Below are 51,821 nucleotides of genomic sequence, written 5' to 3' on the forward strand. Positions count from 1 at the left end.
CGATCCGTCTTCAGCGCGGGAAGGTCGCTGGTGACCAGCGGGAGATCGACGACTCCCACCGACACGCCGTCACCCGGGCCGCCGTCCGGGATCGGCGCCCATTGGTGCCGGTACGGCTGCCCGCCTGGCGCGAGGTCCGGCTGGGTGCCGACCGGGATCGGGTCGACCGGGTCGCCGGCCAGCTCGATCGGGTCGAAGCCGATGCCGCCCTTGCTCTGGGGTTTGCTTTGGGGCTTGCTTTGTGGACTACCGCTGATGCCGCCGCCCTTGCTCTGGGGGTTGATCGTGACGACGTCCCGGTTCTTTCCCATGGCGGGGACGTAGCCCAGCTTGTGGCCGAGATCCACCCGCAGGTCGAACATCAGCAGCTCCAGCTCGGTGAAGCGGCGCAGGCTGCGGCGTTCGAGCAGCTGGAGCTCGTTGGCGTACGCCCGCGGCCGGGCTGCCAGCGTTTGCGGGCTCGCGGCCGCCGTGCCGATGGCGGGGTGCGCCGCGGTGCGGCGTAGCCGGGCCGCATACTGGCGCAGCTCCCTGGCGGGCAGCCGGAACAGCACGAGTCCCAGGGTCTGGGCGAGCGTGGTGTCGACGTCGCCGGCCGGGATACCGCGCGCGGCCAGCTCCCGCTGGACGTCCTCCTGGCAGGCCGCGTGCACGGCCAGCTCGGCCGGCGGTTCGTCGGGACCCGGCGCCGTTCCGGGCGCCGGGTCCAACGCCGGGTCGAGTGAGACAGGAATGGTCATAGGTCGTCCTTCCCCGTAGGAGCGTCCTTGCCGCGAGGGGCGTCTACGCCATACGGATACGCGATCTGGGCCCGTGATACCGCGTCATGCTCCCGACAGTCCGAAAAGTTCTCGCCCTCATGGCCGTGAGCGCGGCATCCTTGCCCGGAAGGTGGTTCGACGAGCAGGGAGCGGGGCCGGGTGGCGGCGGCTCGGGAATCGGTGGCGGAACAGGCCCACGAGGCAATGCGGCGCGCGGACTGGGATCCCGGACGCGCGGTGCGGTTCGCCGCGGCGGTGCTGGCGCGGGCGCTGCGGGCGGACGCCCCGGCCGCGGCGTCGCTCGCGGCGCGGGCGGCCGGCCGGGCGGCCCGGCAGACCGGGCAGGTCGACACCGCCGTCCGCTACCTGCGCCAGGCCGTCGAGCTGGCCGGTCAGGTGGAGCCGAGGCCGCTCGCCGTCGAGCTCGCCGGCGAGGCTCGGATCCCGCTGTCGGCCGCGCTGCTGCACCTCGGCCGGCCGGAGCGGGCACTCGACGAGATCGACGAGGCGGTGCGCCAGCTCGGCTCGCTGGCCGCGCTGTTCGGCGGCGTCGAAGGCCAGGCTGGCGACGATCGAGCTGGTGAGGATCGGGCTGGTGAGCGCGACGGGTCCGGCCGGCGGGCCGGGCTCGCGCGGGCGCGTGGTCAGCGGGCCGACCTGCTGCGCCAGATCGGCCGTCCGGGCGAGGCGCTCGCCGAGTTCCAGGTCGCGATCCCGCTGCTGCGGGCGTCCGGCGCCGAGGTCGACCTGCAACGGTCGCTGGTCAACCGCGGCATCGCGTACACGGAACTGCACGCCTTCGCCGACGCGGAGGCCGACCTGCTGGAGGCGGACCGGCTGGCCCGGGCGCTGGGCCGGCAGCTCGCGGTCGGGATCATCGCCGAGAACCTCGGCTACCTGGAGATCATGCGTGGCGACGTGCCGGCCGCACTCGCCCACCTCGAACGCGCCGAGCAGATCATCGGCGAGCACCGCGGCCAGCTCGGCCCGGTGTTCGCGGACCGCAGCGAGCTGCTGCTGTCGGCCGGGGTGTGCGCCGAGGCGCGTGAGGCGGCACTCGCCGCGATCACCGAGTTCGAACGGCACCGCCGCCGGCTGCTGGTGCCCGGCGCCCGTCTCTTCCTCGCCCAGGCCGCGCTGCTCGACAACGACCCGCCGGCGGCGCTGGTACAGGCGCGGCTCGCCCGCCGCGCGTTCGCCCGCCAGGGCCGTGCCGAGTGGGCGGCCTGCGCCTCGCTCGTCGTCGTCCGCGCCGAGCTCGCCACCCGCGACGACCGTGCCACCCTCGACGGCCGGGATGACGCGGGCGTCCGGCTGAGCATGACCGTCCGCGAGCTGGAGCGGATGGTCGACACCCTCGCTCGCGCCGGCTGGCCGGCCGCCGCGCTCGAGGCGCGCCTCGTCGCCGCCCGGGTCGCCGGGCTGCGTGGGCGGGCGGCGGACCGCCGCCGTCACCTGGAGCTCGCGCGCACAGCGGCGCGGCGCGGTGCCACGGCCCCGGCGGCGCTGCGCGCCCGCGGCTGGTACGCCGAGGCGCTGCTGCGCCGCGACGGCGGTGACCGCCGCGGGGCCGCCGGTGCCGCCCGCGCCGGTCTGCGGGTTCTGGACGAGCACGCGGCCTCGCTGGGCGCGACCGACCTGCGCGTCCACTCGGCCGTGCACCGCGCCGAGCTGAGCGAGCTGGGCCTGCGGATGGCGTTCGACGGCGGCGGTCCGGCGGCGGTGTTCGAATGGGCGGAACGGGGCCGGGCAAGCCGGCTGCTGCGCCGCGCCGTGCTGCCGGCCGAGGACCCGGAACTTGCCGGCCTGCTCGCCGAGCTGCGCGCCACCATCGCCGAGATCGACCGCGGCCGGCCCGATCCGGTCGCCCAGGTCCGCACCGCCACTCCGACCGCGGACCGGGGGCGTCCTCGGCTGACCCAGCGGCAGGTGGCGCTGGAACGGCGCATCCGCGATCACATCCGGCTGCACCCGGTGCGCGGGAGCTCCGCGCCGGCGGCACCGGTCTCGCTGGCCCAGCTCACCGACACGCTCGGCGGCCGGGCGCTGGTCGAGTTCGTCCAGCTGGACGGCGAGCTGCACGCCCTGGTGCTGGTCGACGGCCGCCTGCGGCGCAGGCCGCTCGGCCCGGCGTCCGTCCCGGCCGGCCTGGTCCAGCGCCTCTCCCACGCCCTGCGCCGGCTGGCCCGCGCCGACGGCGGCCCCTGGGGCGTCGGGGCCCCGGCCACCGGAACGGCCCCGGGCGTAGACGAGGCCGCCGGCCGCTCCCGGCCCGGGGCACGGCCGGCGGCCTCGCGCGACGCCGCCGTGGCGCTGCTCACCGACGCCGCGCGCCGGCTCGACGAGGTCCTGCTCGGACAGGTCCCGGAGATCGAGAGCCGCCCGCTCGTCGTGGTCCCGACCGGCCCGTTGCACAGCGTTCCGTGGTCGGTGCTCCCGTCCCGGGCGGGCCGTCCGGTCACCGTCGCTCCGTCCGCGACGCTCTGGCACACCGCCAGCACCGCGGCCCACGTCCCGGGAACCGCGATGGTGGCCGCCGGGCCGGGCCTGCCCGGCGCCCGCGAGGAGGCCACCGCCATCGCGGCGATCCACGGCGTCGAGCCGCTGCTCGACGACGCGGCGACCGCGGACGCGGTGCTGGCCGGGCTGGCGAAGGCCGACGTCGCGCACCTCGCGGCGCACGGGACGCTCACGACGGACAACCCGCTGTTCTCCACGCTGCGGCTGCACGGTGGCCCGCTCGTCGTCTACGACGTCGAGCGCCTCGCCACCGTCCCGCGCACCGTCGTGCTGGCCTCCTGCGACAGCGGTCGGTCGATGGTCCACACCGGCGACGAGCTGCTCGGCCTCGCCGCCACCTTCATCGCCCGCGGCGCCGCCGAGCTGGTCGCGTCGGTCGTACCCGTCCCGGACGGCGCGACCGCCCCACTGATGATCGCGCTGCACCGCGGCCTCGCCGCCGGAGTCCCCGCTCCGGTCGCCCTCGCCGAGGCCCAGCGGGAGCTGCGCGACCGCTCGCCGGCCGGCCTGGCCGCCGCGGCCGGCTTCGTCACCCTGGGCGGAGAGTCGCACGCCGCGCGCTGACGCCGCGCCCGTATCATCGCCGTCCTGCGGCGATCCGTGGAACGAGTGGCGATCCAGCCACCCACGGTCGGGCTCGCCGACTCGCCGCGGGACGCACCCGCGGCAGCGGCCTGAACCGCCGTGTCCCTCGACCGCGAGGACGCCCCATGGACACCTACGTCGCCAGAGCCGACGCCGACCGGGCCAGGGAGCTGGCCGACACCGAGTCACCCTTCACCATCGAGATCCGGTTCCTCGACGGGCTCACCGAGACCGAGCAGGCGGCCTTCGCCGCCGCGGCGGACCGCTGGGCCCGGGTCATCGTCGGCGACCTGCCGGACGTCCGGATCGGCGACGACGTCATCGACGATGTCCTGATCATCGCCCAGGGCAAGAAGATCGACGGCCCCGGCCACGTCCTGGGCAGCGCCCGCCCTACCCACCTGCGGGTCGCGCCGGACGGGTCCCTGCTCCAGCCGTGCCGCGGGGAGATGAGCTTCGACGTGGCCGACCTCGCGGAGATGGCGGCCGACGGCACGCTCGGCGACGTCATCACCCACGAGATGGGGCATGTGCTCGGGATCGGCGGAAGCCTCTGGGACCGCAGGCGCCTGGTCGTACCCGGCCCGGACAACCCGGCGGCCCTGGAGGACCCGGTGTTCGTCGGCTCGGCGGCGATGGCCGAGTACGGCCGGCTGACCGGCGGCGACGGCGCCCCGCCGCGGCCCGTCCCGGTGGAGAACCGAGGCGGGTCGGGTACCGCCCGTTCCCACTGGCGGGAAAGCGTCTTCGACGCCGAACTGATGACGGGCTTCGTCGACCCCGCGGGCAACCCGATGAGCCGGGTGACCGTGGGCTGCCTCGAGGACCTCGGCTATCAGGTCGACTACGCCGCCGCCGACCCGTACACCCTGCCGAGCCCGGCCCTCCTAGCCGCCCGTCGCCACCGACGGCCGCGCGTCGTGCATCCCCACCCGGCCCCCGGCGCCCACCCCGTCGCGGCGGAGGCCGACCCGGTTCTCGTCGTCGTCAAGTAGCGACCCCGCCCCGGCATTGCCATCCGGGAATGGGAAAAGGAGGGTGCGGTGCCCAGCATGGCGTTGCGAACGTCAGCGACCGATCGATTGGCGACGTTGAGTGCCCGTGAGCTTGAGGTTCTCGCCCTGATGACCGACGGACGGTCCAACCGAGCGATCGGTGATCAGCTCTTCCTCACACAGCGCACGGTGGAGTCCCACATCCGCAACATCTACGGCCGGCTCGGCCTGCTACCCGGGTGCGGCGACCACCGTCGGGTACTGGCCGTCCTCCTCTATCTGCGCGCCGGCTCCTGCGCGCAACATCCACCATCGACCGGTGGCGAACTGAGGTTCGGCCAGACTCGGGCTCTGCCTCGGATCAAGCCTGCCCACGCGTCGGCCGTAATGGCGCCAGTCACCTAGACCGCCGCGACCGTCGCACGGGACAGGACACGGTCTTTCCGGGCGACGGTCGCGCCGTGGCCTCGGCCGGCTCAGTCGAACAGTGAACTGACCGACTCGCCGTTGTGGATGCGTCGCATGGCCTCGGCCAGCGCGGGCGCGATGGACAGGATCTTCAGCTTGGAGACCTGTTCCTCCGCCGGGACGGGAACGGTGTTGGTGCAGACGATCTCGAGGACGTCGGGCTGGTCGCCGATTCGCTTGAGCGCGCCGCCGGCGAACAACCCGTGGGTACAGGCCACGCGGATGGAGCGGACACCGATGTCGTGGAGCTTGTTCAGCAGCTCCAGGACGGTACTGCCCTTCGCGATCTCGTCGTCGAGGATGATGATGTCGCGGTCGGCGACGTCGCCGATGACCGCGCTGATGGCGACCCGGTCGTCGGCGAACCGTTGCTTGGCGCCGGCCGCGACCGGGACACCCAGCCGCCGGGCGAAGCTCGCCGCCTCCTTGGCGTTGCCGAGGTCGGGCGAGACCACGGTGGTGTTCGACAGGTCGTACTGGCGAAAGTGCTCCGCCAGTTCCCGCAGCGCGTGCAGGTGGTCGACGGGGACGCTGAAGAAGCCGTGTACCTGGGGTGAGTGCAGAGTCATCGCGAGGATCCGGCTGGCTCCGGCGGTGGCCAGCAGATCGGCGACGAGCCGCCCGCCGATGGAGATCCGAGGCGCGTCCTTCTTGTCTGACCGGGCGTACGAATAGTGCGGCATGACAACCGTGGTACGCGCCGCGGACGCGCCCTTCGCCGCATCGATCATGAGTAGCAGCTCGACCAGGTTCTCCTGGACCGGCTTCACGAGCGGCTGGATGATATAGATGTCCCGTTCGCGGCAGTTCGCCTGCAGCTGCACCTCCAGGCAGTCGTTGGCGAATCGATCGATGCGAACCGGCGACAACGGCGTCTTTAGGTGTCGGCACACCTCCTCCGCCAGCTGCCGATGTGCACTTCCGCTGAACACGACAATCTCTCGCACAAACCGCCCCTGACATTAGTGCGACGCTGCGGGCAGGCCCATCATACAGGTGGGATCTTGCTGACCTGGTCGATCCTCGGTCCGAGGAGGATCCGAAGCGGTATCCGAGCCTCGTCGTCGCGGTGGGGATCATCGGCCGGAATGTCGCCACCAGATTCCGACAAACAAACGATGTGGACGTGGCGAGAACCGGCCCTGATTTCCGTGGTGAAATGCCGCCGGCCGGCGGGCGCCACGGCGCGGTGTCGCGGTGCGGTCCACCTGGAAGATTTCGGCCGCGAGGCCTGACGGATGAACGCCCCAGGCGCTCGACCGGGGCATGGCTGGTTCTCGGCGAGTACTCGTGGGCGAAGCCGGGCCGGCGCGGTGCGGCGCGGTGAGTGCCTCGGCCGCTGGACGGCCGGCTGGGCGGGGCGCTGCCCGGCGATGGGACGATCCTGGGCGTGCGGCCGAGCAGACGAACGGTACTGCTGGCGGCGCCGACCTTCGCGGCCGGTGCCGTCGGCGGCGCCCTGTGGGCAAGACGCTCCGGCGACGCCGCGGCCGGTACGCCGGGCGCCGCCTCGGGCGGCGAGCTGGCCGGCCCGACGGCCGGCCCGACGGGCGGGGTGGCGGCGTCGACAGGCGGCGGCGCGGCGGTCATACCACGCGGGCCGGCGGTGGTGACGCGGACGGCGTTCCGGAGTGCGGCTCGGGGTCGGGACGTCTCGATGGTGGTCGTCTCGCCGGTCACAGGCGCCGTCGACGGACTGCCGGTGTGTCTCGTCCTGCATGGCCGTGGCGATGACGCGCCGCGCGGAGTGGCGCTTCTGGGCCTGGATACCGCGCTCGCGGACGCGGCGCGCGCCGGAGTGGCGCCGTTCGTCGCCGTCGCGGTCGACGGTGGCGAGACCTACTGGCACCCGCGCGCGGCTGGCGACGACCCGGAACGGATGATCCTGGCCGAGGTCCTGCCCCGGCTCGCGGATCAGGGGCTGCATACCACCCGGCTGGCGGCAATCGGCTGGTCGATGGGCGGCTACGGCGCCCTGCTGCTCGCCCAGCGCCACCCGGACCTTGCCGTCGCCGTGGCGGCGAGCAGCCCGGCGATGTGGCACGCCTACGGCGCCAGCGCGCCGGGCGCGTTCGACTCCGCCGCCGACTTCGCCGCCCACCAGGTCCTGGGAGAGCCACCGCCGGCGGACGTGGCCTACCGGATCGACTGCGGGCAGAGCGACCCGTTCTACGCGGTCTCCCGCCAGGCGGCCGGCGAGCTGGCGGCCACCGAACACGGCTTCGGGCCGGGCGGGCACGACCCCGCGTTCTGGCGCTCGGCCCTCCCGGCCCAGCTCGCCTTCGTCGGCCGTGCGCTGGTACGTGCCGCGTCCCCTGGACCCCGACCCACCGCTGGATGACGCGTCTGGCCAGGCCGTCGTGCCCGGGCGACCGGCCGCCGGGCCGTGACGCCGGCGCGGCAAGGTAAGTGCGGCGAAGATAATTCGAGGATGGCGACAGTCCACAACACCACCTTGGCTCCGTCGAAGCTGGAGCTGCTGACGGCCTGGCTCCCCGGTCAGCCCTGGTACCTCGACGCCGGCCTGACGCCCCAGCTCACCAGGGCCGGCGGGTTCCGGCTCGATGACCCGGCGGGCGAGGTCGGCATCGAGTTCATGATCGTCACAGACGCGGCCGGCGGCGGCCCCGTGAGCTATCACGTGCCCATGACCTACCGCGCCCAGGCACAACCGGGCTCGGAAGCCGGCCTCATCGGGACGACCGAGCATGGCGTTCTCGGTACCAGGTACGTGTACGACGCGACGCACGACTGGGTGTTCGTCACCCAGCTCGTCGCGCTGATGCAGGGCCAGACCGAACCGCAGGCGCAGAGCCTCAGCGACACCCCAGACCCGACCGTGCGCAGCCAGCCGGTCCTGCCGGGCTCCAGCCTCGTCGTCACCGCCTGCGCCCTCGCCAGCAACGGGCCCGACGGGACGAGACTGCGGATCTCGACCGCGGACACGGCCTCGACCGCGGACGGGGACGGGGACGGCGAACCGACGGACCTCCTGCTGCGGGTCATCCGCGCCCTCCCCGTCCGCCCTGGCGCCGCGGACCAGCGCGGTGGCTACGTCCAGGTTCCCTGGCGTCAGGCGGACGGGACCGAGCCGAGCGGAGTCATCGTCACCGCGGCACCGGCGGTCGAATAGCCGAACAGGGGAGGCGAAACCGCCGCGGGGCACGACACTTGGTCAGGTGGAGCTGGCTGGTCAGGTGAAGCCGACCGCCGCCGCTCGCCTGCGTGCCGGCGCCTACCTGGGCGCGGGGGAGGACCGCCGCCAGCTGCGGCTGGCGGCCCGCTGTGCCGGAGCCGACCACCTCGCCGACCGTCTCGCTCACGACGGCGCCCTGCCGTGGACCGCGGAGTGGATCCTGCCGGTAGAGGAGACGCATGACCGCAGGCTCGGGGCTCTGCGCGGGCCGGCGCCGGTGGTGGTGTCTTCGCGGAGGCGCCTGACGCCAGTCGTGGCGGGCGCGACATGCGGGCCGTGTCCGTGGTCACCGATCCCGCTGCTGGGCGCGGCGTCGGGAGCCGCCCGTCGTCCCAGCCCGGCACGTCGCCAGCGGCCGGTGATTCTCGTGGACCCGCCGGCCCTGGGAATGCGGCCGTGTCCAAATACGCGAAATTCGCTGGCTGTTTGCGCCGGCACTGGCGGTTCGCGTGCGCCAAGGGACCCGCGGATTCACCGATGGGACCCCGCGGGTCGCGGGAACTGTCATACCTGCCCGCTACCGTCCTTCGCAGGACACGCAGGGGTGTCCGTCAAATGTGCGGGAGGTGGTCGTAATGGCCGAGTTCACGTCCTACGAGCCCGGAACTCCTTGCTGGGTAGACCTTGGCAGCCCGGATGTGGAGGCCTCCAGGGCCTTCTACGGCAGCCTGTTCGGCTGGGAGGCGAACGTCTCGCCGGATCCGGCGGCGGGCGGCTACACGTTGTTCACCTTGCGCGGCAAGCAGGTCGCGGGCCTGGGTCCGCTGTTCGGCGAGGGACAGCCGGCCGCCTGGAGCACCTATGTCCGGGTCGACGACGCGGACAAGACGGCCGAGGCCGTGGTCAGCGCCGGTGGCCAGGTCGTCGTCGCGCCGATGGACGTCCTGGACGCGGGCCGGATGGCGGTGTTCCTCGACTCCGGCGGTGCCGCCATCTCTGTGTGGCAGCCGGGGGCGCACAAGGGAGCCGAGCTGGCGAACGAGCCCGGTGCCTTCTGCTGGAACGAGCTGGACACCCGCGACGTGGCCGCGGCGAAGGCCTTCTATCCGGCCGTGTTCGGCTGGGCCACGGACGACTCGGGGGCCCAGGGCGGCCCGATGGAGTACTACGAGTGGAAGCTCGGCGGCGCCGTCATCGGTGGGATGATGCCCATGCCTGAGATGGTGCCCGCCGAGGTGCCGTCATTTTGGATGACCTATTTCGCCGTCGCCGACGCCGACGCGGTCGCCGCGAAGACCGTGGAGCTCGGCGGGTCGGTCATCCTCGGACCGGCCGACATCCCGATTGGCCGGTTCGCGATTCTCACCGGTCCCCACCAGGAGACCTTCGCCATCATCAAGGTCTGACCCGGCGGACGGGCCGGCGGTAGGCGGTAGGGAGCGTCCGGCGGGCGGCGAGCGGCGAGCGCGACGTTGCCGCCGCCCGCCGCCCGCCGCCCGCCGCCCGCCGCCCGCCGCCGCTGGCGAGCGGCACGGGGCGGTGGCGCTACTCCGACTCCCGGGTTGGCCGTAGGCTGGGCGGCGTGACCGTCGTGAAGATCAATGCGATCGAGGTTCCCGAGGGCGCCGGCCCCGAGCTGGAGAAGCGGTTCGCGAACCGGCTGCACGCGGTGGACGGGCAGCCAGGCTTCGTGTCGTTCGAGCTGCTGCGGCCGGTGAAGGGCGACAACCGGTACTTCGTCGTGACGCACTGGGACAGCGAGGAGTCGTTCCAGGCGTGGCTCACCGGGCCGGCCATGGAGGCGCACTCGGGAGAGCGTGCCCGCCCGGTGGCGTCCGGCTCGTCCCTGCTGGAGTTCGAGGTCGTCCAGCGCTCGGTGGCGGGCGGTTCCTGACAGGCCTCGGCAGCGCTTTGCCGGGTCCCGCGTCAGGCGGCACCGCCAGTACCGGGCGGTCAACCGCCCGAGCCCGTGACCTGCGCGGCCGGGGAACGGAGAGCGCGAACCAGCTTTGATCGCCGCCGACGTGTTGTCAGCGTCGCGATTTTGCCGTACCCGCGACGGCGACAACATGCTCATGGCGATCTCTCACGGCGAACGATGCGTGGGGCGGCACCGGCCCGGCGCGCCGGGCGAACCACCGTTACGGCCACCCGGACGCGGTCGCCGCGCGCCTCGACAGCGGGCGGCCGCGGGCGGCGTCCACCGCCCATGGGCCGGGCGTCCGCGTCCTGGACCACGGTCCTGGAACAGCACCTGTCGTGTGGTATCCCGATCGTCCTGACAGCTGCACGCAGCCACATGCCGAGGCGGGGACGTATGCCGCCGAACTGGGAAAATTGATCTGTGATACCTATGGTTCGCGCCTGCTTGTCCTTGCCGCCTTCGGGAAGGGCTGACTCCAAGCCGGAGTGTCACCGCCACCCGCACCGCCTAAGGGACGAGACAGCCGAACGAGCCGGCGCAGCGGTCGGACGCGAGCAAATCTGAGGAGACGGTCGGGTCGTGGTCGGCACACAGCTGGTTATGGGAGCGAGCGGCTTCCTGGGTTCGCACGTCACGCGGCAGTTGGTGGAGCGCGGCGACGACGTTCGGGTGTGGATCCGTCGAACCAGCTCGACGCGGGCTTTCGACGACCTGGCCGTGCGGCGCCACTACGGCGACCTGACCGACGACGACGCGATGCACGAGGCGATGAGCGGTGTCGACACCGTGCACTACTGCGTCGTCGACACCCGGGCCTGGCTGCGCGACCCGGCGCCGCTGTTCGCCACGAACGTCGACGGCCTGCGGCACGCGCTGGACGCCGCGGTCGAGGCGAAGGTGCGGCGTTTCGTCTTCTGCAGCACGGTGGGCACCATCGGGCTGTCGGCAGACGGCGGCCCGGCCAACGAGGACCTTCCGCACACCTGGCAGCACCTGGGTGGGCCGTACATCCAGGCACGTGTGGCCGCCGAGGACCTGGTGCTGAGCTACCAGCGTGAGCGGGGGCTCCCCGCGATCGTCATGTGCGTGTCGACGACCTACGGAGCGCCCGACTTCGGCTCGCCGCACGGCCGCATGGTGTCCGACGCCGCGCACGGCAAGATGCCGGTCCATTTCGGCGACGCGGCGATGGAGGTCGTCGGCATCAAGGACGCCGCCCGCGCGTTCCTGCTCGCGGCGGAGAAGGGACGCGTCGGCGAGCGGTACATCATCAGCGAGCGCTACATGTCCTGGAAGGAACTGTTGACGACCGCGGCCGCCGCGGTCGACGCGAAGCCCCCGCGTTTCGGCATCCCGCTGCCCGCGATGAAGGTGGTCGGTCGCGTCGGCGATGTGGTCGGGCGCGTGCTGCGCCGCGACATCCCGATGACCAGCGTCAGCGTCCGGCTCATGCATTTCATGCCGCCGCTCGACCACGGCAAGGCCACCCGGGAGCTCGACTGGTACCCCTCCCCGACGCCGGACGCCGTCCGCGAAGCCGCGAAGTTCTACGTCGAGCAGAAGCACGAGAGCGCCCCCTGACCGGGCTTTTGGGGTGTGGCGCAGTTGGGCGCAGAGGGCCTGGGCGACGCTGGCGAGGGCGACGCGGCGGTGCCTGCGCGAGCGCAAAGAGCCAAGACTCGACGGGGTTACCCGCAAGACGCTGATCCGGCTCGCCAAGCGGTGGAGAGCTTTGGCGCGGAGATTGCCAAGTTCGACGTGCAGCATCTACCGCGCTATGAAGCAGCGAGCCTGTCCAGACGACCTCGGCGAGCGACGAAGCAGACGGCTCAGCAGTCAAACACCGACCAGCAGATTTCGTTCCGCAACCGCTGATCGTCAAGCACAAGCTCGCGAATCGTCTCCGGAAGCTGGTCACGCTGCCACCGGCACTCACGTCGACTCGCGGCCTCGCGGTCGCCTTCCGGGCACGGCGGCACGGGCGGCTTTGATCGCATAGGCGGCAGCACCAAGCTCGTGCGCGGCGACGTGCGCGACGGCCCCGGCCTGACCCGCGGCGTATGCGGCATGCCGGGCGGCCCCTCGCAGGTCTCTGGCCGCGCCCATGGCATGACCGCCCGCCGCGCGAGCCTGCATCATCGTCACCTCGCCGCGCACCCAAGCGCGGGCATGCTCGATCGCCTGACGCGGTCGTAGGTCCTCTGGCCGAGCCGACTCGAACAGGTCGAGCACATGCTCCGCGCAGGATGCCGCCCACAGGGCGAGGAGATGGTGATCTGAATCGGTGAGGGTCCCACCGCGGCGGATCGTCACGAAGCGAGGGTCCCGGACCCTTGGGAGGATCATGGTGAAACCCCTCCGCCGACTCACTGACAGCCAACGCCGACCCGTGACTGGCATCTCGGACTCGAGTTGAGACCGCTTGGGCGAGCTTATCGACCGGCACGAGATCAACACCCTCGACGACCTCGTCCGCGAAGCGAACGCCTACCGGAAGATCCTCAACCAGATCCGGCCGCGCGAAGCCCTCGGCTTCCCTCGGCCGATCGAGTTCCACAACAATCCCGCCCTCAAATCCCCATCAAGATCCAGAACGGCCAAGGGCTTGCAGAAAAACCCGTAGCATCCTTGGCCGTCCGTCTTGGTGTGGTATGGCCTGTACAGAAGCTTTTGGCGACGGCGAAGGAACACCGGCCGTGAGGCGTCGTCCTTGCCGCGGAGGAAGCCTGCGCTCAGGCACGGGTCGGCGGAAACACCTCGGAGACACCGGCAGCGAATGTCCGCTCGGCACGCCAGGAGTGCACCGACAAGATCCTCCTCTACGGCGAACACCACACCACCACCGTGTTCGACGAGTTCGCCCGCCACTTCAACGACCACCGTCCCCACCAGGGGCGAGACCAGCGCCCACCGCCATGCCGTCGAAGGCAAGGAAGACGAGTTCAACGAGTGGTACGACAACGTCCACGTGCGTGAGGTGATGGCGACGCCGGGGATGGTCTCGGCGCAGCGCTACACCCTGCGTGACACGGAGATGAGCCGGATGGTCGGTACCCAGCCGACGCACCGGTACCTCCTCGTCTACGAGATGGACGACGACCCGGACGTCGTCATGGGCAAGGTCCGGGAGGCGGTCGAGGCCGGAGCGATCCAGATGCACGAGTCGCTGGACCTCGGGTCCGTGCTGATGTCCTTCTGGTCACCGCACGGCCCGAAGCTGCACGGCCCGACGCTCGACGCGTGACGGTCTACGCGGCGTCGTCCGGCGCGGCGCACGCCGTTTGCTAGTTGGTCAGGTCACCGGGGACGGGTCGGGGGCGGTGCGGCTGGTGCCGACGGGCGTCGTTGTGTACCCCGGGGGGTATGCTGCCAGTGGAGGTGGGTGACGTGGAGATGGACGCCAAGGTTTTGTCGGACGCGGTGACGCGGTTGAAGCGTGCACATGGTCAGCTGGGCGCCGTGATCGGCATGATCGAGGACGGCGACGACTGTGAGCGGGTGCTGACGCAGCTCGCAGCGGTGTCGCGGGCGCTGGACAAGGCCGGCTTCAAGATCATCTCCACGGGTATGCGTCAGTGTCAGGCCGCTCGGGAGCGTGGGGAGCAGCCGCCGCTGACCGAGGAGCAGTTGGAGAAGCTGTTCATGGCCCTGTCCTGACCTGGCTCGATCGGCACCCCCTCTGGTCCTGTCGTGGTCGTCCCGCGCCGATCTGTGTCCGCAATATACCCCCCCGGGTATAAGTGTCGAGGATTTGGATGATGACGGTTGGTGAGATCGGTGTGGTGGAGCCGCGCCGCGGCATCGGCAGAGTGCTGCTGGCCGTGCGCGGTGCTCAGGAGTCCGCCGAGGGGCAGGCGCCCGACGCGGTGAACGTCCCGCTGTGGGGATTGAACGTGTGCGCCGGCCGGTGGGCGGCCAGGGACGTGGTGACGGGGCGCCGCTCCGGAGCGGGTGGCGCGATGGCCGCGGAGGTAGTCGAGACCACTGGCGCGCGGTCGTGGGCGTTGTCCGGCGGTATGCGGGTCTGGGCGAAGGCGGGCTACCCGGTTGAGCGGAACGCCGGTTGACGCGCGCGATCAGAAGGAGAAGGGAGCAGAAGGTGAGTGGTGTTGAGGTCCAGGTCGTGGAGACCTCGTCGTTGGGTGACCGCAGCTACCTGGCTCATGACGGGCTGGTCGCGCTCGTGGTCGATCCGCAGCGTGACATCGACCGGGTCCTTGCCTTGGCAGGCCGGCTCGGGGTGCGGGTCACGCATGTGGCTGAAACGCATCTGCATAACGACTATGTGTCGGGCGGGCTCGCCTTGGCGCGGGTGACCGGCGCCCGGTATCTGGTCGCCGCTGCCGACGAGGTGGGCTTCGACCGGCTGCCGGTCGCCGACGGCGACGAGGTGGTGGTGTCGGACCCGATGCGGCTGCGCGTGGTGGCTGCCCCCGGGCACACGTTCCACCACCTGTCCTACGTCCTCGGCGGTCCCGACGGGCCGGTGGGGGTGTTCACCGGCGGGTCGCTGCTGTTCGGGACTACCGGCCGTACCGACCTGCTCGGCCAGCGGCACGCCCACACCCTGGCCGGGTACCAGCACGACTCGGTGCGCCGGCTGGCCGACCTACTGCCCGACGGCGCGCAGGTGTGGCCGACCCACGGGTTCGGCAGCTTCTGCTCAGCTACCCAGTCCGACGCCACCGCCTCCACGGTCGGCCGGGAGCGGCGGGTCAATCCGGCGCTGCGGCTGGAGACCGACACGTTCGTCAGCGAAACCCTGGCCGGGCTCGACGCCTACCCCGCCTACTACGCGCACATGGGCGCCCGCAACGCCGACGGCGCCGCCCCGATCGACCTCACGCCGGCGCACCGGGCCGACGCGGCCGAGCTACGCGAGCGGATCGCCGCCGGCGAGTGGGTGATCGACCTGCGCTCACGCAAAGCATTCGCGCAACGGCACCTGGCGGGCACGCTGAGCTTCGGCCTGGACGGGCCGATGTCCACCTGGCTGGGCTGGATGGCCCCGTGGGGCGCGCCGATCACCCTGCTCGGGGAGAGCGAGCAGCAGGTCGCCGATGCCCAGCGCGAACTCGCCCGCATCGGCATCGACCGGCCCGCCGCCGCGGCAACCGGCCACCCCGACGCCTGGGCCGGCCGGGACGAGCACCGCCTCGCCGAGCTCACCACCGCCACATTCGTCGACCTCGCCGCCGCCCGCGTCGGCACCGTCCCGCACGGCCTGCCCGTGCCGGACGTCGTGCTCGATGTGCGGATGGGCAACGAGTGGCGCACCGGCCACCTCGACGGCGCCGTGCACATCCCCCTGCCCGAACTGCCCACCCGGCTCGACGACGTGCCCGCCGGCACCGTCTGGGTGCACTGCGGCTCCGGCTACCGCGCCGCCGCCGCGAGCAGCCTGCTGCAACGCGCCGGCCGCCGGGTGGTGCACCTCGACGACGCCTACGCCAAGGCCGTCGACGCGGGCCTGACCATCGTCAACGGCAAGGAGACCTTGTGACCAGCCGAACCCCGGCCGCCCTCGCGGCCACCGCACTGCAACACCTCATCGCCACGGCCAACGCACCACGACTGATCGACGTGCGTACCCCGGGCGAGTTCGAGGCCGCGCACATCCCCGGCTCCTACAACGTGCCACTCGATGTGCTGCGCGAGCACCGCGACGAACTGCGGGCACATCTCGACGAGGAGGTCGTGCTTGTCTGCCGCTCCGGGCAACGCGCCACCGCGGCCGAACAGGCCCTCGCGGCGGCGGGCCTGTCGAACCTGCGGATCCTGGACGGGGGCATCAGCGCCTGGCAGGCCGCCGGCGCCCCCGTGCACGGAGGCAAGCGTCGCTGGGACCTGGAACGGCAGGTCCGCCTTGTCGCCGGATCCATCGTGCTGACCGCGGTCCTGGCCAGCGTGGCAGTCCCGCCAGCGAAATGGGCCGCGGCGGTCATCGGTGCCGGGCTGACGTTCGCAGCCCTGTCCAACACCTGCGTGATGGGGATGCTGCTGGCCAAACTGCCCTACAACCGCGGCCCCCGCCTCGACGTTGACGGCGTGATCGCCGCCCTGGCTGCCCCCCGGGCGTGATCGCCGCCCTTGGCCTCGGCGCGCTGATCGGGATCCTGCTCGGCCTGCTCGGCGGCGGCGGCTCCATCCTGGCCGTCCCCGCCCTGGTCTACGGCGCCGGGATCCCACTGAAAGCCGCGGTGCCGACATCGCTGCTGGTCGTGGGGATCTCCTCGGCCGCCGCTCTGCTGCCCCGGCTACGCGCCCGGCAGATCCGCTGGCGCATCGCCGCGATCGTCGGCGCCGCCGGGGCGGTGGCCGCATTCGGTGGCGCAGCCGTCAACCGGCTGCTCGACCCCCGCATCGTGCTGATCGGCTTCGCCGGCCTCATGGTTCTCGCCGCGGTCCGGATGCTGCGCGGTGACAGCGAAGCCGGTGGCGACTGCGCCCTACCCGACGGCGGCGTCAACTGGCGCGGCTGCCTGCCCAAATCCATCGGCACCGGAATCGTGGTCGGGTTCCTCACCGGCCTGTTCGGCGTCGGCGGCGGCTTCCTCATCATCCCCGCCCTCGTCCTGCTCCTCGGCCTGCCCGCACCCGCCGCGATCGGCACCTCACTGGTCATCATCGTGATCAACTCGGGTGCCGGGTTTGCTGCCCACGCCGGCGACGCCGCCCTCGACTACCGCATCGCCGGCGCGTTCACCGCCGCCGCGGTCATCGGCTCGCTGACCGCGGGACGGTTCGCGACCCGCCTGCCCGCCCAGCGACTCAGCCGCGCCTTCGCCTACCTCGTCCTCGCCATCGCGACGTTCGTCGTCCTCCAAGCCATCATCAGCCCACCTACCAGCTGATCCCGTCCGCGCCCACGGCGACACCGCCGTGCTCGTCGGCAAGACCCGCTTCGTCGTCAACGGCGGCAGCGTGTTCAAACGGGAGTGTCAACACCGAGGTGTACACGAAGAAGGACGGCCGCTGGAAGCTCGTCAACCTCCACGCCTGCTCGGGGAGCTTCTGACCGGTGGTCGCATCGGGAACGGGCGCGGCGTTGTTGGCCGGTCGGCGGGGGTCGGCGAGGACGGGCGCGTAGAGGGCGAGGCCAGGCGGTTGGCGGCAAGCATGTCGTGGCGGGCATTGCGGACCTGCGCTCGGGCGCCCATGAACTCGGCGGTAGGTATGGCCCGCGGCGTGAGGCAGGTACTGGCGTTACCTGGAAGACCAGGCACTCCCCGCGGCAGGCGGTGGCGCCTTGACTGGACGGCGTGGACCGAGCGAGTAGCACAGCACCCAGCCCGTCGACATCGGGGGAGCCGACTGACAGTCGGCGCACGACGGCGATCCTCGCGATCATCCTGGTCAGCTACTTCATGATCCTCCTGGATAGCTCGATCATCTTCACCGCGCTGCCCACGATCCGCGCCGCGATGCACTACTCATCGACGGGGTTGGCATGGGTGCAGGACGCCTACACCCTGGTGTTCGGTGGTCTGCTGCTGCTCGGCGCCCGGGCTGGTGACCTGCTGGGCCGCCGGCGGGTGTTCGTGGCCGGTCTGGGAGTGTTCGCCCTCTCGTCCCTGCTCGCGGCGGCTGCCGTGCGCGACTGATCCGCGCGGCCCACAGCGACGGAGACGTCCTCACCGAGAAGGGACAGGCCAGTGATCAGCACATGGAACGACGACGAACTGGGGCGCATCGGTGACGCGACCGAGCTGCAGGTCGCCTCGCGCCGCACGGACGGGTCGTTGCGGCCCTACGTGACCATCTGGGTGGTCCGCCGCGACGCGGATCTCTACGTCCGCTCGGCCTACGGCAGCGACAACCCGTGGTTCCGCCGCGCCAGGGCCAGCGGCCAGGGCCGCGTCCGCGCAGGCGGGATCGAACGCGACGTCATGTTCTCCGTCCCGCCCAAGGATGTGCACCGCGGCATCGACGCGGCCTACCACGCCAAGTACGACCAGTACGGGCCGCAGATCGTCGGCAGCGTCGTCGGCGCCCACGCCGCCCCCGTCACCCTGCGACTCGACCCACAGAACTGACCTCGACGAAGGGACGCAGTTGTGCCTGACAGCATCAGCACGCTCACCCTCACGGCCGGGTAATCCCGGAGGCGTGACACGACCGATCCCTCATGCCGATCACCGAGAAGCACCACCGTGTGTGCCACCCACGTGCGGCGCCGACGTCGACCCGTCCAGCGCCAGCGCGTGAACGCCAGACCGCTGTGCGGCGGGTTTCAAGCATTGCCGCTACTCCTGGGGCAACGGGGGGGCTTGGCCATGTTGGGGATGCCTGGCCGCGGCCGGTCGGACCAGAACTGGGACGCGCGCGGGATCGGGTGTCGGGATCGGGTGTGGGGGAGCGGGATCTGCCGTTACCGTCAGACCCCTGTCGTTAGCGCGTCCTCGTCCGACGGGCGGCGCTGGCCTAGGAAGGGAGTGCCTGGATGGGCGGGCCGCTGGACGGGGTGAAGGTGGTTGAGCTGGGGGTCGTGGTGGCCGGCCCGGCATGCGCCGGGATCCTGCTCGACTGGGGTGCCGCGGATCATCGCCCTGAAGGACGCAGGCGCCATTCCGTAGCGTCCTGGGTCGTCAATGCTTTCGCGGTGGTAGGCGAGGGTCCCGGGTCTCGTCCGCTCTCTTGGTTCGGATGAATGCCGGGGCCGGCGGCCGGCATCCACGGGGCTTCCGGCCCGGTTATGACGCGGGCTTGGCGGGGTGTTTGATGCCGAGGGCGTTGAGCCAGATACGGGTGAGCTCGTCGACGGCCTTGTCGGCGTCGAAGTCGACGGGGTCGTGGGAGTTGAAAAGGAGCTCAGCGAAGTAGGCGACCATGCCGCCGAGTGCCTGGGCGGCGTAGGCGGGTTCGACGTCGGGGTCGGCGAGGCCGTCGGCCTGGAGTTGGCGGATGCGGCGTTCGATGCTGTGGGCGAAGGCGTCCTGGCGTTGGAAGCGGATGCGCCAGACGTCGACGTCGATGGTGGCGACCTGGTGGATGACGCGCATGATGCCGGCGTTGGCCGCGTAGGTGCGCAGGTAGTGCTCGTTGGCCGCGCGAATGCGCTCGATGGCGTCGGCGCCGGTGGTGCCAGCCGCACCCGCACCAGCCGCACCGGCACCAGTTGCCCCCGCGCCGCCACCGCCGACGCCGACGGCGAGCAGGTCGAGCTCGACGGAGTCGACGACCTTGCGGAAGATTTCCTCTTTGGAGATGAAATAGGTATAGAAGGAGCCGTGTGAGGTGCCGGCCTCGTCGCAGATGTCTGCTACCCGTGCGTGGAGGAAGCCGTCGCGCTCGAACACCACCCGCGCCGCGTCGAGGAGCTGGTCGCGGGTTTGCCGGCCGCGGCTGGTGCGGCCGGTGCCACGTCGTTTGGCTCTGGCCTCTCCCTGCCAGCCGCGGCTGGCGTTGGGAATGGAGGCTATTTGCTCGACGGGTCTCGTTCCTTCAGACATTGCAGTCCTCTCCGACGACATAAACCGTGGCACGGCTGAGTACGGCTACCTGTCGTCCAGGGACAGGATCGTGTGCATAGTAGTGATGCTGGCGCTCGATGCGCTGCCTTTTGGGCGGGTGCCACGGTTCTCCGGGGAGATGGCCGACGGTCGGTGACCAAGCGCTGCCGGGCAGCGTCGAGCGTAGCAGCGGCAACATGCTCTGACAGCCTGGCGGAACCGTGCTTCCCCCGCACCTCGCCGAAGGTGCCAGTCGCGGGGCTGGGCGGACGAGCTGGCGCTGTGCCTCGCTCGCGGCCTCTCACGGCGTGACTCTCCATCTCGCCCGTCGCACACCTCCGGTTCGCTCGACGCTGACGTGGCCCGAGGGCCCGTGGGCTCAACGGTCCGAGAGCCCGAGCCAGGTCGCCTGGGCCGCGGGAGCCGCCGGTCCGCCCTTCCTCGTCGTCTCGACGACGGGAACCGGCCCACCTCTCGCGCCGACTCCCGCTGGGAGGTACCCGGACAAAACCACCAACAGCAGGGGTTGTACGCTCCCATGGTGCGGGAACTTTGAGGTCGACGTCAACATCGGAGTCCAGGCGAGATGCCCATGCGAGATGTTGCGTCCAGATCCGCGCCTACAGACGGGAGCCGCGAGTTGACCCCCTCGGAGCACCTCCCCGCGTTGCTGCGGGTAGAGGATGTCTCGATCAGCTTCGGAGGTATCAAGGCCGTCGATCAGGTGTCGTTCACCCTGGACCGCGGCTGCTGCGGGATCATCGGGCCCAACGGCGCGGGCAAGACGACGCTGCTGGACGCCCTGGCCGGTGTCCTCGTCCCCCGAGCGGGACGGATCCTGCTCGATGGCCAGAACCTGACCAGGAGATCGTCGGCCTGGCGCGCACAGCATGGCATCCGCCGGACCTTCCAGCGTCACCAGGCCTTCGGCTGGCTGACCGTCGAGGAGAACCTCCTGGTGGCGTGCGAGTGGCGGGGCCGAGGTCGGAGGATCCTGGCCGATCTGCTGGCGGCCCGCTCGTCGCGTCGCCGCAGGGAGGCGCACCTGGAGCGTATCGAGCATGTCCTGGAGCTGTGCGGGCTCCTGTCGGTTCGTGACCAGCGGGCGGCGACTCTGCCGATCGGGCAGGTGCGGCTGATGGAGTTCGCCCGGGCGATCGTGGACGAGCCGCGGCTGTTGCTGCTGGACGAGCCGACGTCGGGCCTGGGGCCGGCGGACACCGAGCGGCTCGGTTCCGTGGTCTCGGAGCTGACGTCGAAGGGTGAGTGCGCGGCGATTCTCGTCGAGCACGATCTCGACTTCGTCGTCGGGCTGTGCGACCGGCTGATGGTGCTCACGTCCGGCCAGATCCTCACCAGTGGTGACCCGGCCGAGGTCTGCCGGGACCCCCGGGTTGTCTCCGCCTACATCGGGACGGCGTAGATGGACAAGTTCTTCAGCCTGGTTCTGAGCGGCGGTGTGTCGGGCGCGGTCTACTCGCTGCTCGCGATCGGTCTGGTGCTGAACTACCAGACGGCCCGGATATTCAACTTCGGCCACGGCGCGACGGCGTTCTCGGCCGCGTTCCTCTTCTACCAGTTGAACACCGGGCTGGGCTGGTCGAAGTGGGCCGCCCTCGTCGTGACGGTGTTCCTGTTCGCGCCGCTGGCCGGGCTGCTGTGGGACCGGCTGGTCTTCCGCCGGCTGGCCGGCGCGGGCGAGGCGGCGGCGACGGTCGCGAGCGTCGGGATTCTGATCACGATGCCGGCGCTCGTGCAGTGGTTCTGTGACGTGCTGCGCGGGACGTTCGGCGTCGGGTTCGTGGACACCTCGACGGCGTATGTGGTTCCGGGGATAGGGCCGAACCCGCCGCGGAACTTCCGGGTGACGTCCGGGCTGGTGATCAGCTCGAACCAGCTCATCGCGCTGGTGGTCGCGCTGGTCGCCTTCCTGGGTCTGTGGCTGCTGCTGCGCTTCACGGCGCTGGGGCTGCGGATGCGGGCGGCGGTCGACAAACCGGAGCTGGTGCGGCTGCGCGGGACGAACACGAACACGACCTCAGGCGTGGCCTGGGTGCTGAGCTTCTTTCTCGCCGGGCTGGCCGGTGTGCTCGCGGCGCCGCTGCCCGGCACGTTCGGCCTGACGGGGGACAACTACACGCTGGCGTTGTTCGTGGCCGCGACCGCGGCGGTGATCGCGGGTCTGCGGTCGTTCCCGGTCGCGTTTCTGGCGGGGCTGCTCATCGGCGCCGCCCGCAACCTCGCCGAGGGGTATGTCAGCGGCCAGTACCTGGGCCCGGTGGGTTCGTGGATCGAGGGTGTCTACGGGCTGAGGTCGTCGCTGCCGTACTGGGTGCTGATCGTCGCCCTGGTCGTGGTCGGCATGGAGCGGCGCCGTCGGGTGGCGGGGACCAGCAGCGAGGCGACCCCGCCGCCGGACTACCTCGCGGACCTGCCGCGGTGGCGCCGGCATCTGCCGTGGGTCGTCGCCGGCGCCCTGCTGCTGATCTACGGGCTCTTCCTGGCGGACAGCACGTGGCGGACGATCGTGCTGAGCGGGCTGGCGCTGGCGATCGTGTTCATGTCGTTCACCGTGGTGACCGGCCTCGGGGGAATGGTCAGCCTGGCGCAGTCGACGTTCGTCACGGTCGCCGCCCTCAGCGCCGGCTGGGCGGTGGGGCACGGCTGGCCGTTCCTGCTGGCGCTGCTGCTCGGCGTCGTCGCGGCGACGGCGATCGGGGTGGTGGTGGCGCTTCCGGCGCTGCGCCTCGGGGGAGTCGCCCTCACCCTCGCCACCCTCGCCTTGGCGCTGCTGGGATTCTCGGTGCTGTTCAACATCGCCGGCTTCACCAATGGCACGGAGGGGTGGCGGCTCGCGTTCCCCGCGGTCGGCTCGCTGGACTTCGCGGATGACCGGGTGATGGTCGTCGTGCTGTTCGTGCTGGTGCTGGCGGTCGCGGGCATCGTCGGGAACCTGGAACGCTCGGCGGCCGGGCGGGCGATGGCGGCGGTGCGGTCCAGCGCGCCGGGAGCGGCCGCCAGCGGTGTGCCGCTCGGGCTCACCAAGCTCACGATCTTCGGCGTGTCCGCGGCGTTGGCGGGGTTCGGCGGGGTGCTGCTCGCCTGCGTCCAGGGCACCGCGCGGGGGTTCTCCTGGCCGCCGATCATGGGATTTCTCTGGCTCGCCACGGTGGTGATCTTCGGGGTTCGCCGCCCGCAGGGCGCCATCGTGGCCGGCCTGGTGTCGGTGGCACTGCCGCGGGTCATCAGCCACGGCCTTCACCTGGGGTCGGTGGGCTGGAGCGGGACGAGCTCGCCTGTGGTCGCGCAGATTCTGTTCGGGCTCGGCGCGATCGGCCTGGCCCAGCAGCCCGAGGGCACGCTGGCGTCGGTGTCCGCGCTGCGGCACCGCCGGCGGCTGGCCGCCCGCCCTGCCGGGGTGACGGACACGGCCACGGCGGTGATGCCGGGCACCCTCCCGCTCGGCGTGACCTCGCCAGCGCTCGCCGCCCCCGCGGGCGGGCCGGCGTCGGCACCGGCAGGCTCGTCGGCATCGCCGGCGGGCTCGCCGCTGCTCGAGCTGCGGGGGGTGCGGGCCGGGTACGGGGAGGTCGAGGTTCTGCACGGCCTGGACCTGGCGGTGGCGCCGGGCGGTGTGCTGACGTTGCTGGGGGCCAACGGCGCGGGCAAGAGCACGCTGTGCCGGACGGTCGCCGGGCTGACCTCGTGCGTCGCCGGGCGGGTGCTGTTCCGGGGCGAGGATGTGACGGCCGCGCCGGCGCATGAGCGTTCCCGGATGGGCATCGTGCTGGTTCCGGAGTCCCGGGGCATCTTCCCCAGCCTGACGGTCGAGGAGAACCTTCAGCTGTGGCTGCGTGACCAGGCCCTGCGGGACGGCGTCTACGACCGGTTCCCGAACCTGGCCGCCCGGCGCGGGGTCGAGGCGGGCAACCTTTCCGGCGGTGAGCAGCAGATGCTCAGCCTGGCGCCCTTCATCGCGCGGCCGCCCGCGTTGCTGCTCGCCGACGAGCCGACGCTGGGGCTGTCGGTGAAGGTCGCCGGCGAGGTGCTGGCCGCGCTGCGGGTCCTGCGGGACGAGGGGACGACCCTGATCCTGGTCGAGGAGAAGGCGCAGGAGGTGCTGACCCTCGCCGACCAGGTCGGTGCCCTTTCGCTCGGCCGGCTGCAGTGGCTGCGCGCCGCCGCGGACCTTGATCCCGACGAGCTCACTTCCGCATATCTCGGCGGCGCGGCCACCGTCTGAGGCGGCGCCCGTCGGGTCCTGAAATCTCTGACTGGGAGAGACCTGTGATCTTCTTGCGTTCGCGCCGGGCGCGGGCCGGGCTGGCCGGCGTCGCGGCGCTGGTGGCCGCGGCCACGTTCGCCTCGTGCAGTTCCACCACCGACAACGGCACCTCCTCGGCACCCGTGGACCTGGGTAAGCCGATGGACGCCGCCGCCGCCAGCAAGCTGGCGATCGAGAAGGCGGGGCCGATCCAGTTCGCGACCGGCAGCACGGTCCGCGGCGTGAACGGCAAGGTCATCACGATCGGCGGTGTCGCCGACGTCAAGGACTCGACCGGTATCGAGAACTTCCCGGGCGTGTGCGACGGCGCGAAGGCGCGGTTCGAACGCGCCAACCGCGAGGGCGGGGTGAACGGCTACACGTTCTCCTACGCGGGCTGCACCGACAGCGGCGGCGACCCGACCAAGTCCAAGGACGCCGTGACCGAGATGGTCGAGGACAAGAAGGTCTTCGGCCTGGTGCCCTTCAGCGCGTCGGTCTCCACCGTCGGCGACTACCTCAACGACGAGCACGTGCCCTACTTCGGCTGGGGCATCTCGACCGACTACTGCGGCTGGAACAACCGGCAGTTCGGCTTCTCCATCACCCAATCGGTCGCCTGCACGGCCGTGCTGCCCGGTCAGACGTTCTACTCGTCCGCCGGCCTGGAAAGCTACCTGGCGGGCACCGGCAAGAAGCCAGCCGACGTGAGCGCCGCGTTCGTCGGGCTGGGCGCTGCCGCGTCGGAGAACTCCGTGAAGAGTTTCGCGAAGATGGCCGTCGGGCTGGGCATGAAGGCCCCCTATGCCAAGTCCCCGATCCCGGGCCCCGGGGCGCCGCCGCTGTCCGACTACACCCCGATCGCCCGGGACATCATCGCCAGTGGCGCGAACCTGGTCGCGTCGACGACGACTCCGGCCACGATCTTCCCGCTGGTGGCCGCGCTGCGCTCCTCGGGCTACACCGGCGACATTCTGATCTACTTCGCCGACCCGCGCCTCGCTCCGCTGGCCGACCAGCTCGACAAGGTGTACGCGATGACGCCGAACTTCGGCTCGGACGTCTTCCCGAGCGCCACGTTCAAGCAGATCGACGCCGACCTGAAGGCCGTCGGTTCGCAGGCGGACGCCGGCGCCTCCGGAACGCTGACCTCGTATGGTGCCGCGGACCTGTTCCTCAAGGCGTTCGCGAAGATCAGTGGTCCGGTGACCACCGAGGCGCTCGTCAAGGTGCTCAACTCCGGGTTCGACTACCCGGCGCTGGGCAACGCCATGTGCGGCTCGACCTGGCCGGCCGGAAGGGTCCTGGGCAACGACTGCGCCGCACTCGTCAAGTTCGACGGAGCGAAGAAGGCCATCGTCCCCATCAAGGACCTCCAGACCTTCGGCCACGAATACCTGTTCGCGGCCGCGTAACCACTCCTGGCACCCGCCGAAGGCTGTGCGACCGGAATCTGGTCGCACAGCCTTCGGCGTGATGGGCAGTGGTGAGGCACCGTCCACGTCCGGTCCGTGGGTGACCGACGGGCGCCCGCCTGCCTATATCGACGTCAATATTGACAACCAGGTGTGAAGGCGGTCTCATGGGTGGCGTGGGGCAGGACGCATGGATCTTTGACTTCGACGGTCACTACTACGGTCAGCCTGGATCAGCGGAGAGTGATCATGAACATCGATGAGGCGGCCGGCGTCTTCACGGATCCGGGGGCGTATGCCGACGACAAGCGTTTCCACACGGCCACGGCGCTGCTGCGCCGCGAGTCACCGGTGCACCGCGTCGACCACCCGAAGTTCCTGCCGTTCTGGGCCATCACGAAACACGACGACGTCATGGCGATCGCCCGGGACTCCCAGCTGTGGATCAACGCCCCGCGCCCCGCGCTCGGCCCCCGGTCGCAGCGGGACGGCGCGCCCGAGGACATTCCCATCCGGGCGCTGGTGCAGATGGACGCGCCCGACCACCCGGTCTACCGGCACGTCTCCGCGGACTGGTTCAAGCCGGCCGGCATCCGCCAGCTGTCCGACCGGATCGCGGAGCTCGCGAAACGCCACGTGGACCATATGGCCGAGCTCGGCGGCGAGTGCGACTTCTTCACCGATGTGGCCGCGAACTATCCGCTCTATGTGATCCTGTCGCTGCTCGGGCTGCCCGAGGACGACTTCCCGCGGATCTTCAAGCTTACCCAGGAGCTGTTCGGGGCCAACGACGCCGACCTGGCCCGCGACACCGACGACGCGTTCATGGCGACGATGCTGGACTTCTTCAACTACTTCCAGGCGCTGACCGCCGACCGCAGGGCCAATCCCACCGACGACCTCGCGTCGGTGATCGCGAACGCGACCATCCGCGACGAGCCGATCGGTGACCTGGAGGCGATCGGCTACTACGTCCTGATCGCGACCGCCGGCCACGACACGACCAGCTCGGCGCTGTCCGGTGGGCTGCACGCGCTGCTGGAGCACCCCGACCAGTGGCGGCGGCTGTCCGACGACCCGAGCCTGGTGCCGACCGCCGTGGAGGAGATGATCCGCTGGGTCTCGCCGGTCAAGCAGTTCATGCGCACCGCGACCGCGGATACCGAGGTGCGCGGCGTGCCGGTCGCGAAGGGCGAGTCGGTCCTGCTGTCCTACCCGTCGGCGAACCGCGACGAGGACGTCTTCGACCATCCGGAGCGGTTCGACGTCGGCCGCGCCCCCAACCGGCACGTCGCCTTCGGCTTCGGCGCGCACTACTGCCTCGGTACCCACCTGGCCCGGTTGGAGGGCCGGGCGCTGTACGCCGAGCTCATGCCCCGGATCCGCTCGATCGAGCTCGCCGGCCCCGCCGAGTACACGGAGACCCTGTTCGTCGGCGGCCCCAAGCGCCTGCCTATCCGCTACACGATGAGTTGACCCGCTGGGGCGGGGGAGCGGCGCTCCCTCGCCTGCCGGGAGCGCTGTGGGCCTGACGGCCCGACGGCTGGACCGGCCGCGGGGCGTTGCGTTGCCTCCCGCGGCCGGCCCAGGCTTCTGTGGCTACTGGTCCAGCCGGCGGCCACACCAGCGGTTGCGGCTGGCGGGGTCGGGGTTCTTGTCGTCGGGGACGACCTCGTAGCCGGTGCCGGCGTCGTTGACCCGCATGAAGGTGTAGCAGGTGGCGGTCTGGCCCCAGTCCTTCGTCATGTCGACTGGGGCGGGCAGGAGCCCGCCGGCGTCGTACTTGCTGGCACGCAGGGTGTCGATGAACTGGGCGCGGGTCGGGCAGGGCCCGGCCTTGTCCAGGCCATAGAGGAACAGGTCGGTGAGGATGTAGGTGACGAGGGCGAGCTCCTGGTCGGGCGGCTGGAGCTCGGGGGCGTAATTGCTCATCGCCTGCAGGTACTTCTGATGGGCGGGCCCGCCGATCTCGAACGGGACGTAGTTGACCGCGGCGGTCAGGCCGCTGAGCGTCTGGCCGTACTGGTTGACCAGCGACTTGTCGTAGCCGCTGGGCGCGAGCACGACCTTGACCGGCGCGCCGGCCTCCCGGATGCCGCGGACGACCTCGGCCAGGTCGGTGCCGGCGAAGGCGGCGCTCACCACGTCGACCCCGGCCTGCTTCAGCTGCTGGCCGAGCTGGACGGGGTTGGTGATGTTCCCGTTGAAGATGAAATGGCCGGGCGCCATCGGGATGCCGGCCGACACGAAGCTGGCACTGATCTTCGACCCGATGTCGTTGCCGGACGAGGTGACGTCGTTCTGGATGACGGCCGCCCTGGTGCCGCCCTGGGCCTTCGCGAAGTCGCCGAACGTCGAGACCGACGGGCCGTCGTTGAACACGTACGCGTAGGCGAACATGTTGCGGTACCTGTGGTCCGTCCAGAACGGTTCCGCCGGGACGCCCGTCGCCGGGACGCCGTGCTCACGCAGGTAGTCGGCGCCCTGGCTAGCGGCGATGGACGCCTCGACGAGCCCGAAGACCTTCTGGTTCTCCACCAGTTCGCGCACGGACTCGAGGTTCTGGGTGGGCACGCTGCCGTCGTCGCGCCAGGTGTACTCCAGCTTGCGGCCGTGGATTCCGCCGGCCGCGTTCGCCTCGTCGATCCGCGCGGTGAACCCGCCCTTGGCGGCGGTCAGCGAGGAAGCGCCCGCGCCGGTGTCGGGGTAGACGAAGCCCAGCTGGATCGAGTCGTTGGTGTACCCGGGGGTGCCGCAGCTGGCGACCGCGTTGCCGCCCGCGTCACCGCCGCCCGCCGCGCAGCCCGCGGCCAGCACCGCGACCAGGGCGGTGGCCAGCGCCGTGGGCCGGCTCGCGCCGCGCCGGGACCTGGGCCAGGCCTTCGAGCCGGGCGGGGTGTCCCACGAGCGGGAGAACGACCGGTCACGGTGCGGCCGTCGCCGGAGGCGCCGTACCGGCGCGTCGCTCTTCTGGGAGTCGTTGGGCGTGCTGAGCACTCCCGGTCACCCCCAGCCCAGGGTCAGGGACTCGCGCGGGCCGCACAAGGCGCGCGAGGAACGGACTCTCAGGCACTGAGAAGCCAAGATGGTCTCCACGTAGTTTTCTTCCGGTCCGTCAGGATTCCAGGGCCTGCTGCGGGACGACGTCGAGCTCGGGCAGGCCGGCACCGGTCACCGCCGCCGGGTCGAGGTCGTCGGCCAGTGGCAGGAACGCTGGGCGCCTCTTCTGCGTGAAGCTGTCCAGGCCCTCCCGGAAGTCGGGGCTGGTGACGGCCACCGCCATCGCCCGGTAGGAGCGCCGCAGTGCCGTGTCCAGGTCGCTCTGCTGGTCGGCGTGCAACTGGTGGCGGATGAGCGCCAGGGAGGCCGGCGAGCAGTTCTCGGCGATGTCGGCGGCGTAGGCGCGGGCCGCCGCCACGAGATCCGCCGGCTCGACGACCCGGCTCACCAGCCCGAGCGCGAGGGCCTCGTCCGCGTCGAAGACCCGCGCGGACAGCAACAGGTCCGCCGCCCGCTCCGCCCCCACCAGCCTGGGCAGCAGCCAGGTGGCGCCGAACTCCCCGGCCAGGCCGCGCCGGGCGAAGGCGGTGGTGAACCGGGCGCCGCGAGCGGCGAACCGCACGTCGCACAGCAGCGCCTGGACGAGGCCCATGCCGGCGCACGCGCCGTTGACGGCCGCGATCAGAGGCTTGCGCAACGCCCAGGCCCGTACCGGCGAGCGGCGTCCGGACAGGTCCAGGCCGCCGGTGGCGATCCCGTCGAGACGGCCGCTGTCGACTCCCGGGCAGAAGGTCTTGCCCGCGCCGGTCACGACCGCGACCCGGATCCGCGGGTCACGGTCGACATGCTCGAGCGCCTCGAAGTAGCGCAGTTCCATGTCCGGGTTCCAGCCGTTGCGCCGTTCCGGGCGGTTCAGCGTGACGAGGCCGACCCCGTCCGTGCCGACGTGCAGCAGCACCGGCCCGTCCGCGATGACCGCGACGTCGTCGCCGCCCGGTGTGCCGTCGCTGCCTGGGGCGCGGCCGACCGCGCCTTCCGATGACCGCTCGTGCGCCGTCCCCACCTCGTTCCCTGTCATCGTCCCCTCGGTTCGGTGTGCCCGGCTCGGCGCGCGCGATCAGCCAGCACTGCGCGGCCGGCGCGTCGGGCAGGGCGGTAGTGGGGGCGCCACTACGGGCAGGCGGCCGGTCGCCGGCTGATCTTGAATGCGGCGATGTCCGCTGCCGGTCGCGCGTTTGCGCGCCGCGCCGGCTCGCTGATCCACAGTCAAGATTGACGTCGACCTTGAGGTGCGCGGCCCATAGTAAGGGGACTGTCTGGGCGACAAACGGGCGGGACCTCGACCGGCCGTACCGGCTTTCGGTCCGGGTGTGCCCACGAGATCCCTTACCCGGTCGGTCGACGCCGCGCCGGTCTCCCGTCGAGCGGCTGTCGCCCTGGCACCGGCGGCCGTTGGGACGGTGGCCCTGCCGTGTGGCCGCATCCAAGAATTACAGACCGGCGGATAGCGGCGTGAACGCCGCGGGTCACAGAGAGAAACATCTCGTCCGGGCTGGCGGTGCGGTCACAACCGCGGTGCGGTCAAACCCGCGGTGCGGTCAAACCCGGGGCCCGACGGGCAGGTCGCCGCCGCGAGGCAGGCGCATGGCCCGCAGGCAGAGCCGGCTCAGCTGGTCGACGGCGGTCGCCAGATCGCGGTCGAGGGCTCCGTACGGGAACGACCGGTCGGCGAATCCCTCCACCATTCCGATGAGCCCGAGCAGCATGCGCTCCGGGCTGACCTGGGACTCCGCCAGCCCGGCGCGCTGCAGCTGGCGGACCGGCTCGACGTGCCGGGCCACGGCTCGCATCCGAGAATCGGCCCGGATGGCCCGGACCTCCGCGTCGTGGCAGCTGATCTGGGTGATGAGCCCCAGAAACCGGGCCTCCAGCCGATAGGCCTCCAGGTATCGGCGGACGCTCGCCCGCATGAGTTCGTCCAGCCCGTCCAGGCGACCGGGCTCGAAGCGCAGGCCGTCAAGAGGCGTGCCCAGCCGGGCCGAGGCCTCGCGCGCGAGCTCCTGGAAGGCGGCCTCCTTTGATTCGAAGTAGCGGTAGAACCCCCCGTGGGCCAGCCCGCCGAGATGGACGATGTCCGTGACGCGGGCGGCGTGGAACCCATCTCGCTCGAAGACAGTCCTGGCCGCCGCGAGCATCCGCGCCCGGGACTCCCGGAGCGCGGGCGAAAGCGGCGGTCCCGGCTGTTCGCGGTCCGCGGGCGGGTCGAACGGCAACGGTGATCTCCTCTCAGCCGCGTTCACGTGCCCCGATCCGTGAGCTGCCTAGTCGGTCTGGTCCGTCAGCAGCGCGGCCTGCATGCCGGCGTCGACGGGGATGTTGACGCCGTTGAGGTAGGCGGCCGCGTCAGAGCCGAGGAACGCGAGCACCTGGGCGACCTCGCGCGCCGTCGCCGGGCGCCCCTGATGGCCCTGGCGGACCGCCCAGTCGAGCAGCTCGTCCGTCATCGTCGCCCGGAAGTCCGCGAGCAGCGGCGTGCTGATCGGGTTGGGGCAGGCGCCGGTGATGCGGATGCCCGACCGGCCGAGCGTCCGGGAGGCATACAGGGTGTAGAGCTGGCCGCATTCCTTGGACAGGCCGTAGGGATCGGCGGTCAGCTCCGGGTGGCAATCGAACCAGGCCAGCGACTCGTCCCAGTCGTCGATCGCCATGAGCTTCAGCAGGTCGTCGCGGTGGCTGGGCCAGCCGGTGCCCGCCATCGACGAGGTCAGCACGATGGCGGCGCCCGCGGTCATCCGCGCGGCGAGCCGCTGGGACAGCCGGCGGGTGGCGAGGAAGTTGACGCTCAGCACGGTCCGCGTCGGCTGGGTCGCGGCGACACCGGCATTGGCGAACAGCACGTGGACGGGGCCGTCGACCGCCGCGGCGGCGGCCTCCACCCCGGCCTCGGTGGACAGGTCCGCCTCGATGAACCGGTGCGTCGGCCCGGCCGGGGTGTCACGGTCGATCGCCGTGACGTGCGCCGCGCCGAGCTCGTCGAGCAGCTCGACGAGCGCCGCTCCCACGCCGGAGGCGGCGCCGGTCACGACGACGCGCTTGCCCTGGTAGCTGAATGGGTCCCCCACGGGGCTCCTTCCTTGATGCCGACGTTCCTTGATGCCGACGGCGGGGCCGGACGTGCGGGCAGGCACCGGCCACGTGCCCGACGTGCGGGCGCCCACCCGGCGGCTCGGGCAGGCGGACCTGCCCGAGCGCCTGGCCGCGTCAGCCGGTGACCGCGGGGAGCGTCTCCCAGCCGCGGACGGTGGACGTGCGGGCCTGGCGGGCGTTCGACCAGTCGATCTCCCATTCCGGGAAGCGGCTGAGGACCTCGTCGAGGGCGACGCGGCCTTCGAGGCGGGCCAGCGCGGCGCCGAGGCAGTGGTGGATGCCGTAGCCGAAGGTGACGTGCCGGCCGATGTCGCGGTGGATGTCGAAGCGGTCGGGCTCGGGGAACCGGTGCTCGTCGCGGTTGGCCGAGCCGTTCAGCAGCAGCATGATGCTGCCCTCGGGGACCGTCTGGCCGTGGTGCTCGACGTCGCGCGCGACGTAGCGGGCCTGGACGGGCGACGGGGCCTCGTAGCGGAGCAGCTCCTCGATCGCGCCCGGGATGAGCGAGCGGTCGGCGACCAGCTCGCGGCGCGCCTCGGGGTTCTCGGCGAGAACCTTGCCGGTCCAGCCGATCAGCCTGGTCGTCGTCTCGTTGCCCGCGCCGGCCAGCAGCATGACGTAGGTGACGATCTCCTCGCGGGTCAGTGTGCGGGTCGTGCCGTTCTCGTCCTCGAACTCGGTGGTCAGCATCTCGGTCATCAGGTCGTCCGACGGGTGCTTGGCCCGCCAGTCGATGTAGTCGCCATACAGCTCCATGCTGGCTGTGAAGTCGTCGTTCGGCGTGAGTTCGGTGCCGTCACCGGTGAGCCGCAGGCCCTCGTCGATCCGGTCACGGATCGACTCCTGGTCGTCCTCGGGAATGCCGAGCAGGTAGCCGATGGTGCGCATCGGCATCTGCGCGCCCAGGTCCCTGATGAAGTCGAACCGGCCCGCGCCGACGAGCGGGTCGAGGCTGCGCGCGCAGAACTCCCGGACCTTCGGCTCGAGCGCGAGCATCTTCTTCGGGGTGAAGACCCGGGCCAGGATGCCCCGGTGGACCGTGTGGACCGGCGGGTCCTCGAACAGGATGTTGCCCGGCGGGAGCTCGATGTTGGCCTTGATGAGCTCCAGGACCGAGCCGCGGCCCGAGCGGTAGGTGTGCCAGTCCGCGAGCGCCGGCTCGACGTCGGCGAACCGGCTCAGCGCGAAGAAGTCGAACTTGTCGTTGCGGTATAACGGCGCCTCGTCGCGCAGCCGCCGCCACGTCGGGTACGGGTCGGCGTCTATCTGGGCGTCGTAGGGGTCGTAGTACACGTCGCCCGGGCTCGTCACCGTCATGCTCGGCTCCTTCTCGCGGCCGTGATCGTGAGGAGAATCATCCGTCGTCTCACCTCCGGCTGCCGCCAGTTCCGCCGCCGGCGGTTCCACGGGGCGGGCTGGGACGCCCCCGCGGAACCGCCGGCCAGTGGGGCCGCCTGGTCAGCCGCTGGGGTGGACGAGCGTCTGCGTCTCCAGGTAGGCCTCTAGCCCTTCCACGCCCATCTCGCGGCCGATGCCGGACTGCTTGAAGCCGCCAAACGGGTTCCTGAGCTCGACGACGGTGCCCGAGTTGATCGCGAGGACGCCGGTGCGGACGCGCCTGCCGAGGGCGGCTCCGTGGGCGGGGTCACCGGTCCAGACCGAGCCGGACAGGCCGTAGTGGGAGTCGTTGGCGATGCGGACGGCCTCGTCCTCGCTGTCGTACGGGATCACCGCCAGCACCGGGCCGAAGATCTCCTCCTGGGCGATCCGCATCCGGTTGTCGACGTCGGCGAACAGCGTCGGCTCGACGTACCAGCCCCGGTCCAGCTCGGCGGGCCGGCCGCCGCCGGAGACGAGACGGGCGCCCTCGCCCTTGCCGGCGCCGATGAGGCCCTCGACGCGGGTGCGCTGCCGTTCGGCCACGAGTGGGCCGACGAGGGTCTGCGGGTCGGCCGGGTCGCCGACCTTGGCCGTGGCGACGAGGTCGGCGAGGCCGTCGACGATCTCGCGGTAGCGGGTCCGGGGCGCGAGCACGCGGGTCTGGGCGGCGCACACCTGGCCGGTGTTCATGAACGCCGCGGGCAGCAGCGCGGGCAGGGCGGCGGTCAGGTCGGCGTCGTCGAGGATGATCGCGGCGGACTTGCCGCCGAGCTCGAGGGTGCAGCGCTTGAGCTGCTCGCCGCAGATCGCGCCGATCCTGCGGCCGACCGCGGTGCTGCCCGTGAACGAGACCTTGTCCAGCCCCGGGTGGCGCACCAGGAGCTCGCTCATCTCCCGGTCCGCGGTGATGATGTTGATGACGCCCGGAGGCAGGTCGACGGACTCGAGGACCTCGGCGAGCAGGTAGCCGGTCAGCGGCGTCTCCGGCGCCGACTTGATGATCATCGTCGACCCGGAGGCCAGGCTCGCGCCGATCTTCATCGCGATCAGGAACAGGGGCACGTTCCACGGCACGATGCCCGCGCACACGCCGACCGGGGCCTTGACCACGGTCGCCGGGGCGAGGAGGCCGGGGCGCTCCTGTTCGAACGGGAAGGTACCGAGCAGGTCGGCGTAGCCGTCGAGGACCATGGCGGCGGCCAGCGTGTTGCCCAGCAGCGCGAAGGTGGAAGGCGCCCCCATCTCCGCGGTCACGGTGTCGGAGAACTCCTGCGCGCGTGCCTGGATCGCGGCGCTGATCGCCCGGATCGTCGTCGCCCGCTGGGCGGGGGAGGTGCGCGGCCAGGGGCCGTCCTCGAATGCCGACCGTGCCGCGGCGACCGCGCGGTCGATGTCGGTCCCGTCCGCTTCGGGGACGGTCGCGATGACCTCCTCCGTGTGCGGCGAGGTCACGTCGATAGTGCGGCCGCTCGCTGGCGCCACCCAGGTGCCGCCGATGAACAACCGATCCTTGACGACCGGCGAGGTGACCGGCGACGTGCTTTCCGCGGGCAGTAAGGACATAAGGCGGCTCCGGCGGGTAGGTACGTCGACACGACTTCGCCAGCGGGCGCCGCCCCGGCGGCATGAATCCAAGCCCGACTGGCGCTGGGCCGGCTCGCGGTCGCGGTGGCGGTGCCGGGAGTCCGGCGCCGGGTGAGCAACCACCTGACGCCGCTCGTTTCCGCCTTGGCTACGAGTCGAATTCGCAGCGTTTCATGGCGCACTGCGCGAAGCAACAGTCGCATTATGCGAACGGCGGTCCCGGTGCCGGACGCTCCGCGCCCGCACCCGGGCGCCGCCTGTCGGGCGCTGAGCGCCCTCCCTGCGTGGATTCCGGGCTGACGCATATGACGGTGGTCCGGCTGATCCCGCTCGACGAGGTGGCTGGGTTGGTACTGCGCTGGTGCGCCGTCACTTGTTGTGGCTGGGTTTCGTGTTTTGCCACAGGGGTGGGTCGGTGTCGCTGCTGGTGCGGCGTTACTTGTTGTGGCTGGGTTTCGCGTCCTGCCACAGGGCGGGCGGGCGTCCCTGGGTGAGAGCCGTCAGGGTCTCGGCGGCCGCGCGCACGCGCTCGCCGAGGTCGATGACCTCGGCGCCGGTCCGAACGGGCGCGTAGTGCTGGTCGGAGGCGCAGATCGCCGCCAGCACGACGACGACGTCACCGCGGGCGTCGAACACGGGGGCGCTGACCGTGGTCGCGCGGTAGGTGCCGCCCGGCTCGATCGTCGCGGGCAGCGCGTCGGCGAGGCCGAACATCCGGTGGACCTCGCTCAGGATCCGGCGCAGCGCCGCGGCGTGCTCGGCGCCTCGCTGGTCCTCGCCGAGCTCCGCGGCCAGCAGGTCGAGGCGCTCGCGCAGGTGCCTGTCCACCTCGACGCCCCAGCCGCGCGCCCGCAGCCCGGCGAGGCTCGGGGTGATCTGTGCCAGCGCGTCGCGCGGCCGGTCCGGGCCCAGCCGGTCAAGCCATTGCTCGACGGCGGTGGGGTCGTCCGACCAGGCGACGCAGACCGCTCCGATCGGCGGCTGCCGCGGAAACCGGTCGCCCAGGCGCAGGTAGCGGTAGGCCGCGCCCGTGCCGACCGCCGCGCCGCCGGCGCCGTTCAGCGCCGGCTGGGGCGGCTGCCCGATCTCGCCGATGAGCAGCTCGTCCCGCTCACCGGGAATCGCGCCCGTGACCAGCGCGAGACAGGTCAGCTCGGTCACCGCGGCGAGGTCGTGGACCACCGGGCGGGCGGCGTCGATGACGGCGTGGCTGCGGCCCGCGGCCCGCCCGGCCGCGACCAGCGCCGGGCCGAGCCGGTACGTGTGCCGCTCCGGGTGGCGCAGCAGCCAGCCACGCCGGGCCAGCGTCACGACCATCGGGTGGATCGTCGTCTTGCTGAGGCCGAGCGCTCGCGCGATCTCGGCCAGGGTGGCGCCGTCGACGGGGCGGGCCGCGAGGAGGTCCACCAGGTCGAGTAGCCGATCTGTCTGCGGTGATGGTCTGCTGCTCATGATGCGGCGACCGTAGCTCAGCCGGCTGCCGGTTCGCATGGTGCGCCCATGGCTTCGCACAGTGCGTACCCGGACCGGCTGGTCCGTTGCGAGTGCCCGTCCGCCGCGGCTAGGGTCACGAGGTCGAAGTCGATGTCGACATAAACCTCGGCCGAGACTGGCCCGCTGGTGCGAGCTGACATCGGCGGAGGCGGCGGCCGTCGCGTGCGCCGAATCGCGCGCGGACAATGCGGGACTATGAACGGCGGCGTTCGGTGCGGCTGTCGGCGGATTGCGGAGGTGAGGCGGCCGTGACGACCGTGGGCGAGCTGCTGCTCGGGCGGGCGGGCAGTGATGCCGTCGCGCTGTTGTTCGGAGACGAGCGCTGGACCTACCGGCAGCTGGTCGAAGAGGCGTCCCGCCGCGCGTCGGTGTTCGAGTCGTTACGCGACGACGGCCGCCCGCCGCACATCGGCGTTCTGCTCGACAACGTGCCCGACTATCTGTTCTGGCTGGGCGCGGCGGCGTTGTCGGGCTCGGTGGTCGTCGGCATCAACGCGACCTACCGGGGCGAGGCGCTGGCGCAGCTGGTGCGGCACACCGACTGCCAGGTCCTGGTGACCTCCGCGGGTTACCAGCCCATGCTGGAAGGCACGGATACCGGAGTCGCCGCGGAGCGGATGCTGCTCGTCGACAGCGATGAGTACGCCTCCCAGCTCACCGCCGCGCCTTCCGCGCCGCGCGCGCGGCCGGTCGCCGCCGATGACCTGTTCTTGTTGATCTTCACGTCCGGTTCGACCGGGCTGCCGAAGGCGGTGCGCTGCACGCAGGGCCGGTTCGCCCGCACCGGCGCCCACGTGGCGCGGATCGCCGGGCTTGGTGTCGGTGGCGGTGCTGGTGTCGGCGGCGGCGGGGACGGCGGGGCCGCGGGTGACGTGGTGTACGCGCCGTTGCCGTTCTTCCATTCCAGTTCGCTGTTCACGGGCTGGTCGTCGGCCCTCAACGCCGGTATTCCGATCGCGACTCGGGCGAAGTTCTCCGCCTCGGGCACGCTGCCGGACATCCGCCGCCACAGCGCGACGATGCTCACCTATACCGGCAAGGTCCTGAACTACATCCTCGCCACCCCCGAGCGTGACGACGACGCGGACAGCCCGTTGCGGCTCGCGATCGGCAACGAGGCGTCGACGCGCGACATCCGCGAGTTCGCCCGCCGGTTCGGCTGCTCCGTCCGGGACAGCTACGGCTCCACCGAGGGCATCATCATCATCCGGCGCGACCCCTCGATGCCCGAGAACGCTCTCGGCACCGCCGACCAGACGGTCAAGGTCCTCGACCCGGAGACGGGCGCGGAATGCCCGGCGGTGGTCCTTGACGCGGCCGGTCGACCGGCGAATCTGGACGAGGCGGTCGGTGAGATCGTCGAGACCTCGCCCGTGTCGGGGTTCGAGGGCTACTACAACAACGAGGACGCGACCCGGGCCCGGTTCCGGGACGGTGCCTACTGGTCCGGTGACCTCGCCTACCGCGACGCGGACGGCTGGCTGTACTTCGCCGGGCGGTCGAACGAGTGGCTGCGCGTCGACGGTGAGAACTTCGCCGCGGCGCCGGTGGAGGCGATTCTCGCCCGCCATCCCGAGGTCCGTTCGGTCGCGGTCTACGCGGTGCCCGACGACCCGGTAGGGGACCGGGTGATGGCGGCGCTGGAGCTGCGGGACGGCGCCGGCTTCGACCCGGCGGCGTTCGACGCGTTCCTCGCCGAGCAGCCTGACCTTGGGCCCAAGTGGGTGCCGGCCTTCGTCCGGGTGACCGGCGAGCTGCCGAAACTGGCCAGCATGAAGATCGACAAGCGCCGCCTCCGTCGGGAGGCCTGGCGTTCCGGACCGGTCGTATGGCGCCCCGCCAAGGGCGAGCCGCTGCGCTCCCTCGACGACACCGACCGCGCCCGGCTCGAACCGCTACTGGGCTGATCCCCTGGCTGAGGAGGCTACCGTCGTCCACGATAGCGTTCGCCCGGCCAGCATCTCGAAGATCGCCGTTGGCCGTCGGTGACCCGTCCGGCCGGCCCCAACCGTGCGGGGTGGCGGGAAGTCGCTGGAGGCCGCCGATGATCCGGTGGGATGTTCGGAGCTAGAGCGAGGAAACGAAATTACTCAGGTTCTCGCCCAAGAGGCATGTGGCGCCAGGCACGTAAGGGTCCGCCGGTCAGTATGTCCCGCGCAGGACGATCTTGACGCTCGCGAGTGAGAGGCCGGCGGCCTTGGCGATCTCCGGGAGGGTGCGGCCGCCGGATGCCCTGACTTCACGGATGGCGTCGTCACGGTCTCGGCGGGCCTGGGCAAGGTCGCGCTCGGTACGCTGCACCTGGCCAGTCAGGGCGGTGATTAGCCGAGCCCGCGACTTCTGCCTTGGGTGCGCGGCCTGAAGGCAGGCATGGCCTCGTGGGTGTCTGTGATCTTTTCTGACCCGGCAGCTACAGGCCCCGACTGTGGATCTTCGCGATGCCACCCACCGAGCGCCTCGAGATGCTCATGGATGAGCTCGCGGTCTTCGCCAACGCAGCCTGGTCACGGAGTGACAAACACAGCCCAGGCTGCACCATGGCTACAGCTCTCGGGGACACTTGGCCTGGCATGCTCGCCAAACACGGGGCCGCTCATCGCGAGCCCTCAGACTGGTGTTTGGGCGGCGTGGCCGTCTCCGCCACGAACCGGTTGACGATGGTGGCCATCGCCTGGACTCGCTGGACCAGTCTGGCCGGCGTCCTCGACTTTCTGTGGTCGTCACAACTCTGCAGTCCGGTGGCAGAGACTGCCATCCCCGCAGGGAGTAGCTCCGGTGCGATCCGGTAGTCGGATTTCTTGTACCATTCCGCGAACGCGGGCGCGGTCGACTCGGGAAGGTATACGACCCAGACGGTCCTTCTTTTTCTGAGCTTGAAGATCAACTTATCTTGTTCCCGGACCTCGTCGAAGACCTTGAACTGCACGGCGCCAATCTTCCCCCTGAGGATACCGCGCCTGCCGTATCGCTCGCTGTCGACCGGTTCGATGAAGTCCCAGCCCTCCCGGCGCGCCAGCCGCCGCCATGCCGAATAGGCCGGGTCGACCGAGAGCCCGTTTAAAAATCCGATGGCGCCGCCGACGATCAGAGGAGCGCCGACGAGGCCGATTATAAACCCGTCGCCGAACCGATTCACGCGGCGCTGTTCGTCGGCGGAGTTTCGTGTTCCCTGGCTCCAGTTGACGCACCGGTCACCGTCGGACATCTGCTGGCCGCCGCAGTCGGTACTGCCGGTCGCCAGGTTGTGCGCCGCCCAGGCAACAACAATAAGGCCGACGAGCAGGGCGCCGGTCGCCAACGCTGATACCTTAACGCGTCTCATGCGGCCTCCAAGGTTATGCTGGTGGGACGGGCGGGGCCTAACGGTGGGCGTGACGCGGGAACGTTGCTCGCCGCCGACGCCGGAACACGCGTGGGCCCCCTGGTCGTAGGCGAGCCGGGGCGCCGGTAAAGATTAGTGTAATCGGGACCGGACGCCGAGTCCGCGCAAGCGGCTGGTCCGGAACTCCGTCCGGGCCGTCATGTAGTCGGCCGTTTCGCTGCGGCGACTGGCCGGACCTACGCAATCCTGTGACCACGCCGGCCGTCGACGCGGGCTTGATCGCCATTCATGCCCTCCGGTGGCTGCGATCCTGCCCGGCAGACAGCCACCGGAGATCCTGCTGGTTTATTCGGGTTGGGTTACTTGATCGACTGTGGCGGCTCTCTGTTGATCTTAGGGGTGGAGGGTGGTGGGGCAGCTGGTCTGTTGTCTCTGTCCCTGTTCCCGGCTGTGGTGGGGGGTTGTGGTGTCGATGCGGTCGGAGTCGTGGCCTGAGATTCCGGAGGCGACTGTGCGTGCAGCGCGGGCGGCGGCGCGGCGAGGGGCGTATCCGGTGGCGATGCGGGTCCGTGACGAGCGGGGAGAGCTGTTCGCGGACGGCGAGTTCGCGGGGGCCTTCGGGGTGCGGGGTCGGCCGGGCTGGTCGCCGGGGCGGCTGGCGTTGGTGACGGTGTTGCAGATGGTGGAGAACCTGACCGACCGGGGTGCGGCGGCGCGGGTGCGGTTCGGGATGGACTGGAAGTACGCGCTGGGCCTCGAACTCGACGACGAGGGGTTCGACCCGTCGGTGCTGGTGGAGTTCCGGTCCCGGCTGGTCGAGCACGGGCTGGAGGAGAAGGCGCTGGACCTGCTGCTGGACGCGCTGGCCGGGCGGGGGCTGGTCGGGTCGGGGGGCCGGGCGCGCACCGACTCGACGCATGTGCTGGCCGCGGTGCGCGGCCTCAACCGGACGGAGCTGGCCGGGGAGTCGGTCCGGGCCGCTCTGGAGGCGCTGGCTGTGGCGGCGCCGGGCTGGCTGGCCGGGGCGGTCGACGTGGCGGGTTGGGGGCGGCGCTACGCCCGCCGGGTCGACAGCTGGGCGATGCCGTCGTCGAAGGCCGAACGGGAGGAACTTGCGCAGACCTACGGACAGGACGGGTTCGCGCTGCTGACGGCGGTGTACGGGCCTGGCACGCCGGGCTGGCTGGCCGAGCTGCCCGCCCTCGACGTGCTGCGCCAGATCCTGGTGCAGCACTACACCCGGGCCGTGGGCGAGGACGGGCGGGAGGTGGTCAGGCGGCGGGAGGACAGGGATGGTCTCCCGCCCGGCAGAACCCGGCTGACCTCTCCCTACGACCTCGACACCCGCAGTGGCGCCAAGCACGCCACCGTCTGGGACGGCTACAAGGTCCACCTGACCGAGACCTGCCAACCCGCCGGTGACGGCCTGAGCACCCCGAACCTCATCACGAACGTGGTGACCACCGACGCGACCGTGTCCGACATCGCCATGATCGAGCCCATACACGGCCAGCTCGCCGCCCGTCGGCTGACCCCTGAGCGCCACTACGTCGACTCCGGCTACTCGTCGCCAGACCAGATACTCGCCGCGCACGGCGCCCACGGGATCACCCTGGTCACCCCCCTGCTCGAGGACAGCTCCGCCCAGGCCAGAGCCGGGGCAGGCTACGACCGCTCCCGGTTCACCATCGACTTCGACCGCCGGACGGCCACCTGCCCGAAGGGACAGACCAGTTCCTCGTGGAGCCCCGCCCGCAACAGGGGCCAGGATGTGATCGTGATCGGCTTCCCCGTCCTGACCTGCCGGCCCTGCCACGCCCGTGACCAGTGCACCACCTCCTCAGGGGGGCGGCGCCTGACCATCCGGCCCCGCGAGATCTACCAGGCACAGCAGGCCGCCCGCACCCTCCAGAACGACCCGGACTGGAAGACCGACTACGCCCTGCGCGCGGGAGTCGAGGGCACCATCCACCAGGCCACCGCCACGACCGGCCTGCGTCGCTCCCGCTACCGCGGCCTCGCCAAGACCCACCTCCAACACGTCTACACCGCCATCGCGATCAACTTCCTCCGCCTCGACGACTACTGGAACGACCAGCCCCTCGAACGCACACGCACGAGCCACTTCGCCCGACTGGCAGCCGCCTGACCGAATAAACCAGCAGGATCACCGGAGGGTACAAACGACGATCAGCCACCGGCGCCGGCGCGGCGTTGCGCGGCGACCGGAGCAGGTCCTCACGGCGAAGGCTCGCGAGCAGCCAGCCGGCGCGTGGCGCGCATCACCGTCTGGTGTGCAGTTCGCCGTTTTGCTGAGGCGCTTGACTGACTGTGCGCCTGGTCGCCGGGCGTGGCGCGAGGACCTGCTGCGGTTCTGGGGTTTCGCAGAGGCCTAAAAGTGGCCTCTCCGCCCGCCACCAAATGTTGATCTTGACTGTGTCGAGATGGCGTTCGGGCAGTCAGAGGATGCCGGGTACCGCGTGTGAATCCCGGCCTGGCTTTGTCCCGGGCGCGAGCTCGTGGTTCCGGATGGGCGAAGGTGTCCAGCGTGCCGGGCGGATGATCACCATGGTGGCCGCCGCCTACCTGGACTCGGTCTTCGGCCGGCAGGTCGCCGGAGATCCAGACGAGACGATGGCTGCTAGGCTTGACCTGCGATTTCGGATCCGAGGCTCGGTGACCGGTGCGTAGTGTGGTCCCCGGCCGTTTGGGGCTGTGCGCGGGGAGGTCTGCCGTGAACATGGATGACCTGTTCGATCCGCCGACCGATCCCGCCGCGCGCTCGGCCTACCTGCGGCGTCGAGCCGAACTCGCGCGTGTGCGCGCGCAGAAGCTGATGACGACGATCAGCCGCGCGACCTACCAGTCGGATCCGGCGATCCTCGGCCAGGTCAAGGCGATCCTCGCGATGCCACCCACTGAGCGCTTGGAGATGCTCATGGATGAACTCGCGGTCTTCGCCAGTGCCCGCATGGTCACCGAGTGACGCGCAGGGGCCAGCCGGCTCCGCGACTACGGCTCTCGGGGATGCTCGGCATGCTCGCCGAGCATGAGGTCCGCTACGCGATCGTCGGAGGAGTCGGCGCCCGCCTGCAGGGGACTCCCTACGTCACCGGTGACCTGGACATAGTGCCCGACCCGGACCCGGCGAACCTGGACCGGCTGGCCAGAGCCCTGTCCAGCGAGGTGACCATGAAGAAGCACGCAGACTCCACGGACTACCTGCCGCATCCTGTGGTCCGTCGCGAGGAGTTCTTCGCGGAGTATTTCGCGATGTACCAGACCCCCCACGGCCCGCTCGACGTCCTCATCGAGCTGCCGGGCGTGGGACCCTTCGACGCGATCATGCGCAGCGCGCGGCGCTATGACCTCGCCGGCTACGGCCTCAGCATCTACGTCGCCAGCCTCGAGGACATCATCCGCTCCAAGGAGACCGCGGGCCGCACGAAGGACCTCATTCTGCTACCGATCCTCTATGAGGCCGCTGACCAGCTCGCGCGCGAGCCCGACGACTATGCCCTGAGTGTGGAGGCCCTCGAAGTCGACCTTCCCCCGCAGGGATCCGAGGAGCAAGGCTAGAGCGGTCGGCGCGCGGCGATACTCAGTCACCGACCAGCACGATCGGGCCGGCGCGTCACCACAGATACGGGGTGAGAACCGGCCACCAGCTCTCACCGCAGAATCCTGTGGCCCATCCCACCATCCGCTATACAGTTCGCCATTTCGTTGCGGAGATTCCCACAGCAGTAGCCCTCCGCGCGATGGTGTCAGGTCGAGTTCGCCAAGGCGCGTCGAAACGTCATCATGGGCCTTCCGGGGCCGTCGTAATCCGGGACCGGGCCATTGACGGTGAAGCCGAGGCTGCGGTGGAAGGCGATCGATCCGGCGTTGCTCGGCGCGGTGATCGCCTCGACCTCCCGGCAGCCTTCCGTCAATGCGCGCCGGAAGAAGTCCTGGTAGAGGGACCGGGCGAGTCCGGTGCCGCGGTGGTCAGGTCGTACGCCGACGAAATGGATGTAGCCGACGTCCGGCCGCGACGGCGAGCGGAAGGCGATAAGGAAGGCCGCCAGACCATGGTCGTCTTCGACGACCCGGCTCGAACCATGGAAGTGGTCGAGGAAGAGTCGGGGTAGTGCCCTGCTGACAGGCCGGCCCCACCAGTCATCCGCGACCGCCGCGATGGCGCCGTAGTCATCGGGTCGAGCCACCCGGACCGCGAGAGTGTCCACTCGCGAAGCATGCCGGACCACCCGACGCGGCGGGGTGCGCTGGCCGAGTGCGACGATGCCATGCCCCGCGGTGCGACGGACGGCACAGCGCGCGCCCCGAAGGGACATTGACCATGGACACACCATTGCGAGCGAGCCATCACAGCGGCAGGACACGGCATCCAACCCGAGCCCCGGTCGGGCTCTCCGGTTGCCGGCAGATAGCCAGCCACGGACTTCTGAACCCACATCAGATCAAGAACCGATTCATGATCTGGTGGATGTCCAGGGTCAGGACCCCAAACATCCCACCTGATCATGAAGCGATCATGATCAGGTAAGAGTCGGGATGTCAGGTCAACGACGAGCTCGGCGCTCGGCGCCTATAGTCGGACCATTCGAGGACCGGCTTCGCGTACCGCGAGTACTTCGCCGCCGTCAGGCCGACAATCGGCCGGATGATTTCAGCGGAGTTGGGCTTGAACGCGCTTCCGCGGAGTGGCGCAAATGCGCTCTTATGGCGCGATCTCGCCGATTGAGAACTTCATCAGATCCCGGCCGACGGTGACGGGCCCCGAATATCCTCCCCGGCGCATGTCCGCCGCGAAGTTCTGCTCGGCCCGGGACGCCGCGCGGGCGCGAGGCGGGTCCGGCGGCCGACGCGGCTGACCGCGCCGGCCGCCAGATGAGCCGGTACGCGTCCGCGCCCGGTCCGTCCGGCCTGCCGGACGTGGCTCCTGACTTCCGCCAAGATCACGGCTTGATCGCACCGACAGGTCGCTGATCTGCGGGTTCATCGATCGGGAGCGCCGTTTTTGTGCACTAATCGGGAGCCCTGGGCACGGCCAGGCTGCCCAATCCGAACACTCTCGCTTGCCAACCCGCCTCTCCGCCATCCCGCCGGGATCTCTCGCCGCAGACCTCGATCAGCTGGCAAGCAAGGATCCCGCGGTTCCGACCCCTACCCAAGCTACGGAGCGTGATCGTCAGTTCCACCAAGCGCCGCGACTGTGCACTAACTTGGCGGAAGTCAGGACGCGGCTGACCGCGCCGGCCGCCAGATGAGCCGGTACGCGTCCGCGCCCGGTCCGTCCGGCCTGCCGGACGTGGCTGGGCGGCCGGTCATGATTCGCGCACGGCCGGCGCGGTCGCCGCGGCCGCGATGACCAGGGCGAGCGCGAGCCATGGCAGACTTCCCACCCCGGCGCGTTCAAGCGCGACACCGCCAGCCAGCGAACCGCCCGCGATGCCGAGGTTGAACACGGTGGTCTGTATGGACGTGGCGACGTCGGCCTGGTCGGGACCGCAGGCGCCGACCACGGCGGCCTGCAGCAGTGTCGGTATCGCGCCGTATGCCGCGCCCCAGGCGACGAACGAGACGAGCAGAACCGGCGGCACGCGCCCGAACAGCCCGAGCGCGAGCATCGCGACCGCGACGAGGCCGAGCGCCGCCCGCAGGGTCGTCCGGGGGTGCCGGTCCACCACAAGGCCGGCGACCCAAACCCCCACGACGGTCGTGCCGCCGAACACGAACAGCACAAGGCCGGCGTTCCCGAATCGTGATCTTTCGACGAACGGGGCCGTGTAGGTGTACATGGCCTGGTGGCCCAGCAACAGGAAGAGGGTCATGGCGAACACGGAACGCAGGCCCGGCCTGACGATGACCCGCCGCACGGGGAGACGTGCCGTGCCCGATTCGCCTGGGAAGTCCGGGAGGCGCTGGATCACCCAGGCCGCCAGGATCAGCGCCAGCGCGGCCAGCGTGGCGAAGCCGGCGCGCCAACCGACGGCGGCGGCCAGGGCGGTGCCCGCCGGAACGCCCGCCGCGAACGCGACCGTGATCCCGGCGAGGGCGATCGCGATCGCCCGGCCCTGGCGTTCGACCGGAACCCACCGAGCCGCGGAGCCCGCGTACATCGACCAGCCCACCCCGCCCGCCGCGCCGGCCAGCAACCGAACGGCGAACGTCAGCGGATAGCTGTCGGACAGGGCGGCGACAGCGTTGCACAGCCCGAGGACGATGAGTACGCCCACCAGCACCGGACGGCGGTGGTAGCGGCGCAGGAGCGCGGTAAGCGGCACGGCGGCCAGGCAGGACGCGACCGCGTAGCCGCTGACCAGGAACCCGACGCTGGCTCGCGAGACGTCCAGGTCCGCACTCATCCGGAGAAGCAACCCCGTGGGCAGTTGCTCAGTCAGCACCGCGGTGAACGCCGCCGTCGTGAGCGTCAGCAGCCCGGACCACGGAAGCGCCGCCGGTGAGGACGTGGGTTCACCCGCCGGGGACGCGGGCCCCGGCGGGGATGCCTCGCCGGCCGGGAACGTCTGGCGCGTCTGAAATCTGGACATGCGACGATGCTCAGACGTTCACATCAATGTGATGGCAACTGTGGTCCCGGTCACTCAGGTAACGCGTCCGAGGTGGTCACGGCACGATGAAAATCGGTGAGCTGTCGCGGCGCACCGGCGTGCCCGCCCGGATGCTTCGGTACTACGAGGAGCAGGGCCTGCTGAGCCCGGAGCGGGCCGACAACGGGTACCGCGCCTATCCCGAGTCGACGGTCGACCGCGTGCGCCAGATTCGAGGTCTGCTCGACTGCGGCCTTACCACCGAGATCATCCGCGCCATCCTGCCGTGCCTGGACCAGCCCGAACACATCTACCTGCTGCCGGAAAACCTCAACCCGCGGACGCTCGAACTGCTTCACCACGAGGTCGCGCGTATCCAGCAGCGGATCGACTGCCTGACGCGCAACCGCGACGCGGTGCTCGAATACCTCGCGGCCGCGCAGTCCGGTGTCGCGCCATGCGCCGGAAATCGACGCTCTGGCGAACGACCCGCGCCGTCATCCTGACCCTTCCGACGAAGGCGGATCGGCACGGTCAGCGCCTCATCTGGGCGTGGCCCTCGAACGGGCCCGGGATGGTCGACGGCCGAGGTGTGGCCCGCCGCGGTGACGGTGCGGCGTTCGACGCGTTCCTCGCCGAGCAGGCCGGGGCCGACGCCGCCCTCATCGCCCGCCACTTCGGCGGCAAAGCCGACCTCGTTCTGCTTCCAGTTCGAAGGAGTCGGGTGGTCAGGCGGGGACGCCCGCGTGGGGCGTCCCCTCGGTCAGGGATGGTCAGTGCGCCGCGGACTCCGCCCGGTGGGGGAGCTTCCATCCCGGCCGCACGTAGTGACAGGTGTAGCCCTCCGGGTAGTTCTGCAGGTAGTCCTGGTGCTCCGGCTCCGCCTGCCAGAACGGACCGGCCGGAACGACCTCGGTGACGACCTTCCCCGGCCAGAGGCCGGAGGCGTCGACGTCCGCGATGGTGTCCTCGGCGACCCGCTTCTGCTCCTCGTCGGTGTAGAAGATCGCCGACCGGTAGCTGAGGCCGATGTCGTTGCCCTGCCGGTTCTTCGTCGACGGGTCGTGGATCTGGAAGAAGAACTCCAGCAGGTCCCGGTAGGAGATCCTGGCCGGGTCAAAGGTGATCTCCAGCGCCTCGGCATGGGTGCCATGGTTGCGATACGTCGCGTTGGGCACGTCGCCGCCGGTGTAACCCACCTCGGTGTCCAGCACGCCGGGGAGCTTGCGGACGAGATCCTCGACCCCCCAGAAACAGCCGCCAGCCAGGATGGCCTTCTCTGTCGCGGTGCTCATCTACTCGGTCTTCCCCTCTATGTCCTCAAAAAGGTGCCGGTAGGCGCCGTAGCCCGCACTGTCCAGCTCGTCGGCCGGGACGAAGCGGAGGGCCGCCGAGTTCAGGCAGTACCGCAGGCCGCCGGCGGCCGCCGGGCCGTCGTCGAACAGGTGGCCGAGGTGGCTGTCGCCGTGGGCCGACCGGACCTCGGTCCGCCGCATCCCGTGGCTGGTGTCGCTCTTCTCGACCACGTTGCCCGGCTCGATCGGCACCGTGAAACTCGGCCAGCCGGTGCCGCTCTCGAACTTGTGCACCGACGCGAACAAAGGCTCACCGGAAACGATGTCGACGTAGATCCCCGGCTCCTTGTTGTCGCAGTACTCACCGGTGAACGCGGGCTCGGTGCCGCTCTCCTGGGTCACCCGGTACTGCTCCGGCGTAAGCCGCGAGATGGCTGCCTCGTCCTTGCTGTAGGTCTCTGGCATCTCGTCCTCCCGACGGTGGCATACCTAGCGGATCCAACGCCGCTGATCACCCGTTTGTGCCCGGCCGGCGGGCGGGCGGCGGCGGCGGACGAGCGTGGATGCCCAGGCCATCGTCTGGCCCATGGCCAGCACCGGCGGACGCTGGCGGACGCCCGCCGACAGAGCACTGCCGATCTCATGATCGGCGGGTCGGCCGGTCTCGGTGGCCGGACACTTGCCAGTTACGGCACATGTGTCCATTATCACGCATGTGACGTTCAGCCTGCCGCCGGCGGTTCCCGTGCGGGACCGCCGGTCGCGCCGGTCGCGTTCCGCGCTGCTCCGGGCGGCGGTTGACCTGGTGGGAGAGCGCGGCACGGCGGCCGTGCCAATCTCCGATCTCGCGGACGCGGCGGACGTGAGCCGGCAGGTGCTGTACCAGCATTTCGGCGACCGTGACGCGCTCCTTCTCGAGGCCGCGCTGGATCTTGCTCGACGGGACCTGATGCCGGGGCTGGGGGATCCGGCCGCCGCGGTCCCCGGCCGTGCCCGGTCGCTGGCGGTGGCCAGCCACTTCGCGGAGCACCGCGGGTTCTACCGGGCGCTGATGACGGGCTCGACCGCGTTCGCCCTGGGCAAGGCGCTGACGGGCCTCCTCGTGCCTTTCAACCGGCAGCTCTTCCAGGAGGCGTTGGGCGGGACACTCGACGCGCGGACGATGGATGATCTCGCGACGGGTCTCGCCGGCGGTGGGCACGCTCTCGTCTGCGCCTGGCTGATCGACGGTGAGGATCCTCTCGACCCGGAGGAGTTCGCCGACCGGATCACGCGGATGGTGACCTTCCTCGTCAACGCGCTTCTCACGGTGCACGCCCCCAGCCGCGAGCCGGGCGTTCTCGCATCCGGCCAACCACGGGAGAGGACCATCCGATGACCGCAGGCAGGACCGACGCGTCCCGGCGCTCCGGCGAGCCCGAAGTACGTACCGCTCGCGGGAGCGTACGCGGCCGTTGGGAGGACGGGTTAGCCGTCTTCCGCGGCATCCCGTTCGCGCGGCCACCCGTCGGCGACGAGCGGTTTGCGGCACCAGTCCCAGCGCACGCATGGGAAGGGGCGCGGGAGGCGTTTGTCTTCGGCCCGCCGCCTCCGCAGGACGCGGGGATTCCCGGGAGAAGCGGTGCCGTGGACACGTCGGCGGGCGAGGACTGGCTGACAGTCAACGTCTGGTCGCCGGACCCGGATCCGGCGGCCCGCCGCCCGGTACTGGTGTGGATCTATGGTGGGGCGTTCAAGCTCGGTCAGGCGGGAAGCCCCGGCTACGACGCCAGCCACATCGCCCAGGAGGGCGATGTCGTCGTGGTCTCCTTCAACTATCGCGTGGGCTTCGAAGGGTTCGCGCGGATCGCCGGGGCACCGGCCAACCGCGGGCTGCTCGACCAGGTGTCAGCGCTGGAATGGGTGCGCGACAGCATCACGGCATTCGGCGGTGACCCTGACCGGGTCACGGTGTTCGGTGAGTCGGCGGGCGCCGGGTCCATCGCCGCCCTGCTGGCGATGCCACGGTCCGACGGCCTGTTTCAGCGGGCGATCCTGCAGAGCCCGTCCGGCGTCTTCTTCTCCGACGCGCTGGGCATCGACATCGCCTCCGCGATCGCGACGGAGGCGGGACGGCGAGCGACCATCGAGGATCTTTCCGCCGTGGACCCCTACAGGCTGGTGGACGCGGGCGCCGTGGTGACGACCAAGATGCGCGAGCGCGAGGACCGGTGGGGAGCGGTCGCCCACACCGTCACGCCCTACGCCCCGGTCGTCGACGGCGACGTGCTGCCCACCGCACCGTGGCAGGCGCTGCGGGCCGGCGCGGCGCGGGAGGTCGCTCTGATCATCGGGCACAACCGCGACGAGTATCGGCTGTTCACCGTTCTCGGCGGGCAGCGTGGCCGTATCGAGGACGAGGACGCCTCACTGGCGCTACGCACCTTTGGCCCGCAGCCCGACGGCGAGCGCGCATATCGCGCGGCCTTCCCGGAGGCATCGGCCGAGAACCTGCACGAGCTCGTCCAGTCGGACTGGCTGTTCCGCATGCCCGCTCTCCACCTCGCCGACGCGCAGACCGCCGCCGGCGGCCGTGCCCACCTCTACGAACTGGCCTGGGCCGCGCCAGGCAGCGGGGGTGCCCTGGGCGCCTGCCACGGCCTCGACGGCCCGCTGGTGTTCGGCACCTTCGACGCACACCTCGGCCCGCTGCTCCTCGGTCCCGAGCCGTCCGATGAAGCCAGGACGCTCGCGGCCCGCATTCGTGGCGCCTGGACCGCCTTCGCCACCACCGGCGACCCGGGCTGGCCCACCTACGACCCCGAGCGACGACTCACGCAGATCTTCGACGCCAATCCGACCGTCACCGCCTACCCGGAGGAAACCTCCCGGCGGCTGTGGCGGAACCACATCTTCGCCACGCTCCCCTTGCGCGCGTCCTAATGCGTGGCGGACCGCGCGGCCCCGCACCCGCGGATGACCACCTGCCGGACCACCTCAACCCCGGCCAGTAGACCCGGGAATCCGTCGCCGGCGTTCCAGCCTGACGACCTATGGTCCCGGCCTGCATGACCGCTGCGCCGCTTTGACGGGGCGGCGTGTTTTTTGTATCCGCGCAGCGCCCATCAGCAAAGGCAGGGGAACCATGATGCTCATCAATGGACCGACCGGTCAGCCGACATCTGGACGGCCGCGCTCGACCGCCGCGGCCGAGCCGGCGGCCGTCCGCCCCGGGGGCCGCTTACGGTTACGGCTCGCCGGCATCACCGTCCTCGCCGCGGGCCTGGCCTTCATGTCGGCCTGCGGCGGCGGCTCCGACGACGCGGGGGCCCCCGCGACGCCGACGGCAAATGGCTCCGCGGGTGCCGCGGACCCCCTCGGTCCGGTCGACAAGGCGACCGGCGCGCCCGTCAAGATCGGTCTGATCGGGGAGGGCGCCACCCCGGTACTGGACGCACGGCCCGCGGACCAGGTGGCCGAGGCGACCGTCAAGTACCTCAACGAGCACAAGGCCGGGATCGGCGGCCGGCCCATCGAGCTGACGATCTGCGAGACCCAGGGCGACCCATCCAAGGCCGCCGACTGCGGCAACCAGATGATCGAGAAGGGTGTCGTCGCCGTCCTCATCGGCACGTCCGGTGTCGTCGATGACGCCTGGAAGCCGCTGGGCGAGGCGAAGATCCCCGTCATGCTCTACGGTTCGAGTGACCCGGCGCTGCTGTCGAGCCAGACGACGTTCTCGCTGGGCAACCCGACCTTCCCCGTGATCGACCTGCCGATCCAGGTCGCGAAGGACGAGGGCAACAAGAAGGTCACCGCCATCGTGATCGACGTCCCGGCCGCGCTCCACTCCGCGCAGGAGGTCGCGCCGCCGCTGTTCGAGAAGGCCGGCATCGGCTACGACCTGATCCGCGTGGCGCCGGGCACCGCTGACATGACGCCCCAGATGCAGCAGGTCGTCTCGAACGGCTCGGACGAGGTCTTCATCATCGGGAACGACTCGTTCTGCATCAGCGCCATGAACGGCCTCAAGGCCGTCGGCTTCACCGGCACGATCAGCGCCATCTCCCAGTGCGTCACCGACGCGACCCGCAAGTCGGTCCCGGGAGCCACGCTGAAGGGCATGGTTGTCAGCGCCACGGCGCCGGTCGGCCCGGACAGCCCGTCGATGCGCCTTTACCAGAAGGTCGTCGACACCTACGGCACGGACATCGACACCAGCGTCCAGGACAGCATGATCGCGTTCATGCTGACGGCCGGCCTCCAGACGGCGCTCGACGGCATCTCCGGGGACATCACGCCGGCGACCGTCACCTCGACGATCAAGGCGATGAAGGAGACCGAGCTGCCCGGCGGCGCCGGACTGAAGTTCCGCTGCAACGGCAAGGCGGACCCGGCCAACCCGGCCGTCTGCGTCCTCGGCGGCCTGACCACCACCCTCGACGACAAGGGCCAGCCCGCCGCGTACAAGGTCCTCGGCAACACCCCGATCGCGGACTGACAGCGGCTGTGCCCAGAGGCGCGCGACGAGGCCCCGGCCACC

48 protein-coding genes (1 of these 48 cut by a window edge) are annotated in these 51,821 nt (G+C 70.9%); 30 read left to right on the forward strand and 18 right to left on the reverse strand.

Going from position 1 to position 51,821, the window contains the following annotated elements; genetic code table 11:
• On the reverse strand, positions 1-740 hold the 5' portion of the coding sequence (locus tag QOZ89_RS07185) for a S8 family peptidase (RefSeq protein WP_071047643.1). It extends 721 nt beyond the left edge of the window; the window shows 740 of its 1,461 coding nt (coding positions 1-740); it begins with the start codon at positions 738-740; its stop codon lies beyond the left edge, outside the window.
• Positions 741-920: 180 nt separating this feature from the next.
• On the opposite strand from QOZ89_RS07185, the gene QOZ89_RS07190 reads away from it, so the two are divergent.
• The 3 genes from QOZ89_RS07190 to QOZ89_RS07200 all read left to right on the forward strand — a co-directional run bounded on the left by QOZ89_RS07190 (position 921) and on the right by QOZ89_RS07200 (position 5,266).
• Positions 921-3,845, forward strand: a complete 2,925-nt coding sequence (locus QOZ89_RS07190; RefSeq protein WP_131803831.1) for a CHAT domain-containing protein — start codon at positions 921-923, stop codon at positions 3,843-3,845.
• A gap of 146 nt (positions 3,846-3,991) precedes the next feature.
• Positions 3,992-4,861 (forward strand): leishmanolysin-related zinc metalloendopeptidase, encoded by an 870-nt coding sequence (locus tag QOZ89_RS07195; RefSeq protein ID WP_071047641.1) that lies wholly within the window; start codon positions 3,992-3,994, stop codon positions 4,859-4,861.
• Between the two features lie 57 nt (positions 4,862-4,918).
• Positions 4,919-5,266, forward strand: a complete 348-nt coding sequence (locus QOZ89_RS07200; RefSeq protein ID WP_083418308.1) for a LuxR C-terminal-related transcriptional regulator — start codon at positions 4,919-4,921, stop codon at positions 5,264-5,266.
• A gap of 71 nt (positions 5,267-5,337) precedes the next feature.
• Here the strand turns inward: QOZ89_RS07200 and QOZ89_RS07205 are convergent, their stop codons facing one another.
• Positions 5,338-6,276 (reverse strand): ribose-phosphate diphosphokinase, encoded by a 939-nt coding sequence (locus QOZ89_RS07205; RefSeq protein WP_071047640.1) that lies wholly within the window; start codon positions 6,274-6,276, stop codon positions 5,338-5,340.
• Positions 6,277-6,719: 443 nt separating this feature from the next.
• Here QOZ89_RS07205 and QOZ89_RS07210 point away from each other — a divergent pair, with 443 nt between their 5' ends.
• The 5 genes from QOZ89_RS07210 to QOZ89_RS07230 all read left to right on the forward strand — a co-directional run bounded on the left by QOZ89_RS07210 (position 6,720) and on the right by QOZ89_RS07230 (position 11,970).
• Positions 6,720-7,670: an alpha/beta hydrolase gene (locus QOZ89_RS07210; protein WP_083418313.1), complete on the forward strand. Its 951-nt coding sequence runs from the start codon at positions 6,720-6,722 to the stop codon at positions 7,668-7,670.
• A 90-nt stretch (positions 7,671-7,760) separates the two neighbouring features.
• The gene (locus QOZ89_RS07215) at positions 7,761-8,462 is read left to right on the forward strand and encodes a maltokinase N-terminal cap-like domain-containing protein (protein ID WP_071047639.1); all 702 of its coding nucleotides are present in this window, start codon (positions 7,761-7,763) and stop codon (positions 8,460-8,462) included.
• 638 nt (positions 8,463-9,100) lie between these two features.
• Complete coding sequence (locus QOZ89_RS07220) at positions 9,101-9,871, forward strand: VOC family protein (RefSeq protein ID WP_071047637.1); 771 nt, start codon at positions 9,101-9,103, stop codon at positions 9,869-9,871.
• 176 nt (positions 9,872-10,047) lie between these two features.
• Positions 10,048-10,359: an antibiotic biosynthesis monooxygenase family protein gene (locus QOZ89_RS07225; protein WP_013423807.1), complete on the forward strand. Its 312-nt coding sequence runs from the start codon at positions 10,048-10,050 to the stop codon at positions 10,357-10,359.
• Between the two features lie 609 nt (positions 10,360-10,968).
• Positions 10,969-11,970, forward strand: a complete 1,002-nt coding sequence (locus QOZ89_RS07230; RefSeq protein ID WP_198543138.1) for an NAD-dependent epimerase/dehydratase family protein — start codon at positions 10,969-10,971, stop codon at positions 11,968-11,970.
• A 351-nt stretch (positions 11,971-12,321) separates the two neighbouring features.
• On the opposite strand, the gene QOZ89_RS07235 is transcribed toward QOZ89_RS07230, so the two are convergent.
• Positions 12,322-12,735, reverse strand: coding sequence for a putative immunity protein (locus tag QOZ89_RS07235; RefSeq protein ID WP_312623345.1), 414 nt, complete (start codon positions 12,733-12,735; stop codon positions 12,322-12,324).
• Positions 12,736-12,811: 76 nt separating this feature from the next.
• On the opposite strand from QOZ89_RS07235, the gene QOZ89_RS07240 reads away from it, so the two are divergent.
• The 7 genes from QOZ89_RS07240 (at position 12,812) to QOZ89_RS07270 (ending at position 17,243) form a co-directional block, all read left to right on the forward strand.
• Positions 12,812-13,012, forward strand: a complete 201-nt coding sequence (locus tag QOZ89_RS07240) for a hypothetical protein (protein ID WP_312623346.1) — start codon at positions 12,812-12,814, stop codon at positions 13,010-13,012.
• Between the two features lie 153 nt (positions 13,013-13,165).
• Positions 13,166-13,633 carry a DUF4286 family protein gene (locus QOZ89_RS07245; protein WP_312623347.1) on the forward strand — a complete coding sequence of 156 codons (468 nt, stop codon included), beginning with the start codon at positions 13,166-13,168 and terminating at the stop codon, positions 13,631-13,633.
• 149 nt (positions 13,634-13,782) lie between these two features.
• The gene (locus tag QOZ89_RS07250; RefSeq protein WP_312623366.1) at positions 13,783-14,046 is read left to right on the forward strand and encodes a metal-sensitive transcriptional regulator; all 264 of its coding nucleotides are present in this window, start codon (positions 13,783-13,785) and stop codon (positions 14,044-14,046) included.
• Between the two features lie 98 nt (positions 14,047-14,144).
• On the forward strand, positions 14,145-14,456 hold the full coding sequence (locus tag QOZ89_RS07255; RefSeq protein WP_312623348.1) for a rhodanese-like domain-containing protein: 312 nt from the start codon (positions 14,145-14,147) through the stop codon (positions 14,454-14,456).
• Between the two features lie 32 nt (positions 14,457-14,488).
• On the forward strand, positions 14,489-15,892 hold the full coding sequence (locus tag QOZ89_RS07260; RefSeq protein ID WP_312623349.1) for an MBL fold metallo-hydrolase: 1,404 nt from the start codon (positions 14,489-14,491) through the stop codon (positions 15,890-15,892).
• Positions 15,889-16,470: a rhodanese-like domain-containing protein gene (locus QOZ89_RS07265; RefSeq protein ID WP_071051065.1), complete on the forward strand. Its 582-nt coding sequence runs from the start codon at positions 15,889-15,891 to the stop codon at positions 16,468-16,470. The genes QOZ89_RS07260 and QOZ89_RS07265 overlap by 4 nt, the downstream gene beginning before the upstream one ends.
• On the forward strand, positions 16,467-17,243 hold the full coding sequence (locus QOZ89_RS07270) for a sulfite exporter TauE/SafE family protein (protein ID WP_071051066.1): 777 nt from the start codon (positions 16,467-16,469) through the stop codon (positions 17,241-17,243). Before QOZ89_RS07265 ends, QOZ89_RS07270 begins: the two co-directional genes overlap by 4 nt.
• On the opposite strand, the gene QOZ89_RS07275 is transcribed toward QOZ89_RS07270, so the two are convergent.
• Entirely contained in the window at positions 17,233-17,379 is a 147-nt protein-coding gene (locus QOZ89_RS07275) for a hypothetical protein (protein ID WP_312623350.1), read from the reverse strand. The genes QOZ89_RS07270 and QOZ89_RS07275 overlap by 11 nt on opposite strands.
• Before the next feature lie 272 nt (positions 17,380-17,651).
• Between QOZ89_RS07275 and QOZ89_RS07280 the strand changes: the two genes are divergently transcribed.
• A complete protein-coding gene (locus tag QOZ89_RS07280) occupies positions 17,652-17,993 on the forward strand; it encodes an MFS transporter (protein ID WP_071051067.1) in 342 nt (113 codons plus the stop codon).
• A 51-nt stretch (positions 17,994-18,044) separates the two neighbouring features.
• Positions 18,045-18,425 (forward strand): DUF2255 family protein, encoded by a 381-nt coding sequence (locus tag QOZ89_RS07285; protein ID WP_312623351.1) that lies wholly within the window; start codon positions 18,045-18,047, stop codon positions 18,423-18,425.
• A 657-nt stretch (positions 18,426-19,082) separates the two neighbouring features.
• Here the strand turns inward: QOZ89_RS07285 and QOZ89_RS07290 are convergent.
• Positions 19,083-19,841, reverse strand: a complete 759-nt coding sequence (locus tag QOZ89_RS07290; RefSeq protein ID WP_312623352.1) for a TetR/AcrR family transcriptional regulator — start codon at positions 19,839-19,841, stop codon at positions 19,083-19,085.
• Positions 19,842-20,481: 640 nt separating this feature from the next.
• Between QOZ89_RS07290 and QOZ89_RS07295 the strand changes: the two genes are divergently transcribed.
• The 4 genes from QOZ89_RS07295 (at position 20,482) to QOZ89_RS07310 (ending at position 26,996) form a co-directional block, all read left to right on the forward strand.
• Positions 20,482-21,264: an ABC transporter ATP-binding protein gene (locus QOZ89_RS07295; protein ID WP_312623353.1), complete on the forward strand. Its 783-nt coding sequence runs from the start codon at positions 20,482-20,484 to the stop codon at positions 21,262-21,264.
• A complete protein-coding gene (locus QOZ89_RS07300; protein WP_312623354.1) occupies positions 21,265-24,084 on the forward strand; it encodes an ABC transporter permease subunit in 2,820 nt (939 codons plus the stop codon).
• Between the two features lie 44 nt (positions 24,085-24,128).
• Positions 24,129-25,520 carry an ABC transporter substrate-binding protein gene (locus QOZ89_RS07305; RefSeq protein WP_071051071.1) on the forward strand — a complete coding sequence of 464 codons (1,392 nt, stop codon included), beginning with the start codon at positions 24,129-24,131 and terminating at the stop codon, positions 25,518-25,520.
• Positions 25,521-25,769: 249 nt separating this feature from the next.
• Complete coding sequence (locus QOZ89_RS07310; protein ID WP_071051108.1) at positions 25,770-26,996, forward strand: cytochrome P450; 1,227 nt, start codon at positions 25,770-25,772, stop codon at positions 26,994-26,996.
• A gap of 123 nt (positions 26,997-27,119) precedes the next feature.
• Here the strand turns inward: QOZ89_RS07310 and QOZ89_RS07315 are convergent, their stop codons facing one another.
• The 7 genes from QOZ89_RS07315 to QOZ89_RS07345 all read right to left on the reverse strand — a co-directional run bounded on the left by QOZ89_RS07315 (position 27,120) and on the right by QOZ89_RS07345 (position 36,083).
• Complete coding sequence (locus QOZ89_RS07315; protein WP_312623355.1) at positions 27,120-28,517, reverse strand: ABC transporter substrate-binding protein; 1,398 nt, start codon at positions 28,515-28,517, stop codon at positions 27,120-27,122.
• Between the two features lie 118 nt (positions 28,518-28,635).
• Positions 28,636-29,598, reverse strand: coding sequence for an enoyl-CoA hydratase-related protein (locus tag QOZ89_RS07320; RefSeq protein ID WP_083419225.1), 963 nt, complete (start codon positions 29,596-29,598; stop codon positions 28,636-28,638).
• A 520-nt stretch (positions 29,599-30,118) separates the two neighbouring features.
• Entirely contained in the window at positions 30,119-30,793 is a 675-nt protein-coding gene (locus tag QOZ89_RS07325; protein ID WP_071051072.1) for a TetR/AcrR family transcriptional regulator, read from the reverse strand.
• A gap of 48 nt (positions 30,794-30,841) precedes the next feature.
• Complete coding sequence (locus tag QOZ89_RS07330; protein ID WP_312623356.1) at positions 30,842-31,642, reverse strand: coniferyl-alcohol dehydrogenase; 801 nt, start codon at positions 31,640-31,642, stop codon at positions 30,842-30,844.
• 139 nt (positions 31,643-31,781) lie between these two features.
• Positions 31,782-32,984 (reverse strand): cytochrome P450, encoded by a 1,203-nt coding sequence (locus QOZ89_RS07335; RefSeq protein WP_071051074.1) that lies wholly within the window; start codon positions 32,982-32,984, stop codon positions 31,782-31,784.
• A 141-nt stretch (positions 32,985-33,125) separates the two neighbouring features.
• Positions 33,126-34,610, reverse strand: coding sequence for an aldehyde dehydrogenase (locus QOZ89_RS07340; RefSeq protein ID WP_312623357.1), 1,485 nt, complete (start codon positions 34,608-34,610; stop codon positions 33,126-33,128).
• Between the two features lie 456 nt (positions 34,611-35,066).
• On the reverse strand, positions 35,067-36,083 hold the full coding sequence (locus QOZ89_RS07345; protein ID WP_312623358.1) for a helix-turn-helix domain-containing protein: 1,017 nt from the start codon (positions 36,081-36,083) through the stop codon (positions 35,067-35,069).
• A 290-nt stretch (positions 36,084-36,373) separates the two neighbouring features.
• Between QOZ89_RS07345 and QOZ89_RS07350 the strand changes: the two genes are divergently transcribed.
• Positions 36,374-38,032 (forward strand): AMP-binding protein, encoded by a 1,659-nt coding sequence (locus QOZ89_RS07350; protein ID WP_312623359.1) that lies wholly within the window; start codon positions 36,374-36,376, stop codon positions 38,030-38,032.
• A gap of 235 nt (positions 38,033-38,267) precedes the next feature.
• On the opposite strand, the gene QOZ89_RS07355 is transcribed toward QOZ89_RS07350, so the two are convergent.
• Complete coding sequence (locus tag QOZ89_RS07355; RefSeq protein ID WP_157910565.1) at positions 38,268-38,426, reverse strand: hypothetical protein; 159 nt, start codon at positions 38,424-38,426, stop codon at positions 38,268-38,270.
• A 292-nt stretch (positions 38,427-38,718) separates the two neighbouring features.
• On the reverse strand, positions 38,719-39,447 hold the full coding sequence (locus tag QOZ89_RS07360; RefSeq protein WP_131804108.1) for a hypothetical protein: 729 nt from the start codon (positions 39,445-39,447) through the stop codon (positions 38,719-38,721).
• Positions 39,448-39,958: 511 nt separating this feature from the next.
• Between QOZ89_RS07360 and QOZ89_RS07365 the strand changes: the two genes are divergently transcribed.
• From QOZ89_RS07365 to QOZ89_RS07380, 4 genes are all read left to right on the forward strand, one after another.
• Positions 39,959-41,596 carry an IS1182 family transposase gene (locus QOZ89_RS07365; RefSeq protein WP_274536578.1) on the forward strand — a complete coding sequence of 546 codons (1,638 nt, stop codon included), beginning with the start codon at positions 39,959-39,961 and terminating at the stop codon, positions 41,594-41,596.
• A gap of 380 nt (positions 41,597-41,976) precedes the next feature.
• Positions 41,977-42,138 carry a hypothetical protein gene (locus QOZ89_RS07370; RefSeq protein ID WP_157910566.1) on the forward strand — a complete coding sequence of 54 codons (162 nt, stop codon included), beginning with the start codon at positions 41,977-41,979 and terminating at the stop codon, positions 42,136-42,138.
• A 49-nt stretch (positions 42,139-42,187) separates the two neighbouring features.
• Entirely contained in the window at positions 42,188-42,433 is a 246-nt protein-coding gene (locus tag QOZ89_RS07375) for a hypothetical protein (RefSeq protein WP_241842000.1), read from the forward strand.
• A complete protein-coding gene (locus QOZ89_RS07380) occupies positions 42,430-43,026 on the forward strand; it encodes a hypothetical protein (RefSeq protein WP_241842001.1) in 597 nt (198 codons plus the stop codon). Before QOZ89_RS07375 ends, QOZ89_RS07380 begins: the two co-directional genes overlap by 4 nt.
• 188 nt (positions 43,027-43,214) lie before the next feature.
• Here QOZ89_RS07380 and QOZ89_RS07385 read toward each other — a convergent pair whose 3' ends face one another.
• Together QOZ89_RS07385 and QOZ89_RS07390 are read right to left on the reverse strand one after the other, a co-directional pair.
• Positions 43,215-43,802, reverse strand: a complete 588-nt coding sequence (locus tag QOZ89_RS07385) for a GNAT family N-acetyltransferase (RefSeq protein ID WP_312623361.1) — start codon at positions 43,800-43,802, stop codon at positions 43,215-43,217.
• A gap of 975 nt (positions 43,803-44,777) precedes the next feature.
• Positions 44,778-46,004 carry an MFS transporter gene (locus tag QOZ89_RS07390; protein WP_312623362.1) on the reverse strand — a complete coding sequence of 409 codons (1,227 nt, stop codon included), beginning with the start codon at positions 46,002-46,004 and terminating at the stop codon, positions 44,778-44,780.
• Between the two features lie 86 nt (positions 46,005-46,090).
• Between QOZ89_RS07390 and QOZ89_RS07395 the strand changes: the two genes are divergently transcribed.
• A complete protein-coding gene (locus QOZ89_RS07395) occupies positions 46,091-46,510 on the forward strand; it encodes a MerR family transcriptional regulator (RefSeq protein WP_071051082.1) in 420 nt (139 codons plus the stop codon).
• Between the two features lie 267 nt (positions 46,511-46,777).
• Here the strand turns inward: QOZ89_RS07395 and msrA are convergent, their stop codons facing one another.
• The gene (gene msrA, locus QOZ89_RS07400; protein ID WP_071051083.1) at positions 46,778-47,299 is read right to left on the reverse strand and encodes a peptide-methionine (S)-S-oxide reductase MsrA; all 522 of its coding nucleotides are present in this window, start codon (positions 47,297-47,299) and stop codon (positions 46,778-46,780) included.
• The gene (msrB, locus tag QOZ89_RS07405; protein ID WP_312623363.1) at positions 47,300-47,764 is read right to left on the reverse strand and encodes a peptide-methionine (R)-S-oxide reductase MsrB; all 465 of its coding nucleotides are present in this window, start codon (positions 47,762-47,764) and stop codon (positions 47,300-47,302) included.
• A gap of 340 nt (positions 47,765-48,104) precedes the next feature.
• Between msrB and QOZ89_RS07410 the strand changes: the two genes are divergently transcribed.
• The 3 genes from QOZ89_RS07410 to QOZ89_RS07420 all read left to right on the forward strand — a co-directional run bounded on the left by QOZ89_RS07410 (position 48,105) and on the right by QOZ89_RS07420 (position 51,779).
• Positions 48,105-48,677 carry a TetR family transcriptional regulator gene (locus tag QOZ89_RS07410; protein ID WP_491723644.1) on the forward strand — a complete coding sequence of 191 codons (573 nt, stop codon included), beginning with the start codon at positions 48,105-48,107 and terminating at the stop codon, positions 48,675-48,677.
• Positions 48,674-50,221, forward strand: a complete 1,548-nt coding sequence (locus QOZ89_RS07415) for a carboxylesterase/lipase family protein (protein WP_312623364.1) — start codon at positions 48,674-48,676, stop codon at positions 50,219-50,221. The genes QOZ89_RS07410 and QOZ89_RS07415 overlap by 4 nt, the downstream gene beginning before the upstream one ends.
• 202 nt (positions 50,222-50,423) lie before the next feature.
• Positions 50,424-51,779 carry an ABC transporter substrate-binding protein gene (locus tag QOZ89_RS07420; RefSeq protein WP_312623365.1) on the forward strand — a complete coding sequence of 452 codons (1,356 nt, stop codon included), beginning with the start codon at positions 50,424-50,426 and terminating at the stop codon, positions 51,777-51,779.
• Positions 51,780-51,821 lie beyond the last annotated feature (42 nt).

It is taken from the genome of Pseudofrankia coriaricola (assembly GCF_032027725.1).
GTDB lineage: Bacteria > Actinomycetota > Actinomycetes > Frankiales > Frankiaceae > Pseudofrankia.

Excerpts from the sequence above, each read along its gene's own strand:
- QOZ89_RS07195 (WP_071047641.1), top strand. The coding sequence starts at position 3,992 with ATGGACACCTACGTCGCCAGAGCCGACGCCGACCGGGCCAGGGAGCTG.
- QOZ89_RS07200 (WP_083418308.1), top strand. The coding sequence starts at position 4,919 with ATGGCGTTGCGAACGTCAGCGACCGATCGATTGGCGACGTTGAGTGCC.
- QOZ89_RS07215 (WP_071047639.1), top strand. The coding sequence starts at position 7,761 with ATGGCGACAGTCCACAACACCACCTTGGCTCCGTCGAAGCTGGAGCTG.
- QOZ89_RS07220 (WP_071047637.1), top strand. The coding sequence starts at position 9,101 with ATGGCCGAGTTCACGTCCTACGAGCCCGGAACTCCTTGCTGGGTAGAC.
- QOZ89_RS07235 (WP_312623345.1), bottom strand. The coding sequence starts at position 12,735 with ATGATCCTCCCAAGGGTCCGGGACCCTCGCTTCGTGACGATCCGCCGC.
- QOZ89_RS07245 (WP_312623347.1), top strand. The coding sequence starts at position 13,166 with ATGTCCGCTCGGCACGCCAGGAGTGCACCGACAAGATCCTCCTCTACG.
- QOZ89_RS07250 (WP_312623366.1), top strand. The coding sequence starts at position 13,783 with ATGGACGCCAAGGTTTTGTCGGACGCGGTGACGCGGTTGAAGCGTGCA.
- QOZ89_RS07255 (WP_312623348.1), top strand. The coding sequence starts at position 14,145 with ATGATGACGGTTGGTGAGATCGGTGTGGTGGAGCCGCGCCGCGGCATC.
- QOZ89_RS07290 (WP_312623352.1), bottom strand. The coding sequence starts at position 19,841 with ATGTCTGAAGGAACGAGACCCGTCGAGCAAATAGCCTCCATTCCCAAC.
- QOZ89_RS07300 (WP_312623354.1), top strand. The coding sequence starts at position 21,265 with ATGGACAAGTTCTTCAGCCTGGTTCTGAGCGGCGGTGTGTCGGGCGCG.
- QOZ89_RS07310 (WP_071051108.1), top strand. The coding sequence starts at position 25,770 with ATGAACATCGATGAGGCGGCCGGCGTCTTCACGGATCCGGGGGCGTAT.
- QOZ89_RS07320 (WP_083419225.1), bottom strand. The coding sequence starts at position 29,598 with ATGACAGGGAACGAGGTGGGGACGGCGCACGAGCGGTCATCGGAAGGC.
- QOZ89_RS07335 (WP_071051074.1), bottom strand. The coding sequence starts at position 32,984 with ATGACGGTGACGAGCCCGGGCGACGTGTACTACGACCCCTACGACGCC.
- QOZ89_RS07340 (WP_312623357.1), bottom strand. The coding sequence starts at position 34,610 with ATGTCCTTACTGCCCGCGGAAAGCACGTCGCCGGTCACCTCGCCGGTC.
- QOZ89_RS07345 (WP_312623358.1), bottom strand. The coding sequence starts at position 36,083 with ATGAGCAGCAGACCATCACCGCAGACAGATCGGCTACTCGACCTGGTG.
- QOZ89_RS07360 (WP_131804108.1), bottom strand. The coding sequence starts at position 39,447 with ATGAGACGCGTTAAGGTATCAGCGTTGGCGACCGGCGCCCTGCTCGTC.
- QOZ89_RS07370 (WP_157910566.1), top strand. The coding sequence starts at position 41,977 with ATGGGCGAAGGTGTCCAGCGTGCCGGGCGGATGATCACCATGGTGGCC.
- QOZ89_RS07375 (WP_241842000.1), top strand. The coding sequence starts at position 42,188 with ATGGATGACCTGTTCGATCCGCCGACCGATCCCGCCGCGCGCTCGGCC.
- QOZ89_RS07385 (WP_312623361.1), bottom strand. The coding sequence starts at position 43,802 with ATGGTGTGTCCATGGTCAATGTCCCTTCGGGGCGCGCGCTGTGCCGTC.
- QOZ89_RS07390 (WP_312623362.1), bottom strand. The coding sequence starts at position 46,004 with ATGTCCAGATTTCAGACGCGCCAGACGTTCCCGGCCGGCGAGGCATCC.
- QOZ89_RS07395 (WP_071051082.1), top strand. The coding sequence starts at position 46,091 with ATGAAAATCGGTGAGCTGTCGCGGCGCACCGGCGTGCCCGCCCGGATG.
- msrA (WP_071051083.1), bottom strand. The coding sequence starts at position 47,299 with ATGAGCACCGCGACAGAGAAGGCCATCCTGGCTGGCGGCTGTTTCTGG.
- msrB (WP_312623363.1), bottom strand. The coding sequence starts at position 47,764 with ATGCCAGAGACCTACAGCAAGGACGAGGCAGCCATCTCGCGGCTTACG.
- QOZ89_RS07415 (WP_312623364.1), top strand. The coding sequence starts at position 48,674 with ATGACCGCAGGCAGGACCGACGCGTCCCGGCGCTCCGGCGAGCCCGAA.
- QOZ89_RS07420 (WP_312623365.1), top strand. The coding sequence starts at position 50,424 with ATGATGCTCATCAATGGACCGACCGGTCAGCCGACATCTGGACGGCCG.